This window comes from Planococcus sp. RAB007_Raresut (genome assembly GCF_057369535.1).
In genome coordinates, this window is record NZ_JBXYIF010000001.1 from 690,939 (window position 1) to 746,436 (window position 55,498).

62 protein-coding genes (2 of these 62 only partly in view) are annotated in these 55,498 nt (G+C 44.1%); 19 read left to right on the forward strand and 43 right to left on the reverse strand.

What is annotated here, in order from left to right:
• Both addB and AC2Q9J_RS03360 read right to left on the reverse strand, forming a co-directional pair.
• Window positions 1-139, reverse strand: partial view of a helicase-exonuclease AddAB subunit AddB gene (gene addB / locus AC2Q9J_RS03355; RefSeq protein ID WP_499037162.1) — the start only. The gene continues 3,338 nt to the left of window position 1, outside the view; the window shows 139 of its 3,477 coding nt (coding positions 1-139); its start codon is at window positions 137-139; its stop codon lies beyond the left edge, outside the window.
• Window positions 140-221: 82 nt separating this feature from the next.
• Window positions 222-851 carry a TVP38/TMEM64 family protein gene (locus AC2Q9J_RS03360; protein WP_499037164.1) on the reverse strand — a complete coding sequence of 210 codons (630 nt, stop codon included), beginning with the start codon at window positions 849-851 and terminating at the stop codon, window positions 222-224.
• Between the two features lie 309 nt (window positions 852-1,160).
• Here AC2Q9J_RS03360 and AC2Q9J_RS03365 point away from each other — a divergent pair, with 309 nt between their 5' ends.
• Together AC2Q9J_RS03365 and AC2Q9J_RS03370 are read left to right on the forward strand one after the other, a co-directional pair.
• Entirely contained in the window at window positions 1,161-1,853 is a 693-nt protein-coding gene (locus AC2Q9J_RS03365) for an AzlC family ABC transporter permease (RefSeq protein WP_499037166.1), read from the forward strand.
• Window positions 1,853-2,158 (forward strand): AzlD domain-containing protein, encoded by a 306-nt coding sequence (locus tag AC2Q9J_RS03370; protein ID WP_499037168.1) that lies wholly within the window; start codon window positions 1,853-1,855, stop codon window positions 2,156-2,158. Before AC2Q9J_RS03365 ends, AC2Q9J_RS03370 begins: the two co-directional genes overlap by 1 nt.
• Before the next feature lie 13 nt (window positions 2,159-2,171).
• On the opposite strand, the gene AC2Q9J_RS03375 is transcribed toward AC2Q9J_RS03370, so the two are convergent.
• The 12 genes from AC2Q9J_RS03375 to hpf all read right to left on the reverse strand — a co-directional run bounded on the left by AC2Q9J_RS03375 (window position 2,172) and on the right by hpf (window position 15,151).
• The gene (locus AC2Q9J_RS03375) at window positions 2,172-2,429 is read right to left on the reverse strand and encodes a CsbA family protein (protein WP_499037170.1); all 258 of its coding nucleotides are present in this window, start codon (window positions 2,427-2,429) and stop codon (window positions 2,172-2,174) included.
• 51 nt (window positions 2,430-2,480) lie between these two features.
• A complete protein-coding gene (locus tag AC2Q9J_RS03380) occupies window positions 2,481-3,635 on the reverse strand; it encodes a PDZ domain-containing protein (protein WP_499037171.1) in 1,155 nt (384 codons plus the stop codon).
• A 225-nt stretch (window positions 3,636-3,860) separates the two neighbouring features.
• The gene (locus tag AC2Q9J_RS03385; protein WP_499037172.1) at window positions 3,861-4,967 is read right to left on the reverse strand and encodes a trans-sulfuration enzyme family protein; all 1,107 of its coding nucleotides are present in this window, start codon (window positions 4,965-4,967) and stop codon (window positions 3,861-3,863) included.
• Window positions 4,968-4,979: 12 nt separating this feature from the next.
• On the reverse strand, window positions 4,980-5,555 hold the full coding sequence (locus AC2Q9J_RS03390; protein ID WP_499037173.1) for a redoxin domain-containing protein: 576 nt from the start codon (window positions 5,553-5,555) through the stop codon (window positions 4,980-4,982).
• A 123-nt stretch (window positions 5,556-5,678) separates the two neighbouring features.
• Entirely contained in the window at window positions 5,679-7,001 is a 1,323-nt protein-coding gene (locus tag AC2Q9J_RS03395; protein WP_499037175.1) for a murein hydrolase activator EnvC family protein, read from the reverse strand.
• Window positions 7,002-7,092: 91 nt separating this feature from the next.
• A complete protein-coding gene (gene ftsX / locus AC2Q9J_RS03400) occupies window positions 7,093-7,977 on the reverse strand; it encodes a permease-like cell division protein FtsX (protein WP_499037177.1) in 885 nt (294 codons plus the stop codon).
• Complete coding sequence (ftsE, locus tag AC2Q9J_RS03405; protein ID WP_084244664.1) at window positions 7,967-8,653, reverse strand: cell division ATP-binding protein FtsE; 687 nt, start codon at window positions 8,651-8,653, stop codon at window positions 7,967-7,969. The genes ftsX and ftsE overlap by 11 nt, the downstream gene beginning before the upstream one ends.
• Before the next feature lie 287 nt (window positions 8,654-8,940).
• Window positions 8,941-9,291, reverse strand: a complete 351-nt coding sequence (cccB, locus tag AC2Q9J_RS03410; protein ID WP_499037179.1) for a cytochrome c551 — start codon at window positions 9,289-9,291, stop codon at window positions 8,941-8,943.
• 46 nt (window positions 9,292-9,337) lie between these two features.
• Entirely contained in the window at window positions 9,338-10,210 is an 873-nt protein-coding gene (locus tag AC2Q9J_RS03415; RefSeq protein ID WP_499037181.1) for a YitT family protein, read from the reverse strand.
• A 277-nt stretch (window positions 10,211-10,487) separates the two neighbouring features.
• Window positions 10,488-11,589, reverse strand: a protein-coding gene (gene prfB, locus AC2Q9J_RS03420; RefSeq protein WP_499037342.1) for a peptide chain release factor 2 whose coding sequence is annotated in 2 segments (ribosomal slippage) — window positions 10,488-11,516 and window positions 11,518-11,589 — 1,101 coding nt in all. Because the reading frame shifts where the segments join, the coding sequence is not laid out codon by codon here.
• Window positions 11,590-11,749: 160 nt separating this feature from the next.
• Window positions 11,750-14,266, reverse strand: coding sequence for a preprotein translocase subunit SecA (gene secA, locus AC2Q9J_RS03425; protein ID WP_499037183.1), 2,517 nt, complete (start codon window positions 14,264-14,266; stop codon window positions 11,750-11,752).
• Window positions 14,267-14,584: 318 nt separating this feature from the next.
• The gene (gene hpf, locus AC2Q9J_RS03430) at window positions 14,585-15,151 is read right to left on the reverse strand and encodes a ribosome hibernation-promoting factor, HPF/YfiA family (protein ID WP_499037185.1); all 567 of its coding nucleotides are present in this window, start codon (window positions 15,149-15,151) and stop codon (window positions 14,585-14,587) included.
• Window positions 15,152-15,280: 129 nt separating this feature from the next.
• Here hpf and AC2Q9J_RS03435 point away from each other — a divergent pair, with 129 nt between their 5' ends.
• The gene (locus AC2Q9J_RS03435) at window positions 15,281-15,988 is read left to right on the forward strand and encodes an SDR family NAD(P)-dependent oxidoreductase (RefSeq protein ID WP_499037187.1); all 708 of its coding nucleotides are present in this window, start codon (window positions 15,281-15,283) and stop codon (window positions 15,986-15,988) included.
• A gap of 35 nt (window positions 15,989-16,023) precedes the next feature.
• Here the strand turns inward: AC2Q9J_RS03435 and AC2Q9J_RS03440 are convergent, their stop codons facing one another.
• From AC2Q9J_RS03440 to AC2Q9J_RS03465, 6 genes are all read right to left on the reverse strand, one after another.
• On the reverse strand, window positions 16,024-16,680 hold the full coding sequence (locus AC2Q9J_RS03440) for a ComF family protein (RefSeq protein ID WP_499037188.1): 657 nt from the start codon (window positions 16,678-16,680) through the stop codon (window positions 16,024-16,026).
• On the reverse strand, window positions 16,677-18,005 hold the full coding sequence (locus AC2Q9J_RS03445; RefSeq protein WP_499037190.1) for an ATP-dependent helicase ComFA: 1,329 nt from the start codon (window positions 18,003-18,005) through the stop codon (window positions 16,677-16,679). Before AC2Q9J_RS03445 ends, AC2Q9J_RS03440 begins: the two co-directional genes overlap by 4 nt.
• Window positions 18,006-18,068: 63 nt before the next feature.
• Entirely contained in the window at window positions 18,069-18,905 is an 837-nt protein-coding gene (locus AC2Q9J_RS03450) for a DegV family protein (protein WP_499037343.1), read from the reverse strand.
• 89 nt (window positions 18,906-18,994) lie between these two features.
• A complete protein-coding gene (locus AC2Q9J_RS03455; protein ID WP_499037192.1) occupies window positions 18,995-19,558 on the reverse strand; it encodes a YybH family protein in 564 nt (187 codons plus the stop codon).
• A gap of 141 nt (window positions 19,559-19,699) precedes the next feature.
• The gene (locus AC2Q9J_RS03460; RefSeq protein WP_499037194.1) at window positions 19,700-20,374 is read right to left on the reverse strand and encodes a response regulator; all 675 of its coding nucleotides are present in this window, start codon (window positions 20,372-20,374) and stop codon (window positions 19,700-19,702) included.
• A 26-nt stretch (window positions 20,375-20,400) separates the two neighbouring features.
• Window positions 20,401-21,546, reverse strand: a complete 1,146-nt coding sequence (locus tag AC2Q9J_RS03465; protein WP_499037196.1) for a sensor histidine kinase — start codon at window positions 21,544-21,546, stop codon at window positions 20,401-20,403.
• A gap of 156 nt (window positions 21,547-21,702) precedes the next feature.
• On the opposite strand from AC2Q9J_RS03465, the gene AC2Q9J_RS03470 reads away from it, so the two are divergent.
• Together AC2Q9J_RS03470 and AC2Q9J_RS03475 are read left to right on the forward strand one after the other, a co-directional pair.
• The gene (locus tag AC2Q9J_RS03470) at window positions 21,703-22,338 is read left to right on the forward strand and encodes a YigZ family protein (RefSeq protein ID WP_499037198.1); all 636 of its coding nucleotides are present in this window, start codon (window positions 21,703-21,705) and stop codon (window positions 22,336-22,338) included.
• Window positions 22,339-22,497: 159 nt separating this feature from the next.
• Window positions 22,498-23,535 carry an LCP family protein gene (locus AC2Q9J_RS03475; RefSeq protein WP_499037200.1) on the forward strand — a complete coding sequence of 346 codons (1,038 nt, stop codon included), beginning with the start codon at window positions 22,498-22,500 and terminating at the stop codon, window positions 23,533-23,535.
• A 100-nt stretch (window positions 23,536-23,635) separates the two neighbouring features.
• On the opposite strand, the gene AC2Q9J_RS03480 is transcribed toward AC2Q9J_RS03475, so the two are convergent.
• Window positions 23,636-24,712 (reverse strand): glycosyltransferase family 4 protein, encoded by a 1,077-nt coding sequence (locus tag AC2Q9J_RS03480; RefSeq protein WP_499037202.1) that lies wholly within the window; start codon window positions 24,710-24,712, stop codon window positions 23,636-23,638.
• Window positions 24,713-24,847: 135 nt separating this feature from the next.
• Window positions 24,848-25,807: an NAD-dependent epimerase/dehydratase family protein gene (locus AC2Q9J_RS03485; protein WP_499037203.1), complete on the reverse strand. Its 960-nt coding sequence runs from the start codon at window positions 25,805-25,807 to the stop codon at window positions 24,848-24,850.
• A gap of 105 nt (window positions 25,808-25,912) precedes the next feature.
• Here AC2Q9J_RS03485 and AC2Q9J_RS03490 point away from each other — a divergent pair, with 105 nt between their 5' ends.
• Together AC2Q9J_RS03490 and AC2Q9J_RS03495 are read left to right on the forward strand one after the other, a co-directional pair.
• Window positions 25,913-26,221, forward strand: a complete 309-nt coding sequence (locus AC2Q9J_RS03490; RefSeq protein ID WP_499037204.1) for a hypothetical protein — start codon at window positions 25,913-25,915, stop codon at window positions 26,219-26,221.
• A gap of 100 nt (window positions 26,222-26,321) precedes the next feature.
• Window positions 26,322-26,507 (forward strand): CsbD family protein, encoded by a 186-nt coding sequence (locus tag AC2Q9J_RS03495; RefSeq protein ID WP_499037206.1) that lies wholly within the window; start codon window positions 26,322-26,324, stop codon window positions 26,505-26,507.
• 132 nt (window positions 26,508-26,639) lie between these two features.
• Here AC2Q9J_RS03495 and AC2Q9J_RS03500 read toward each other — a convergent pair whose 3' ends face one another.
• On the reverse strand, window positions 26,640-27,671 hold the full coding sequence (locus tag AC2Q9J_RS03500) for a general stress protein (RefSeq protein WP_499037207.1): 1,032 nt from the start codon (window positions 27,669-27,671) through the stop codon (window positions 26,640-26,642).
• Between the two features lie 150 nt (window positions 27,672-27,821).
• Window positions 27,822-28,433 carry a YflT domain-containing protein gene (locus AC2Q9J_RS03505; RefSeq protein WP_499037209.1) on the reverse strand — a complete coding sequence of 204 codons (612 nt, stop codon included), beginning with the start codon at window positions 28,431-28,433 and terminating at the stop codon, window positions 27,822-27,824.
• Between the two features lie 376 nt (window positions 28,434-28,809).
• Here AC2Q9J_RS03505 and AC2Q9J_RS03510 point away from each other — a divergent pair, with 376 nt between their 5' ends.
• Both AC2Q9J_RS03510 and AC2Q9J_RS03515 read left to right on the forward strand, forming a co-directional pair.
• On the forward strand, window positions 28,810-30,105 hold the full coding sequence (locus tag AC2Q9J_RS03510) for a helix-turn-helix domain-containing protein (protein WP_499037210.1): 1,296 nt from the start codon (window positions 28,810-28,812) through the stop codon (window positions 30,103-30,105).
• A 5-nt stretch (window positions 30,106-30,110) separates the two neighbouring features.
• Window positions 30,111-30,482, forward strand: coding sequence for a hypothetical protein (locus AC2Q9J_RS03515; protein WP_499037211.1), 372 nt, complete (start codon window positions 30,111-30,113; stop codon window positions 30,480-30,482).
• A gap of 15 nt (window positions 30,483-30,497) precedes the next feature.
• Here the strand turns inward: AC2Q9J_RS03515 and AC2Q9J_RS03520 are convergent, their stop codons facing one another.
• The 8 genes from AC2Q9J_RS03520 to AC2Q9J_RS03555 form a co-directional block, all read right to left on the reverse strand.
• Window positions 30,498-31,385 carry an IS3 family transposase gene (locus AC2Q9J_RS03520; protein ID WP_499037212.1) on the reverse strand — a complete coding sequence of 296 codons (888 nt, stop codon included), beginning with the start codon at window positions 31,383-31,385 and terminating at the stop codon, window positions 30,498-30,500.
• A gap of 8 nt (window positions 31,386-31,393) precedes the next feature.
• A complete protein-coding gene (locus AC2Q9J_RS03525) occupies window positions 31,394-31,711 on the reverse strand; it encodes a transposase (RefSeq protein ID WP_499037213.1) in 318 nt (105 codons plus the stop codon).
• Window positions 31,712-31,835: 124 nt separating this feature from the next.
• A complete protein-coding gene (locus tag AC2Q9J_RS03530; RefSeq protein ID WP_499037215.1) occupies window positions 31,836-32,570 on the reverse strand; it encodes a gamma-glutamyl-gamma-aminobutyrate hydrolase family protein in 735 nt (244 codons plus the stop codon).
• A 129-nt stretch (window positions 32,571-32,699) separates the two neighbouring features.
• Complete coding sequence (locus AC2Q9J_RS03535) at window positions 32,700-33,011, reverse strand: MGMT family protein (protein ID WP_499037217.1); 312 nt, start codon at window positions 33,009-33,011, stop codon at window positions 32,700-32,702.
• 36 nt (window positions 33,012-33,047) lie between these two features.
• On the reverse strand, window positions 33,048-33,515 hold the full coding sequence (locus AC2Q9J_RS03540) for a hypothetical protein (RefSeq protein WP_499037218.1): 468 nt from the start codon (window positions 33,513-33,515) through the stop codon (window positions 33,048-33,050).
• A gap of 58 nt (window positions 33,516-33,573) precedes the next feature.
• Window positions 33,574-34,575 (reverse strand): GNAT family N-acetyltransferase, encoded by a 1,002-nt coding sequence (locus AC2Q9J_RS03545; RefSeq protein ID WP_499037219.1) that lies wholly within the window; start codon window positions 34,573-34,575, stop codon window positions 33,574-33,576.
• Window positions 34,576-34,602: 27 nt separating this feature from the next.
• Entirely contained in the window at window positions 34,603-35,268 is a 666-nt protein-coding gene (locus AC2Q9J_RS03550; RefSeq protein ID WP_499037220.1) for a YveK family protein, read from the reverse strand.
• A 389-nt stretch (window positions 35,269-35,657) separates the two neighbouring features.
• On the reverse strand, window positions 35,658-35,954 hold the full coding sequence (locus AC2Q9J_RS03555; RefSeq protein WP_499037222.1) for a replication/maintenance protein RepL: 297 nt from the start codon (window positions 35,952-35,954) through the stop codon (window positions 35,658-35,660).
• A gap of 243 nt (window positions 35,955-36,197) precedes the next feature.
• On the opposite strand from AC2Q9J_RS03555, the gene AC2Q9J_RS03560 reads away from it, so the two are divergent.
• Window positions 36,198-37,622 carry an NAD-dependent succinate-semialdehyde dehydrogenase gene (locus AC2Q9J_RS03560; RefSeq protein ID WP_499037223.1) on the forward strand — a complete coding sequence of 475 codons (1,425 nt, stop codon included), beginning with the start codon at window positions 36,198-36,200 and terminating at the stop codon, window positions 37,620-37,622.
• Between the two features lie 75 nt (window positions 37,623-37,697).
• Here the strand turns inward: AC2Q9J_RS03560 and AC2Q9J_RS03565 are convergent, their stop codons facing one another.
• Both AC2Q9J_RS03565 and AC2Q9J_RS03570 read right to left on the reverse strand, forming a co-directional pair.
• Window positions 37,698-38,192: a cupin domain-containing protein gene (locus AC2Q9J_RS03565; protein ID WP_499037224.1), complete on the reverse strand. Its 495-nt coding sequence runs from the start codon at window positions 38,190-38,192 to the stop codon at window positions 37,698-37,700.
• A 70-nt stretch (window positions 38,193-38,262) separates the two neighbouring features.
• A complete protein-coding gene (locus AC2Q9J_RS03570; protein WP_499037226.1) occupies window positions 38,263-38,913 on the reverse strand; it encodes a LytTR family DNA-binding domain-containing protein in 651 nt (216 codons plus the stop codon).
• A 172-nt stretch (window positions 38,914-39,085) separates the two neighbouring features.
• Here AC2Q9J_RS03570 and aceA point away from each other — a divergent pair, with 172 nt between their 5' ends.
• The 3 genes from aceA to yhfH are packed head-to-tail and all read left to right on the forward strand — an operon-like array spanning window position 39,086 to window position 42,127.
• Window positions 39,086-40,378 carry an isocitrate lyase gene (gene aceA, locus AC2Q9J_RS03575; RefSeq protein WP_499037227.1) on the forward strand — a complete coding sequence of 431 codons (1,293 nt, stop codon included), beginning with the start codon at window positions 39,086-39,088 and terminating at the stop codon, window positions 40,376-40,378.
• A 5-nt stretch (window positions 40,379-40,383) separates the two neighbouring features.
• On the forward strand, window positions 40,384-41,976 hold the full coding sequence (gene aceB / locus AC2Q9J_RS03580; protein WP_499037229.1) for a malate synthase A: 1,593 nt from the start codon (window positions 40,384-40,386) through the stop codon (window positions 41,974-41,976).
• Between the two features lie 19 nt (window positions 41,977-41,995).
• The gene (gene yhfH / locus AC2Q9J_RS03585) at window positions 41,996-42,127 is read left to right on the forward strand and encodes a protein YhfH (RefSeq protein WP_112223118.1); all 132 of its coding nucleotides are present in this window, start codon (window positions 41,996-41,998) and stop codon (window positions 42,125-42,127) included.
• 552 nt (window positions 42,128-42,679) lie between these two features.
• On the opposite strand, the gene AC2Q9J_RS03590 is transcribed toward yhfH, so the two are convergent.
• From AC2Q9J_RS03590 to AC2Q9J_RS03605, 4 genes are all read right to left on the reverse strand, one after another.
• A complete protein-coding gene (locus tag AC2Q9J_RS03590) occupies window positions 42,680-44,353 on the reverse strand; it encodes an acyl-CoA dehydrogenase family protein (protein WP_499037230.1) in 1,674 nt (557 codons plus the stop codon).
• A 1-nt stretch (window position 44,354) separates the two neighbouring features.
• The gene (locus tag AC2Q9J_RS03595; protein ID WP_499037232.1) at window positions 44,355-45,857 is read right to left on the reverse strand and encodes a class I adenylate-forming enzyme family protein; all 1,503 of its coding nucleotides are present in this window, start codon (window positions 45,855-45,857) and stop codon (window positions 44,355-44,357) included.
• The gene (locus AC2Q9J_RS03600; RefSeq protein WP_499037233.1) at window positions 45,854-46,237 is read right to left on the reverse strand and encodes a MerR family transcriptional regulator; all 384 of its coding nucleotides are present in this window, start codon (window positions 46,235-46,237) and stop codon (window positions 45,854-45,856) included. The genes AC2Q9J_RS03595 and AC2Q9J_RS03600 overlap by 4 nt, the downstream gene beginning before the upstream one ends.
• A 174-nt stretch (window positions 46,238-46,411) precedes the next feature.
• Complete coding sequence (locus AC2Q9J_RS03605) at window positions 46,412-46,702, reverse strand: hypothetical protein (RefSeq protein WP_499037235.1); 291 nt, start codon at window positions 46,700-46,702, stop codon at window positions 46,412-46,414.
• A gap of 138 nt (window positions 46,703-46,840) precedes the next feature.
• On the opposite strand from AC2Q9J_RS03605, the gene AC2Q9J_RS03610 reads away from it, so the two are divergent.
• Complete coding sequence (locus AC2Q9J_RS03610; RefSeq protein WP_499037236.1) at window positions 46,841-47,509, forward strand: HAD family hydrolase; 669 nt, start codon at window positions 46,841-46,843, stop codon at window positions 47,507-47,509.
• 52 nt (window positions 47,510-47,561) lie between these two features.
• On the opposite strand, the gene AC2Q9J_RS03615 is transcribed toward AC2Q9J_RS03610, so the two are convergent.
• Together AC2Q9J_RS03615 and pcp are read right to left on the reverse strand one after the other, a co-directional pair.
• Entirely contained in the window at window positions 47,562-47,771 is a 210-nt protein-coding gene (locus AC2Q9J_RS03615) for a hypothetical protein (RefSeq protein ID WP_499037238.1), read from the reverse strand.
• Between the two features lie 28 nt (window positions 47,772-47,799).
• Window positions 47,800-48,444 carry a pyroglutamyl-peptidase I gene (gene pcp / locus AC2Q9J_RS03620; protein WP_499037240.1) on the reverse strand — a complete coding sequence of 215 codons (645 nt, stop codon included), beginning with the start codon at window positions 48,442-48,444 and terminating at the stop codon, window positions 47,800-47,802.
• Between the two features lie 168 nt (window positions 48,445-48,612).
• Between pcp and AC2Q9J_RS03625 the strand changes: the two genes are divergently transcribed.
• The 4 genes from AC2Q9J_RS03625 (at window position 48,613) to AC2Q9J_RS03640 (ending at window position 51,883) form a co-directional block, all read left to right on the forward strand.
• Complete coding sequence (locus AC2Q9J_RS03625; protein WP_499037241.1) at window positions 48,613-49,383, forward strand: ABC transporter substrate-binding protein; 771 nt, start codon at window positions 48,613-48,615, stop codon at window positions 49,381-49,383.
• A gap of 77 nt (window positions 49,384-49,460) precedes the next feature.
• Window positions 49,461-50,120: an amino acid ABC transporter permease gene (locus AC2Q9J_RS03630; RefSeq protein ID WP_499037242.1), complete on the forward strand. Its 660-nt coding sequence runs from the start codon at window positions 49,461-49,463 to the stop codon at window positions 50,118-50,120.
• Complete coding sequence (locus AC2Q9J_RS03635; protein ID WP_499037243.1) at window positions 50,113-50,835, forward strand: amino acid ABC transporter ATP-binding protein; 723 nt, start codon at window positions 50,113-50,115, stop codon at window positions 50,833-50,835. Before AC2Q9J_RS03630 ends, AC2Q9J_RS03635 begins: the two co-directional genes overlap by 8 nt.
• A gap of 163 nt (window positions 50,836-50,998) precedes the next feature.
• Window positions 50,999-51,883 (forward strand): hypothetical protein, encoded by an 885-nt coding sequence (locus tag AC2Q9J_RS03640; protein ID WP_499037245.1) that lies wholly within the window; start codon window positions 50,999-51,001, stop codon window positions 51,881-51,883.
• A gap of 536 nt (window positions 51,884-52,419) precedes the next feature.
• On the opposite strand, the gene AC2Q9J_RS03645 is transcribed toward AC2Q9J_RS03640, so the two are convergent.
• Entirely contained in the window at window positions 52,420-53,232 is an 813-nt protein-coding gene (locus AC2Q9J_RS03645) for a serine hydrolase (protein WP_499037246.1), read from the reverse strand.
• A 156-nt stretch (window positions 53,233-53,388) separates the two neighbouring features.
• Between AC2Q9J_RS03645 and AC2Q9J_RS03650 the strand changes: the two genes are divergently transcribed.
• A complete protein-coding gene (locus AC2Q9J_RS03650; protein WP_499037248.1) occupies window positions 53,389-53,562 on the forward strand; it encodes a hypothetical protein in 174 nt (57 codons plus the stop codon).
• Window positions 53,563-53,897: 335 nt separating this feature from the next.
• Here the strand turns inward: AC2Q9J_RS03650 and AC2Q9J_RS03655 are convergent, their stop codons facing one another.
• Entirely contained in the window at window positions 53,898-54,905 is a 1,008-nt protein-coding gene (locus AC2Q9J_RS03655; protein ID WP_499037249.1) for an LLM class flavin-dependent oxidoreductase, read from the reverse strand.
• 138 nt (window positions 54,906-55,043) lie between these two features.
• Window positions 55,044-55,498, reverse strand: the 3' portion of a protein-coding gene (locus AC2Q9J_RS03660) for an STAS domain-containing protein (RefSeq protein WP_499037251.1). Its footprint extends 316 nt past the window's final position; 455 of the gene's 771 nt are visible here — the last part of the coding sequence; the start codon falls outside the window, past its right edge; its stop codon occupies window positions 55,044-55,046.

Genomic DNA, 55,498 nt, shown 5'->3' on the forward strand with positions numbered 1-55,498 from the left:
TTGAAAAGGACATTTGATCCGGTACTATGAAAAAAATCGGATCTCCATCCGCATTATCTTTTAAGGTCCCTACTATTTCATCCAGTATAAAAGAGGTTTTTCCGGAACCAGCACGTCCGTAGATAATTCTTAATGACATCTGAACATCCTTCCTTCCAGGAACATTTGTTCTCATCTTACTATATTCGGAACTTCTCAGCCAACTTCATGAAAATTTTGACTTACTGTTCTTTCGACCGGTTTTTAATCGCCGCTTGGCGAAAATCTTCTTCAACTTTCTTATTCAGCCGTTTTTCAATAATTTTCCCTACTATATAAAGAAGAATAATTATAATAACCACGATTATTGTTCTGACAGGATTATTGAATAATGCACGTATATCGTATCCAACGTATGTAATCATGAAGACCATAACCGTTTTGCCCGCAATCAAAGTCCATAAATAATAATGCTTGCTGATATTGGATAATCCAGCCACCAGATTCACCAGCGCCGATGGAGTGAATGGAAAACAGAGAAGCAGGAAAAGGGGGCCAAAACCATTACGCTCAACCCAAAGAATCAGCTTTTCGACTTTCTGGTGTTTGGTCATGAAATTCAAAAACTTGGCTCGCCCATATTTGCGGATTATCAGAAATACGCTATACGACCCTGCTACTGAGCCGGCCAATGATATTAAAAAGCCGAACAGGAGACCGTACGCGCCGGCATTTGCAAATACAAATACGAAAAGCGGAAGAAATGGAAGGAATGCTTCGATGAAAGGAAGCAGAAATCCGATAAACGGCCCGATAGAGCGATAGGATTCATATAAAGCTGTAATATTTTCCTGTGAAAAGAATTCCGACATATGCTCATTCCTTCTGCTTAAAATATTTTTAAATATCGGTTTTAAAATCCGATTATTTTTGTGTCCAGACTCCAGCGCCCAGCTCTTCGGGTCGCTTCGGCCTTGGCAGTTATGGCAAAAGCGCTGCATAATTTAGTGGTCATGAATGTTGCTCCTGCATCGCTGCGCTGCTTCGTCGCAAAGAGCGGTCCGAAAAATTTCGGCCCGGCTCTTCGCTTCCGCTTTTCTTGTGCTATGCTATTATAACTACTTTACACTCTTTGCCCGTATTTGGAAAAGAGAAATACTTTTAGATAAGGAGAGAGAAAGATGGAACAACGCGGATTTTCTGCGGGGCTAAAAGCTGGAGTCAGTATCGCCATCGGCTACTTTCCGGTGGCTTTGACATTTGGGCTATTAGCAAAGACTACGGGACTGTCACTTATGGAAGCGACAGCCATGAGTATTTTTGTTTTCGCCGGAGCAGCCCAATACATATCGTTGTCTCTGATCACAGCGGGAGTTGCACCTGCGGTGATTATTCTGAACACATTCATCGTGAATATCCGCCACTTTCTTATGACGGCTTCGCTCAATGAAAAGATGCAGCCAGATGCAAGGTGGAAGAAGGCGCTTTACGCATTTGGTATTACGGATGAATCTTTTTCTGTGCTGGCAATCCAAAAAGAAGATAATCTCCGGACATCCTTTGCCGCTGGAGTCATCGCCATTTCCTACGGCAGCTGGGTGGTATTTACCGCGCTTGGCCATCTGATTGGAGCCAATCTTCCGGAGTTTCTTCAAGCTGCCATGTCCATTGCACTTTACGCCATGTTCGTCGGGCTGCTGGTGCCTTCGATGCGGGGCAACCGAAAAGTCGTAAGTCTAGCTGCCATTGCCGCATTATTTAACTCTCTCTTCTTTTTTACCGGCTGGCTGTCTACAGGATGGGCAATCCTTGTCTCCACTTTAGCTTCCGCCATCATCATTGAGTTGATTGCTTCGAAAGGAGGTCGTTCGTAATGGGATCATGGATTTGGTGGACAATACTTGGCATGGCACTCGTTACATATATCCCACGGGCCATTCCGCTGACTTTTCTTGAAGGACGTGAGCTGCCACCTTCAATTCAGAACATTTTAAGAAATATTCCTTTCGCTGTTCTCGGAGCGCTGATTTTTCCGGCGATCTTTTTCATCCAGGAAAATATCTGGTTTGGTGTCATCGGAGCCGCAGCTGCCTTTGGCATCGCTTTACTTGGAGCCAATGTCATGATTGTTGTTCTGGGTTCAATCGCTGTTCTGGCTGTTTATAGCTTATTCTTATGAACAAGAAAAGCCGTCATTCATCTTCATGAATGTCGGCTTTTTTGCTGCGCTTGTACATATTTGTGGCATACCAGAACCCCGCAGTCAATGAAGCGGCGTTGACGATATAAAGAAACCATGTATTTGTATAACCGGCATAAACGGCGGCCGCAATCAGCGCTACCGTCAGAATCAGGCCGACAATATGATTGAATGTCACTCGGGTAAACAAGATGACGAGAAGCCCCGGAACCAGTAAGGATAGAAAAAATTTAGTTATCATTGACTCCATGGAATTATCTCCTCCGTTTCAAACCCCTGAAGCATGTGCCGCTATTCAAATTCAAACTACAATCAAACCAAGACGGTAATGGTCATGCCTGAAAATGACATGCTGTCTGAGGCGCATTTCTTTATTGTGATCAAGCACTTCAAGTCGGCAATGTGCGGCGTTGACCTGGATCGCTTCGTAAAGCTCAGCCTCATTCGTGACTGTCAGACCGTTTACTTTACGGATGATTTCCCCGCGAACAAGCCCCATTTTTTCTGCCGGAGAATCTGCGAGCACATCCACGATCATCACTCCCGTTGTTTGCGGCGCGACTGCGTGATTGCCTTTATTTTCATTCGTTAACGTGATGATTGATAGAACCGCACGGCCGACTGCACCTGCGAGCAACGCGACCAGCGCCATTGGTTCCCAGAGATAAGAGAACAGCGCCAGCATGATTACCAACAATCCAAGAATCCATATCCGGGAGCCTAGCTGAGGATATACATATGCCGGCAAAGTTCTGCGTGCTTTCCCCTGAAAACCGATTACTGCAGGAAATAATATAAATGAAAAGCTGCTGCTTCCGATTGTAAATTGCGGCCAATATGGCAGATAGGCATCCAGCAGATCACCCGGCACCACCAAAAGCAAAGGTATCAGCCACAACCGTTTTGATTTGTAGAAGACAGCTGTTCCTCCGCGCGACGTTTTTTCAAGTCTTGGCGAAGAAGCTTCCTCCCCTCGCCGCGCAACAAGGCGTCCTTCCAGAACAACCATCGCTCCGGTAATCAGGGCTACAGGCAACAGCCAATTCCATGCCACTGCGTATCCGCTGAAATCGAAAAGTCCAAAAGGAATCGTCCATCCATAATTCGCAAGGAGCCAACCGAGTCCAATTGCCCCCAATGCCAGATAGACGAATGAAGCCAGATAATAAATTCCGGAAATTACAACTGCGGCACTCACTAAACTTAATGCCACGAGCCATTCCAATGAAACTGTAAGCCCGATTGCCGAGAACAGGATTGACAAAACAAGGGCGTAAAGAATACCATCCTTAAGCAAATGGCCGAATTCCCTCCAACCCCAAACAATTCGGGTGCGGAACAGCTTCCTTTCCTTTTTGACCCTAAAATAACCAAGTAAAATTGCTGCAAGCAGCGCTATGTATAAAAGTGGATTGACAAAAAACCTGCCGATATCCATTAAAGCTTCCATGACCATCCTTGTTCACCATCCATTCACCGGCTATTGACGCATTATCTTCCATTGTACCAAAGAACCCCTGCATACTGTACTTCTTTTTGAGCCAAGCGTTGCCGAGGGTTTTTCGGCCGGCGCTTTGCGAAATAGCTAGCGAAGCGATGCAACGCACTTTCATGTCTCGAAGTTAGTGCAGCGATGCAGGGACAGGAGCAAGGGCTGCCGATATAACTTGAAAAATCGCTTCTATTTGAATGCCGCACCCAGCTGTTCCAGAATATCTTCGATGCCTTCGATGCCTGCCGATAACCTGATTATGCGGCGGGTTACACCGACCTTCGCCTTTTCTTCTTCTGATAATGCGCGGTGAGATGTGCCATAAGGATAGGATACGGTCGTTTCAACACCTGCAAGCGTCGGTACGATTTTTATCCAGCCCAGCGACGAGAAGAAAACGGAAACGTCGATAGCTTCAGGAACTTCAAAGCTGACGATAGCGCCTTTACCGGGATACCAGACTTTTGTTTTTTTATTGAGAAAATCTGCTATTGCCTGTGCATTTTCAGTTTGAGCTTTCATGCGCAGCGCCAATGTTTTGATGCCGCGGATGGTCAGCCAGGCTTCGAAGGGACTGAGGTTCAAGCCCATATTAACAATGCGTTTTTCAGCAATCGCAATTAGCTCCTGGTCCCCGACTAAAACCCCAGCTGTAACATCACTGTGGCCGCCAAGGTATTTTGTGGCACTGTGGGCAACCAGGTCTGCGCCATTTTGGTAAGGTGTCATCGTGTATGGAGTGGCAAACGTATTATCGATCATTACCTTAAGACCATAATGTTTCTTTAACTGATCAAGCACTTCCAGATCTTCCACACGCAAAAATGGATTGGTAATGGACTCACTGAATATCAACTTTACCTCGGGGTAATCGATAAGGATCTGTTCAATCGCACTGATATCGGAGAAATCAGCAAAATGGACCTGGATCCCCATTAGAGCAAGTTCTTCTTTTAATAGAAGAAACGTGCCGCCGTATACATCTTCAGCCGCAAGAATATGATCCCCGCTTTTGACGACCGACAGAATGCCCGCAAGTATGGCTGATGTCCCTGAAGAAGCAGCCACTCCTTTCGGTGCGCCTTCAAGGTCTGCAACCGTCTGTCCAAGGGCATCCGTATTCGGGTTTGCTGTTCTGGAGTAAAGGTACGTTCCATTTCCTTCATAATAGCCTTCCAGCTCTTCCAGTGATGAAAAAGCGAAAGCGGAAGTTTGGTAAACCGGCATTACTTTTGGCTGGATAGTACGTTCTTTCATTTGAGCAGTGTGAACTGATTTTGTTTCGATGCTTGTCATTTCATTTTCCCCCTATTCCATGTCTGCGATAAATTCTTCCATCATTTCTTCATTCATAGGACCAACGATTTTTTGTTGAACCCGGCCATCAGTATCAATCATATACGAAGTGGGAATGCTCGCTGCCTGATAGAGGTCGCCTATGTCACCTTCCGTATCCATCGGAATGGGGAAAGTTAAACTGAACTCGTCAACAAATGCATTGATTTTATCCATTCCTTTGTCTGCCGTTGTCAGATTCACTGCCAATATTTCAACATTGTCACCCTCGGCCTGCTCATCATAATATTTCTGCATGTCCGGCATTTCTGCTCGGCACGGCGGGCACCAGGTAGCCCAGAAATTCAATATCACTTTTTTTCCTTTATAATCAGAAAGCCTTACAGCTTCTCCGTCCAGTGTCGTCAATTCAAAGTCCGGTGCTGTCTCTCCTTTTGCCAAACCTTCTTCTGTAGGGAGAAAATCTACGACGCTGCCTTCATTTAAACGATCAGTGGCCTGTCTCTCCTCAACATTCTTCTCTACAATACTTACCACCAGTATGACAATCAAAATTCCCACCAGCAATAAGCCCAATATTTTCTTCATAAAGTTTTCACTCCATTCGGATATCATCATACGATAAAATCCATTCAGTACGCTACTGTCTGTATAGTAAAAATAAAAATATCCGTAAAAAAACCGGCATCTGTGACGATGCCGGTCAATATTTTATCCGCCGATGTAATTGATAGGGTTAACTGCGTTCGAACGTGCACCATTCCAAGATCCGATATGGATTTCGAAGTGAAGGTGTGGTCCTGTTGAGCGGCCTGTGCTGCCCATTGAAGCAATACGCTGGCCTTGTGAAACTGCCTGGCCAACCGATACGCTAAGTGAACTGTTATGAGCGTATACAGTTGTGTAAGCCTGGCCATTGATCGAATGAGTAATCATGACCACATTACCGTAAGTTCCCATTGCGCCTGCATAGGATACATATCCTGAAGCTGCAGCATGGATAGGAGTACCAGTACTGTTAGCGATATCTATGCCACGGTGATTTTCATTGCCTGCTCCGATATTACGTCCACCGTAGTTCGAAGATAAACGGCCTGCCGCCGGGCGGATGAAACCGCCGCTGTTTTGAACCGGTGCGCTGTAAGTTGTCACTGATGAGCTTGAAGAATTATTGCTGGCTGCCGCTTTTTGGGCTGCTGCTCTTTCAGCAGCTTCTTTGCGTTTGCGCTCTTCTTCAGCTTTTCTCGCGATTTCCTGTAAACGCGCCTGTTCATCAGCGATTTTCTTCGCTAGGGCATTGCTTACGCCAATTGCTTCAGCATGCTCTTTTTCCAAAGCGGATTTTTCTTTAGCAAGACGTTTTTGCTCTGCTTCCAAATCTGCTTTCAAGCCTGCCTGTTCTTTCTTTTTGCTATCAAGTGATGATTTTAACTCTTCTAATTCTGCACGGCGTTTTTCTTGCTCCGCCAATTTCTTTTCAACTTCCGCTTGTTGTTCAGCCAGAAGTTCTTTGTCTTCCGCTTGTTCGCGCATGATATCACGATCCGCTTCGATCAGCATATTTACTGCTGAGAAACGGTCGATGAAGTCCACGAAGCTGTTAGCTCCAAGCAGTACATCGATATAGTCAACTGACCCGCCGCTTAATTGGATTGCGCGTGCGCGTTCCTTAAGCAATTCTTCGCGTTCAGCGATTTTACGCTCTAATTCTTCGATTGATGCTTTTAACTCGTCAATTTCTACAATTGTTTGATCAATTTCAGCTTGTACTGAATTGATTTTATCCTGAGTTTCAGTGATCTTGTTTTCCAACTCATTGATTTGTGCAACGATTTTCTCAAGTGTAGATTGATTTTCGCTGATCGCATTCGCTTTTTCATTGATATTCGAATTTAATTCGCTCTTTTTTCTTTCAGCTTCCTGCTGTTCCTTCTTCAGGTCGCTCAAATCATTAGCGCTTACTGATGGGGTTACCATCGTAATTGCTAATAATAATGAAACAACAGACAACATCCATTTCGACTTCGAGTTCAAGTTCGTGTTCCCCTTTCGGCTTTACGTTCTTTTCTATCTGTCTCTTTCTCTCTCTACGACTCTTTTAAAAACATTTTAATTATCTGCTATATTAAACACGCAGGAATTTGCGGATTGACATGAAACTTCCCCAGATTCCGATGAATACTCCCATCAGGAGGATCAATGCACTTACCTGGTAGATGAATGGCGCGAAATCCAGCAGCTGGATCATTTCGCCGCTCAGTTTAGGCTGTGCGAATTCAGTAACGTTGTAGTAAAGCGTTACTATCAAGGCAATCGGCAGAATTGAACCGAGTAAGCCAAGCCACATTCCTTCAAGAATGAATGGAATACGGACGAACCAGTTCGTCGCTCCAACCAGTTTCATAATTTCAATTTCATGCCGTCTCGCAACGATTGTGATACGGATTGTGTTTGAAATCAGAAACATTGCGGTAAATAACAAGGCAAGGATCAAAACGAGGCCAACGTTGCGGCCAGTGTTCAGGAATGTGAACAATTTCTCGATTTTACCTTCACCGTATTTCACTTCTTCGATGCCTTCAAGCTGTGAAATTTCTTTCGCCACATTTTCTGTTTGCTGCGGCTCGGTCGCTTTTACATAAAAAACATCCAGTAATGGGTTGTTCTGCTCAAACAGGCTGAACTCATCACCGAAGTCTAATACTAAATCAGAAAGTTCTTCTTCTTTTGTAGAGTAATTGACCGATTCAACGCCGGACATGCTCTTTATGGCTGTTTCCATCTCGGTAACACGTGCTTCATCAGCTTCCAATGAAACGAAAGATTTGATTTCTACATCGTTTTCGAGGTCATCTGCCACTTTATTCAAGTTCATCATAATCAGGACGAAAACGCCGACCAATAATAATGTGACTGTTACTGCACTGACGGATGCGAATGTCATCCAGCCGTTGCGTCCAAGGCTCTTAAGGCTTTCACGGAAATGGCGCGTTAATGTTCTAGCCTTCATAGCCGTAGTCACCTCCAACTTCGTCACGGGCAATTAGCCCGCCTTCGATAGCGATGACGCGGTGTCTCATTGTATTAACGATTTCCCGGTTATGTGTTGCCATCAAAATAGTTGTTCCGCTTGCGTTGATGCGTTCGAAGAGATTCATGATATCCCACGAAGTTTCAGGGTCGAGGTTACCAGTCGGTTCATCGGCAATTACCACTTTCGGTGTGTTGACGATTGAACGGGCAACTGAAATCCGCTGTTGCTCTCCACCGGACAATTCTCTTGGGAACATCCGTGCTTTATGCTTCAATCCTACAAGGTCAAGAACTTCGAGCACCCGTTTACGGATTGCTTCAGGCTTTTCTTCAATAACTTCCAAAGCGAATGCCACGTTCTCATAAACATTCAGTCTCGGAAGCAATTTGAAATCCTGGAATACAACTCCGATTTGGCGGCGCAGCAATGGAACGTTCTTTCTTTTAATTTTTGCAAGGTCTACTCCGTTGACCAGCATCTGTCCTGAAGTTGGGCTTTCTTCGCGATACATCATTTTGATGAAAGTCGATTTACCAGCACCACTCGGACCTACTATATATACGAACTCACCTTGCTTGATCTCAACGTTCATGCCGTTAAGGGCAACGATGCCGTTCGGATATTTTTTATAGACGTTCTTCATTTGTATCATCTATTATAACCACCTATATAAATTGTATTTCACAAAAACATTAAGTGTCCTAAAAATCCAGCAAACCCATTGTAGCACTTTTAAAACCTATTTTATATTACATTTCTGTATCAATTAACTTCAAGTTTTGCAACAATTCATATGTATTTGGATACAATTTTGTAAATTTAGTAAAACTATTTACCCAATTGATATTATTCTACTTTAAAAATATCGCTATATTTTAATATAATTTTCACGCACAAAAAAACCGACTTTTCAGTCGGTTTCATCACTTGCTTCTGATTTTATTGCTGTTCCGATAACCAGGCAGCTACTGCTTCAGCTTCTTCACCTTCGATAATCTTAGCTGGCATTGAACCGCGGCCTTCCAGAATGACAGTCAGAATTTCATCCTCTGATAATCTGGACCCTACATCGTTAAGCGGCGGGAAATTCCCTTGCCCTTCAAGGTTTTCACCGTGGCAGGAAATACAATTTTGTTGCACGACCTGCTCGGCATCAACTGAAGACTCTTCACCTGCCGGAGTTTCTTCCGGTGTTTCTTCAGGCGGTTCAGACTCTGTACTTTCGCCGCCTCCACAAGCCCCTAGAATGAGCGTTGTACCGAATAATAATGCCATTAAGCTTTTTTTCATCCTAATTCCTCCTTTTATTTTATCCATTAATATAAGTATACCTGAGCTAGGCCCGTTTGAAACCTTCACCTAAAACTTCCGACGCATCGGAAACGATAACGAATGCGGTAGGATCAATGTTTTTGACTACCTGTTTCAATTTAGTAAACTCAGTTTGATGGACGACAACCATTAAGATGGGACGCTCCGAATCTGTATAGCCGCCGGTTGCAGTAAGCTTTGTAACACCGCGGTCCACTTCTTCGTAAATCGCATCCCGGATTTCCATTTGTTTCGTTGTAATAATGTAAACAAGTTTCGATCTGCCAAATCCGACCTGAACCAAATCAATGGTTTTCGAAGTGACATAGAGTCCGATTAATGCGTAAAGCCCTCTTTCAATATCAAAAACTACAGCTGCGGCCAGAACAATCATTCCGTCGATGAGCGCAATACTCGTTCCAAGTGTCAAACCGGTGAACTTCGTAATGATTTGTGCCGCCAGATCTGTTCCGCCTGTCGAAGCCCTTCCGCGGAAAACAATGCCGAGTCCAAGACCAACCAAGATCCCCCCGAACAAAGCTCCCAATAGCGGATTCATCGTCCAGGCTTCCCAATCCTCCGTCAGATAAACGACAAACGGAAGGAAAATAGTTCCGACAGCTGACTTCAGGCCGAAGTTCTTCCCTAAAAGAATGACCCCTGCAATAAACAAGGGAATGTTAAATGCCCATTGCACGAATGCCGGTTTCCACTCAAATAAACCGAATAGGATGGTACTGATCCCGCTGACTCCACCTGAGGCCACTTCGTTCGGCAACAGGAACACGTTGAACGAAATCGCGACCAGCGCTGATCCGATGATAACATATATGTAATCCATAAATTCCGTTAAAAATGGATGCGCTTCTTTTCTATTGCGTTGATTTTTCTTTCCCATAAAATTGTGTTTCCTCTTTCCTATGCTGTATTCTTTTCGGCGAATCTAAATAATAAGCCCTGTCAGAGTATACCAAAGCGGACGCTTCTTGTGAACTTCATCCGGATAAAGCAAAAAAATCCCGCAGACATATAGTCTGCGGGATCGCTTTTCTTTGTCCAGACTCCAACGGCCAACTCCTCGAGTCGTAAGCCCCTTTGGCTGCACGGCTGAAAACACGCCGTTTCGCCAAAGTGTCTTACGCTTGTCGGAGCTGAACGGCCGTTTCCGCTTTTCTTCACTGCATCTTCGACCGCAGCAACGAGTTGATGAAGCCGTCGATGTCTCCATCCATAACAGCCTGGAGATTGCCTGTTTCATAATTTGTGCGGTGGTCTTTTACCATTGAATAAGGATGGAACACATAAGAACGAATCTGGCTGCCCCAGCCTATTTCTTTTTGTTCGCCGCGAATTTCAAGAAGTTGTGCTTCCTGTTCTTCGATCTTCAATGCATAGAGCTTCGCTTTTAACATTTGCATCGCTTTTTCACGGTTCTTGATCTGTGAACGTTCCTGTTGGCAGGTCACCACTGCTCCCGTTGGAAGGTGAGTGATGCGGACCGCCGAATCAGTCGTGTTAATGTGCTGGCCGCCGGCGCCGCTTGCACGATACGTATCGATCTTCAAATCTTCTGTACGGATATCAATTTCTATTTCCCCAGTGAATTCCGGCATGACTTCACAGGATACGAATGAAGTATGGCGTCTTCCTGAAGAATCAAAAGGAGAAATACGGACTAGGCGGTGAACCCCTTTTTCCGCTTTCAGGTAACCATATGCGTTATGGCCTTTTATACCAAGTGTAACGGACTTGACGCCGGCCTCTTCACCCGCAAGATAATCGAGTGTTTCCACTTTGAAGCCGCGTTTTTCAGCCCAGCGTGTATACATCCGAAGAAGCATTGAGCACCAATCCTGAGATTCGGTTCCGCCGGCTCCCGGGTGTAATTCCAAAATTGCATTGTTTTTATCGTATGGTTCGCTCAAAAGCATCTGAAGTTCGTAATCACTCAGTTTGGATTTGAATTCCTTCAATTCTTCACTCAGGTCTTCATGCAATTCTTCGTCCATTTCCTCACGCAGCAATTCGAGTGTCATTTCCATGTTTTCCTGGGACTCCACAAAATCGTGATAAGTATTGACGATTTCCTTCAAGCCATTCAATTCTGAAATGACGACTTGCGCAGCTTCCTGGTTGTTCCAAAAATCGGGATCGATCATCATTTCATCCAATTCCTGAATTCTGGCCTCTTTGTTTTCTAAGTCAAAGAGACCCCCTGAAGTCCGCCAGCTTTGCGGAAGATTTGTCGAGCTCGTTTCGAATATCTGCTAATTCCATCATAAATATTTCCTCCTCGTAAGAAAAGCGCATGCGCTTTGTTGCCGCTGGAGTCTTGACAGTGCGCCATTCCTCCAGAGCCATTTTCAATATTGAAGTTTCCTATTTTTTCCGTAAATAACACCGAAGAGCATAGCGCTCTTCGGCAATTAAATGTTCCTTATGCAGTTGCACCATGGCAGTTTTTGAATTTCTTGCCGCTGCCGCATGGACAAGGGTCATTTCTTCCGATAGTGGAATCGTTGCGGACCGGTTCTTTTTTCTTCTTGACCGCAGAGTCCCCTTCTTTCGGATTGACAGCTTGCCCTTTGGCAACTTCCTCACGCTGCAAATTGTTGCGGATTTCCGCTTTCATTGCATATTTAGAAACATCGTCCTCGATAGCTTCAACCATCGCCTCGAACATCGCAAATCCTTCATGCTGGTATTCGCGAAGCGGATCATTCTGCCCATAAGCACGCAAGTGAATACCTTGGCGCAGCTGATCCATCGCATCGATATGGTCGATCCATTTTGTATCGATTGAACGCAGAAGCACGACTTTTTCAAATTCACGCATGCGTTCCGGCGTCATTTCGACTTCTTTTTCGTCATAGCGTTTCACAACTTCCGCTCTGATGTAATCAATGATTTCTTCCTGTGTTTTATTCTGCAGATCCGCTTCTGTCACTGCATCTTCAGGCAAGAGGTTAGCCGCAAGCACATCAGCAAGTGTTTTCAAATGCCAGTTCTCCGGTTTTTCATCGGTAGTATGCGAATAAACGACGCGGTTGACTGTGTTGTCGATCATGTTTTCAACCAATGCGCGCATATTGTCTGTTTCAAGAACTTCCATACGTTCTTTATAGATGATTTCGCGCTGCTGGCGCAGAACATCATCATATTGAAGCAAACGTTTACGGGCATCGAAGTTATTCCCCTCGACACGTTTCTGTGCAGATTCCACAGAGCGCGTAACCATGCGTGACTGCAGCGGCTGTGAGTCATCCATGCCGAGTTTGCCCATCATATTGCGCATGGCATCAGAACCGAAACGGCGCATCAAATCATCTTCCAATGAAAGATAGAATTGTGTTACACCCGGATCTCCCTGACGGCCTGAACGCCCTCGCAGCTGGTTATCGATGCGGCGGGATTCGTGGCGTTCGGTGCCGAGAACAGCTAAACCGCCTGCTTCAACCACACCTTCGCCAAGTTTGATATCCGTACCACGGCCGGCCATGTTGGTAGCAATCGTAACCGCGCCTTTTTGACCGGCATTTAAAATGATTTCTGCTTCATGCGCATGATTTTTCGCGTTCAGCACTGAATGGCGAATTCCTTTTTTAGTCAGGTAATTTGAAATGATTTCTGAAGTTTCAATAGCGACAGTACCAACCAGCACCGGCTGTCCTTTTTGATGGCGTTCAGCAATATCATCGCCGACAGCTTTGTATTTCCCTTCAGTTGTCGCGTAGATCAGATCAACCCGGTCATCCCGGATAATCGGTTTATTGGTCGGAATTGCAATAACGTTCATATTATAGATATTGCGGAATTCCTCTTCCTCAGTTTTTGCAGTACCTGTCATCCCTGACAATTTTTTATACATACGGAAGAAGTTCTGGAAAGTGATTGTTGCCATTGTCATCGATTCGTTTTGGACTTCCAAACCTTCTTTAGCTTCGATTGCCTGGTGAAGACCGTCAGAATAGCGGCGGCCTTTCATCAAACGTCCCGTAAATTGGTCAACGATGACGACTTCCCCGTCCTGTACCACATAATCAACATCGTTATGCATTGTGACATGGGCTTTCAGGGATTGATTAATGGCATGGTTCAAACGCACATGGTTGATATCGAATAGGTTATCGATCCCAAATGCCTTCTCGACTTTTTCAATGCCATCCTCAGTTAAAACAACGCCTTTCGTCGTTTCATCATAAGTGTAATCCGTGTCTTTACCCAGCATGCGCGTAAAAGCGTTCGCTTGCATATAAAGCTGAGCCGATTTAGCTGCCTGTCCTGAAATGATCAATGGTGTACGCGCCTCATCGATCAAAATTGAATCGACTTCATCTACTACAGCAAAATTCAACGGCCGTTGGACCATATCTTCTTTGTAGAGAACCATATTATCCCGCAGGTAATCAAATCCAAGCTCATTATTCGTGCTGTAAGTGATGTCAGCCAAATACGCTTGATGTTTTTCTTCTTTTGTCATGTTGTTCGTGTTCAAACCGACAGTCAATCCAAGCCATGAGTACAGTTTGCCCATTTCTTCAGCATCACGGCTAGCCAAATATTCGTTGACTGTGACTACATGTGCGCCTTTTTTACTGATCGCGTTCAAATAGACGGCCATTGTTGAAGTAAGGGTTTTACCTTCACCTGTTTTCATCTCGGCGATATTCCCTTCATGCAAGGCAGCTGCCCCCATGAGCTGCACGCGGAATGGATACATTCCAAGCACACGTTTTGAAGCTTCCCTCACGGTCGCAAAAGCTTCAGGCAATAATTCATCAAGTGACTCGCCCTTAGCGTGACGGCTGATGAACTCTTCTGTTTTGGCTTTTAACGCGTCATCGGAAAGTGCCGCAAAATCGGATGCCAGAACTTCCACGGTATCAGCAATTTTTTCCAGTCTTTTTAAATCCCTTTTATTTGGGTCAAATACTTTGTTCAATACTCCTAACATTTATACCGCTCCTTGCACAGTGTCCAGTTCCATACACGAACCAGATCGCTATTGCTTTATTTATGTGTCAATTGGATCGCAAACTTTAAGAATCATTGATTGGACGGAACATGCATTGATTTCCGAAAAATCTCACTCCTCATTTTAACACTGCATATAAAACCGTGCAAACAAAGAAGAGTCAGTTTAATAGAAGGGATTTAAGAAATTGACAGCTTATTTCTTCAATAGGCAAAGATTTTTCGGGAAACAGAAAAAGCTGGACAGAATATTGCTTCTGTCCAGCTAAATCCCTGTTAGATTAAGTTTTGTTCTAAATTAAGAAGAACTTGTTTCGATCAAGCCATAGCTTCCATCTTTACGTTTGTAAACGATATTTGTATCGTTTGTTTCGGCATCTGTGAAGACGAAGAAATTATGCCCAAGCATGTTCATCTGCAATACCGCTTCTTCTTCATCCATCGGTTTCAGATCGAATTGCTTCGTACGGACGATTGTGAAATCCTCTTCCGCATCATCTTCGTAAGTGCCGTTGTTTTCATTTTCATAATTTGCGAAAGCCTGACCCATCGGTTCGCGGTCACGGAATTTACGGTTTACTTTCGTTTTATATTTACGGATTTGACGTTCGAGTTTTCCGACGATCAAATCTACTGCTGCATACAGTTCATCATGACGTTCTTCAGCACGCAATGTCAGGTTCTTCATCGGGATTGTTATTTCAACTTTAGATTGGCTGTTATTGATTGCCTTCAGGTTGACCATTGCATTCGCATTGGTTCCTTCAGGAAAATAACGTTCAATTTTTTCAACTTTCTTTTCAATGTGGTCTCGAATTGCTGGAGTTACTTCGATGTTGTCACCTTTAAAATTAAATTGCAGCATATTAACTCCTCCTTCTTAATCTCTTACACTGTTACATTTCTACATGTTCCCTAACGAATCCTTCTTAAAACGTAAATAGTTTCAGCAATATGAATTCAAGGTAAACTATATGGCAAGGAGGTGAAGGCGATGTTTACAAATAAGCTTATCGTCGTAACAGGAGCTGCTCAAGGAATCGGCAAAAGCATTGCCGGCCATTTCACAGAACAAGGCGCTAAAGTGATTGGCCTGGATATTGAAGAAGTGAATATTGAAGGCGTGGAATTTATGAAGTGCGATGTTGGAAATTTTCAGCAGGTGACCGATACGATGAAAAAGATCCACAAGAAATTCGGAGCGATCCACGTGCTGATCAATAATGCCGGTGTTTCAAAATTCCAGTCTCTTTGGGATATCGAAGAGGAAGATTGGGACGGTATTTTGGACACTAACCTGAAGTCAGTCTTCATTTGCAGCCGTGAAGCAGCACGGTATATGTCAGAAGATATCCGATCTATCGTTAATATGGCTTCGACACGCGCATTCATGTCTGAGCCGCATACGGAATTGTATTCCGCTTCAAAAGGGGGTATCTATGCGCTGACACATTCGCTGGCCGCCTCACTCAGTGAAAAAGGCATCCGCGTCAATTCCATCGCACCTGGGTGGATCCATACGGGTGAGAAATCAGAATTGAGGGATGTTGACCATGAGCAGCATTGGAGCGGCCGTGTCGGTGATGGTTCCGACATTGCGCGTGCCTGTCTATTTTTGTGCAATCCTGAAAATTCCTTTATTACCGCTGAGTGTTTGACGATTGATGGCGGGATGACCAGAAAAATGATATATGAGCATTAATTGAACGGGCTATTATCGCCCGTTCTCTTTTAAAATCAGGCACGGATCAAAGCAATGAACGAGACCGTTTCCGCTCCCGATTCCTTTAAGAGCTTTGCGGCAAGGCGCAGCGTAGTTCCCGTCGTATACATATCATCCACTAGCACAATATTTTTCGGCACCGGATTGCCGTTCAATGTGAATAACCCACGCGCAGCCATTCGCTCCTCTTTTGTCTTCTCCCCCTGAATCTCTTCATTCTTATGCAGAAGATGGATGTAATCCACTCTTCCGGCATCCAGCATGCTGTCGACTTGAGAAAAAGTCCTCTTCCTTAATCTTTCTTTATTCATTGGAATGGGTACGGCATTCGCCTTAGTCCTTGTTACGGCTAAGGCAAGTTCATCCGCAAATACTTCAGCCAGCACCACATCCTGCAGGAATTTGAACTGATGGAAATAATCCTTCATCGCTTCGTTATAAGCATATAAGCATTTCCCTGAATCGATGACACCGCGAAAATCAGTCGTCTCCCATTGACTGCATTCCACACAAATTTCCGGTCCGTGAACTCCGCAGATTCTGCATCCGTTTCCGTTTCGCTCAAAGCTTGATCTGCAATTAACACAAATCGTTTCTTCTGGATCCATAAAAAACAAGTCACGCCAGGAAGGTTTCAGATCCAATCTGTTATCACATAAATAACAGTTCATCGGCGTTCCTCCCGGTTATAGGAAATAATAAGATCCCGCGCTTTATCCATTTGCCGTGAGATGCCGTTATGGAAGAAAATCACTTCTCCATTCGGGAACGCACTGGAACGCCCAGCCCTTCCCGCCATCTGAATCAATGCAGAAGCTTCAAAAACCTCTTCATCAGCTCCAACAACACCAACTTGTATATTTTCTATCGTTACGCCTCTTTCCAATATTGTCGAAGTCAATACGCCCGGTATTTCACCGTTCCGCAGCTTCATCACTTTTTCTTTTCGGTCCTCATCTTTGGAGTGGACAGCTTCAATCCCATTATTGATCAATTTGAATAGTGGCTCTGCCTGCCGAATCATTTCAATGGTCGGGAAGAAAAGCATGAAAGGTTCATTTTTCTCTAGTCTCAGTTTTACCCACAAAGCTAAGCTCTCCGGGATTTTATTGGCGTTCAAAGATTTCCGGTAATTCCATAATGGCCGATAGTCCGGCACAGGAAGCGCGTGCCCATGAAAGCGGCGGAAGATTTTTGACTGGTTTGGCACAGATTTTAACAAGGCGCGTGAAGGCGTCGCGGAAACATAAACGATCGGCGCGTTTCTTTTTAAAGATTTGGCAACGGCCCTTGCCAGCGCAGGATCATATGAATACGGGAAAGCATCCGCTTCATCAACAACCACCAAGTCGAACGCGTGCTTGAAGCGATAAAGTTGGTGAGTGGTCGCCAAAACGAGCTGGGCAAAACCTTCTTCAAAAGTGGAGCCGCCATATAAGGTATGGATGGTTGTATCCGGAAAAACCGCTTTAAGCCGAGGCGATAATTCAAGCACTACGTCAGTGCGCGGTGCCGCAACACAGATACGTTTACCTTCTGACAAGGCTTTGTGCAGTGGCGGAAATAATAATTCTGTTTTTCCTGCGCCGCAGACGGCATAGACCAAATGGGATCTGTTTCTACGCAAGCTTTCATCCAATTCATCGGAAGCCTGCTGCTGGAGGTTTGTGAGTTCGCCATTCCATGTGAACGAATGGGAATAAGAGGGTAATAATTGAGGGTCTTTCCAAGAGATTAAATCTGTGCACGAGCTGACTCTGCCCATTCTGATGCAATGCCTGCAATAATAACAAACGGCTTCACATTTCGCGCAATTATAAGAAATGATTTTTTCAGCCGATCTCTCGAGGCATCGCGTACATTGCAGCTCTTCAGTGATGCCTTTTTGCACACCAATAAAACCTGCGTTTATCGCTTTTTCAATAGCCTCTTGTGGAAATGGCGTGAAATCACGCAGCCATATTCTGCCGCTGAGAAATTCCCGGATAGCTTCCATATTTCAACTCCTTTCATTTTTTAGCTCCTACAATCAACGATTTTTAGAAAAAGCCCTGGCCGGTTATTTTTTTACCCAGCCAAGACCCATTGATCCTTCTCCTAAATGGACACCGATAACAGGCCCAAAATAAGAAATATCGAATTCCACTGAAGAAAACTGCTTTTCCAGCTCCTTCTTCCATTGTATAGCATCCTCTTTGCGATTTGCATGAATAATCGTTGCTTTGAACTGTTCACCAGATTGCACATCGGCTTCCAGCAATGACACCATCCGGTTCATGGCTTTTTTGCGTGTGCGCACTTTCTCGAAAGGCACGATTTTCGTTTCATCAAAATGCAATATCGGCTTTATTTGGAGCATTCCTCCAACAAGCGCCTGTGCACCTGATAGCCTTCCCCCACGTTGAAGATGCTTCAAATCTTCTACCATGAAATAACCCCGCAACGATTTCTTCATCGTATTGAGTTCCAGCAAAATTTCTTTTGCATTAGCCCCGAGACTAGCCATTTCCGCAGCCTTCACCGCATAAAACCCTTGTATGGCACATGAAATCTCAGAATCGAACGCATAAACTTCTGCATTCTCTGTCATTTCCCCTGCTTGAATGGCTCCGGCATAGGTTCCGCTGATTCCACTGGAAAGGTGTATGGTCACAATTTCGTCGTAATCCAAAGCAAGACGCTGGAATAGATTGACGAATTCCCCGATTGGCGGCTGGGAGGTCTTCGGCAATTCAACTGCCGATTTCCTGTAAAATTCATCAACAGTCAATTCCTGCTCTTCTTCGAAAGATTCCAGACCGAAAGTCACTTGCAGCGGAATCATATGTATATTTAGTCTTTCACGGACATCCTTTGGCAGATAGGCCGTACTGTCCGTAACTATTGCTGTTTTCAACATGAATCATCCTCCTCATCAAGTTTACCAAATATTACCCTCACAAAACTACATAAAAAAAACTTCCCGCAAAAACGGGAAGAAGATCATCAATTGCCTATAAAATGAAGTCCGCTGACTTTCCAATCAGCATCTTCTTTCTTGAATATCACTACCTGTCTTCCTGATTGTTCAGTTTTAGCACCAGTTTCATCCTCGACAGATATTTCAATTTCAGCAAATACTTCTGCGCGTTCCGGTGCATATTTTACAATTGTCTCGTTCGACGGAGTATATTCGGTATCATAAGCAGTGAAAGCCTCTTCCAGAGCCGCCTGGTCTTCAGCGCGGTCAAAGCCTTCCGGTTCTTCAGCGATTACAGCCATATAACGGTCCAGGTCTTCCGCATTGAAAGCTGCGATGTATTCATCATAAGCAGCAAAAATCTCTTTCGCTTCTTCCTCCGGCACATCAGCTTCCAGTACATTCCCTTCGCTGTCCACCGTAAATCCGGCAGACTTATCTTCCTTATCTTCCATGCCGTGGTCTACAGCATTGTTTTCATTTTCCAGATTACTGTCGTCAACTGAATTCGTATTCTCGGCAGTACCACTTTCCTCTGAACAAGCAGACAGTAAAAGCAGCATGCCGGCCAGCAACATCATTTTTTTCATGGGGCACTCCTCCTGCGCTTCATTTTGACACAGCCCTTTTCATATATCAATGAAGAAACTGTGTCAATTCTCGCAGATCATCATAATTTCTCACTGAAAATAAAAAAAGCGATGGCACTTGGCCACCGCGTGGAATTTAAATTATCTTACTTCGACCCAACCATTTTTAATAGCTGTTACAACCGCTTGTGTACGGTCATTGACCTGCATTTTTTGCAGGATGCTGGAAACATGGTTTTTAACTGTTTTTTCTGAGATGAATAAAGTTTCACCGATAATCCGGTTGCTTTGTCCATCCGTCAATAATTGCAGAACTTCACTTTCGCGTTTCGTTAATAAATGGTATGGACGACGGATTTCCGTTTGATGGAAAGATCCTTTGTTTTCACGCTCGCTTAGCCGGCGGAATTCCATTACCAGATTACGGGTAACTTTCGGGTGAAGGTATGAACCGCCTTTCGCCACAACTTTAATGGCCTGAATGATCGCTTCCGCATCCATTTCTTTCAGCATATACCCTAATGCGCCTGTCTTCAATGCATGCGTAACGTATGACTCATCATCGTGAATCGACAGCATAATGACTCTTGCTTCCGGATGCTTCTCCATCAATTCGCCTGTCGCTTCGACACCATTTTTTTGAGGCATATTGATATCCATCAATACGACATCCGGTTGGTTTTCTTCATATAATTTGATGACTTCAGTACCGTCGCCGCCCTCGGCAACAACTTCAAAAGTCTCTTCGAAATCTAAAATCCTTTTTACCCCTTCACGGAATAGCTGGTGATCATCTACAATAATAATTTTCGTCATTATGTTGTCCTCCTCAAATACCGTTCTTATATACCCACTTCATAGGGGATCTGAAACATTAATATGGTTCCTTCCCCAAGACTTGAATTTATGATGAAATCCCCTTTGATCAGTTCGATTCTCTCTCGCATCCCGAGAAGCCCGAATGATTGATTCTTTACGATACTCTGATCAAAGCCGGTGCCGTTATCACTGACGCTTATGCTCACACGTTCTTTCAACCATTCCAGTTTGACCTCGATAGCAGTCGCCTTTCCGTGCCGGATTGCATTTGATATGGCTTCCTGCACCAAACGGAAGATAGAGGTTTCAAAACTTGATGGCAATCTTCTCTCGGTCCCATTTGATTCGAAAGCAAGAACCGTCCCCGGGTTATAATCACCGGTAGTTTCAAGATATTTCCTCAAAGTGGGAACCAACCCGAGATCGTCCAGCGCCATTGGACGGAGATCATAAATGATTCTTCTGACTTCAGTCAAAGCATGGCGAACCATTTCTTTCAATGATGAAATTTCACGGAAAGCCTGCTCTGGTCCTTTTTCGCGATAGGTGCGTTCAATCAGATCGGATCTGAGCAGGACGTTCGCCATCATCTGCGCAGGTCCGTCATGAATTTCACGCGACAGCCGTTTTCGTTCTTCTTCTTGCGCTTCGATGATCCGCAGGCTATAATCGTGATTTAACTGCGGCTTTTCAATCGCATCTTCAACCTCATCAAAATCGGATGAGAGATAATTCATAGTGATATTCAACTGGTTCACAAGCTTTTCAGCCCGTTCGATGGTCTGTAATAATGTCTGCAGACGCCTTTGATGGCGATCCCGTTTTTGGCGATATTTCTTTTCTTCGGAACGGTTCTCAGACAACTGAAGCTGCAAATTATTGGCATTTTCATAAGATTGACGAATCTGCTCTTCCGTATAAGAATTGAATGACCCCGATACTTCAGCAAGCCGCCTTCTTGCAGCCCTTGTTTTCTCTTCCAATAAGTCACCGGTTTTGATGATAGAGGAAATGTTCAAGCGAACATCTTCCAACTCGTCTTTCATCTCTTCATAACCCTGACGACTTTGCTCGCTTATAATGAAAATATCTTTTTTTGACTGCTCCATTTTGGCCAGCAGCTCATCGTAAATGGAATCCAACTCTTTTCCATCGATTTTTCTGGACATTTCAAAACCGCCTTAGATAATCTTCGTACATTCTGGTGAAATCCTTGCATCTTTATGCCTGCATAGGCTCTAACAAGTATATCACTATATAAGTAAGCTAATATTAAATATACATTACAAATTATCTGATTTCATTTTACAACAGGGGGGTTTAAATTGCGAGAATCTTACATGACAACAGGCAGTTCGGCCAGTGCTGAACTGCTTATACAAAAATCGCGTTTTATAGGATACGCTGCAAGAGCTGAAACTGAGCAGGAAGCTCTTGACTTTATAACTTCTATTAAAGAACAGCATCGTTCAGCAAATCACAATTGTTCCGCTTATATGCTAGGCGAACACGACTCTATCCAAAAAGCCAATGACGACGGGGAACCTAGCGGAACAGCGGGCGTCCCAATACTCGAAGTCTTAAAAAAGAAGCACTTGAAAGATACTGTCATCGTTGTGACCCGCTATTTCGGCGGTATAAAGCTTGGCAGCGGCGGATTGATCCGCGCTTATGGAAAAGCTGCTTCAGAAGCATTGTCTGCAGCCGGCATTGTGGAAAGAAGGCTGCATTCATTGATGAAAGTTACCATTGACTATACTTGGTTGGGCAAAGTGGAGAACGAAGTCCGGCAATCTGAATATCCTTTGAAAACAATTGAATACACCGAAGGCGTCGATATATATATTTACGTTCCAGTTGCTGAAGAAGAAGCATTCTCTTCCTGGATGAACGAGCTGACCAACGGACAATCTTCCTTTATCTGCACCAATAAGGAATATCTGGAATTCCCCGTCACCTGAGCAACTTTATTTACTCAGCTTTCAAAACACTGTATAATAAGTTGATTAGAATACTTGCTATTCGATTTTAAGATATCCCCATTTTCATATAGAAGAAAAGACTGGAAAAACTGAACTTGCAAATCGGTTAGCCCATTCCCACTCAGAGGAGCCATAACCATGAACCGTAAAAAATACCGCAAATCCAAATCGTCCAAAAAACGGACAATCATTAAAATTTCCCTGACCCTGGCAGTGTCTCTACTATTATGTCTTTCTGCGTATGGCATTTATTTAGTTAAAAAAGCCGAAAACGCCGCAAATAACGCCTTTGAAACCGGCGATCGTGAAATGTCCGAGCTGCGTGACGAAAAAGTCGAGCCTCTGCACGATGATATTTCCATTTTGTTCATCGGAGTCGATGACAGCAGCAAGCGTGACCAAAGTTCAAGCAGTATCCGATCTGACGCGTTGGTGCTGGCGACACTGAACAATGACGATAAGTCCATAAAATTGGTCAGTATCCCTCGTGATACTTATACTTTCATACCTGATGCGGGCAAAGAAGATAAGATTACACATGCTTATGCGTATAATGGACCTAGCTCCACTATCGAATCAGTCGAAAACCTCTTGGAAATACCCGTTGATTATTATGTAAGAATGGATTTCGAGGCCTTCATCGATGTAGTTGATGCCCTTGACGGCATTCGCGTTGATGTTCCTTATGACCTTGAAGAACAAGATGAATTTGATAATGCAGGCGCTATCAGCCTGGAAGAAGGAATTCAGACAGTCGACGGCAGTGAAGCACTCGCTCTTGCACGGACTAGGCATTACGATAACGACATCGAACGCGGCAAACGACAACAGATGATTTTGCAGGCTATCATGGATAAAGCTTTATCCGCCGGATCATTCACAAAATACGCTGATGTAATAGATGCAGTCGGCGATAACATGAAAACGAATCTCTCTTTCAAAGACATGCAGGCATTTTTCGAATATGCCAAAGACGGCAAGCCTGATGTCGAAACCATCACACTGAACGGTTATGATGATATGTCCACGGGCATCTATTACTGGCAGCTTGATGAAGAATCATTAACCGAAGTTCAGGATATCCTTCAAAGCCATTTAGGATTGAAACCTGACACATCTTCTTTCTCCGACAACAGTTCAAGTGAATTTGGAAATGAAGCTTATAATAATGAATGACGAAAAGAGCCATTCCTTTGGGAACGGCTCTTTTTCTTTATGCTGAAATTGACAAAACAAAAAGACTGGCCACAAATCCAATTGTTTTGTGGCCAGTCTTTTATTTGCCGATCATTTTAACCAAGTTGATCAATGGCCGGTAATTCTTGCCTGCCAATCCAACAACCTCTACGAACAATTCAATTGCCAACAGCATAACGCCCAGCAGGAGTATGCCGCCCCACAAAGTAGCTTGGGAGAATAGCAAAGCTGCTAATCCGAACAAAGCTGCAATTCCATAAATGATTAATACTGTCTGGCTATGTGAGAATCCGATATTTAACAGACAGTGATGCAAATGGGATTTATCTGCAGCGGATATCGGCTGCTTTTCACGGACTCGTCTGACAATAGCGAAGAACGTATCAGAAATCGGTACACCAAGCATAATGACAGGGATGATCAAAGCCACCATCGTAACATTCTTAAAGCCCATCAATGCCAGAACGGAAATCATGAATCCCAGGAATAATGCCCCGGTGTCTCCCATGAAAATCTTGGCAGGATGGAAGTTATAGAACAGAAAGCCGATAGAACTGGCTGCTAAAATAGCGGCTGTTGACATGACGAAGATATCGCCCATTATAAATGCCATGATAGCCAATGTGACCAATGCTATTGATGAAACACCGGCAGCTAAACCATCCAGGCCATCGATCAAGTTGATGGCATTAGTGATCGCGATGATCCAAATAATAGTCAACGGAATACTAAAATACCCAAAATCGATTTCTCCGCCAAATGGCAGATTGATGAACGAAATCTCCAGTCCACCACCAATGACTACAATTGATGCAGCCAATAGCTGGCCAAGCATTTTCGCTTTAGCTGTAATTTCAAGCATATCATCGAAAACGCCGGTAATGATTATGATAAATGCCCCAATAATAATGGCAGTTGTAATCGGTATAAAAGCAGGTTCAACTGCATTTGATATAGGATCTACAGGCCTTAATATAAAATATCCGATCAAAAACGATCCAAAAATGGCTAATCCACCTAAACGCGGCATTATGCGCGCATGGACTTTCCTATAGTTTGGACGGTCCACCGCTCCAACCCTGAAGGCAAGGCGTTTGACCAGAGGTGTCAGGACAATAGAAGCAATGAATGCCAAAACCAGCACGAGGTATAACATACCTTTCCTCCTCAAAAATTCTTATGCACATAGAAATTCAATGCTATTATAGCACAGAATCTCCCATGAATCATATATATTCCTTGTTATTCCAATTAGACGAAGTTACTATATAAAAAGTTTCGCGATTTAACTTTATCTTTTAATCAATGAACGTATCTTATTTTGCTGTTCTTCACTGATGCCGCTTTTCAAGTCGTCGCTGCTTGTGCCTTTTTTCCATTCACGTACCGACTCGGAAGTATCCGCTAAACCCCGAGGCTGCCAACCTGTTTCTTTTGCCTTAAAATTATCAGCAAGGATAAACCCTTCCGGATGTTCATCACTTTCCGGTATCCATAACGGAAATTCAAAAGGTCTGATTCCCGCTTCCAACAGAATTGGGTCAGCAATCCAAATAGGGTCAATATCTGATGATGCGAGAGTTTTCACAAGCTCTTCCATAGTAACTGGATTTGCTGTGAGATTAAACGTGCCGTTAGTTCTATTTTCAATGTTTACGATTATAAAAGCGGCCAGGTCACGCGCATCAATCCACTGCACTTTCCTCGACCGGCTGCCTGGAATCAGCACTTCGCCTTCTTCGTTCAGCTTGAGTGCCCAATACGTAAAGCGATCTGTCGGGTCATAGGCACCGGCAACAATTCCAGGACGAATGATTAAAGAGTTAGCAGCGAAATGATCTTTAACGATTTGTTCGCACGCCACTTTTAGTGGTCCATATGTTTCTCCAGTCACTGTATCTCCTTCCATTCCATCATGCGTAGTCGCATTTTCATCGACCGGCCCTTTGCTGAAGTCATCATAAACGGAAATAGTAGATATAAATGTATAATGGTCTGCAGTGACATGATCCAAAACCGGAAGCAGATCGGCAGGTGTATACGCGGAAGTATCGATGACCGCATCCCATTTTTCATTTTGAAGTCTTTTGGCATCGAGTCGCCTGTCACCGGTTATGCGTGGTAGTTCAGAAAAAAGTTCAGGATTGCTTTTACCCCTATTAAATAAAGTGACGTCATGCCCTTTTGACATAGCTTCTTCGACAATGTGTCGACCTACAAATGATGTTCCACCGACCACAAGAATCTTCATAATTTTATCCTCCATATTAAGTTTAATTTAGTAGTAATTCAGCACAAACCTGTTATAATACAATGTAGTTAGAATATTATAAAAAATATAGGGGTGCAAAACAGCATGAATGGCAATCTGCAATTTTATAACAAGTTAACGGACTGGACCGGTTGGGACGAAGCAGCAGTTTTGAAGATGCAGCATAAAGAACGTGCCGAACTGGCGAAATCCATTACTTGTGCAGGATTACTTGTCGACTTATCCATGGACCAGCATGCCGAAGTAAGGGAAAATGTTGCAAAGAACTCTTTTACACCCCTTACCACTTTAAATCGTTTAGCTGTAGAAGATTTATGCATCAGCATACAAAATGCTGCAAAAGAGACGCTAAAAGCAATTGACAGCCAGCCTATCCACAAGAACTTTCAGTGAAAACTGAAGGTTTTTTTAATTCTTACTGTTCCTCTACAGCGTTTAAAATAATTCATAAAGGCTATATAGATGATAAGTCATTCATTAGGAGGAATCGAATATGAGTAAGGATGGATTTTCAGATAAAGTCAAAAGCGCTGTCAGCAAAGGCAAAGGTGAACTGAAAGACCAAGTCGGCAATGCTACTGATGACAAACAAAAACAGCGCGAAGGCAAAATGGATAAGGTAAAAGGCGAATTCCAGGATGCTGCTGGCGATTTTAAAAATAATACGAATAAGAAATAATAATGGAGAACCGGTCGATCTGACCGGTTTTTCTTTTCATATTATCTACAGTAAAAGGGTTCCGCTCAAATGAATGAGCGGAACCCTTTTTGCGTCCTTTAAAGCTCTATGCTGGACGCTGACCGCAGCTGCTTAGAAAAGTCTTGGTGTAGGTGGAGTAGAAGTTTTCTTTTCTACATCTTCATGGAATGGCCGTTCGTCCCGCGGATTGTGTCGATTGTCCACGTCATCATGTCCATCAAGCGTATGTTTCGGATCGTCGTGTCTGCTTCTTGTCCCGTTATTTCGATCATCGTTATCTCTAATTAAATGTTCTTCTTCGGAATCTCTTCCGAACGGAGCCGGCCCTAAATTTGGATCTATACCAGGAGATGGTTCATCCTGTCTGCGGTTTACGCCGTCTTCCCGATTAAGATCATCTTCCTGAGCTTCAGTTTCCAATTGAGGTTCATGGTCAAAACTCTTCTCTTTTAACGATCCTTCATCTTCAGGCTTAGCATCTGTTGTCGGATGAATATTGGCGCCTTCCAATCTTGAATCTTTGGATTTATTCGCATAACCCGGATCTCCATGCTGATCTTCGCGGCGGACTTCCGAAGTATAGATTCTCTCGGAATCCTCTGCAATAGTACGCGAAGACAATCCGTCAGGCCGTGTATCATCAATATCCTCTGCTCTGACATCACGATCTCTTATTTTTTCATCATTGAATTTATTGCCGTCACGTTCGATATCTCGTCCGAACGGTGTAAAAGCAGTATTTCTTTTGCTCTCATCGATATCCACTGTACGGGTGTCATCTCCAAATGATGAAGTGTTTTCTCTTTCCCTGCTGAGGGAATTGCCATCCGTATATAAAAGGATAGCTCCTTTTTTTATATCTTCACTGTATCTGTCGATCGAGGATTGATCCAAATCCAAGTCCCTCAACTGGGAATCCACTGTATCTTCTCCGCTGAAGAATGACTTGAACTTGCTCGAAAATGATTCTGCCTCATGTTTATCCACATTTGACTGACTTTCATATGAATTGAAAACATCCTTATCTCTGGCAAGGACATGGATATCATTTTCACTGTAACCGTGCATCTTTAACTGTTCGATACGCTGTTCCATCTCTTCCTGGCTATACACCATTTCAAATTCTCTATTAGTCTTTCTCATTTTCAATTCAGCCTCCTGTTTAATCGTCTTAATAAGTGTTTACCCGAACCTTCAGAAAAATAAAACCTGCTGCTGTGAGAATGCTTTTTACAATGACAGTTTTATTCAAAACTAAAACCCTTTCCATATAAAAGGAAAGGGCTCAAATTCTTAACGGTATTTTTTATCACTCTTTGTATGTTTCTCAGCTTCACTTGTGCCGCCTCTTGCTTTTTCAACTTCCGGTTTTTCTTCTGTTGTGAAGGAAACGTGACGTTCATCTTTCACAAGTGTCGGATCTTGAAGGAAAGTTTCGCCGCGGGCAAACCTGTCTTCCTGCTCATCAAAATTATTATCAACCGAATTGATGAACTGGTGGCGCTTTTGATCTTCAGGGGTTTCGGTTCCCTGGTTGTTCCTCAATTCACCTTCTTCAACAGCTTCCAGAATTCCTGCTCGTTCTTCCTCTGTATAAAGAAGGATTCCACCTTTAGCAATGTCAGCTGTATAGCGTTCTGTCTCCTGGTCATTTAAGCCCAGTGATTTCACACCTTCTCTGACACTGCCTTCACCACTGATGAACCCTTTGAATTTATCCTTGAATGAATTAACTTCTTCGCCTTCCGCTCCAGTCCGGTTTTCGATTGCGTGCAGACGGTCACCATCCTGAGCAACTAAATGAATGTCACTTTCTTTATATCCCTGGGATTTTAACCCCTCGATTTTTCTCATAAGATCATCTTCAGAAAAAACCACTGCTAAAACTCTTTTTTCTTTATCCATAATAAGTACCTCCAGAAATATATTTGTCGTTATCTGTACATTACCCAAAATTCAGGAACCGCTAAACTTTATGGCTTTACAGCCGATAAAAAGATGAGTAATTCTTTACCTCAACTATCTGCATTGATAGGTATTTATTACCTTTTTATTATATTTTTAATAATGGATAATAAAAATAGCAGTTTATTTAGAAAATTGATGATAAGATGGTAAAAAAAGAGATATAATAAAGTATACTTAAGATGTGGAGGCGGAAATTATCGTACTAAGCAATCTTTCTACTTCAAACTTCTCCACTATACCGGAGAAGTTTGTAAGTAACTCTCCTACATGGATGATTGAAGTTCTGCCCATGCAAACGGAAAGGAGAGAATCAATGGACACTGGAATGCGGATCAAGTATCACAGAATGAAAAAAAGAATGAGTTTAGAAGATCTTGCTTCCGGGATTCTTCTTCCAAAAGAGCTGAAAAAAATTGAGTCCGGTTTAAAAGAACCTGGTCTTAAAGAATTAGAAGCTTTATGCAAGAAATTAGAAATATCACTTGCTCCAAAAGACAATCCGGTTGGGAAAGTATTAGTAAAGAATTTTAAATCCTTATTATTACATCCACAAAATAAGGCTAAAATTATGGAGCAATATGCAGATATTCATAATCATCCATTATTGCATAATGATGAAGAAATTGAGTTAGAGTACAATATTCAAGAAATCAGATTTTTTATCATTACGGGTGATTTGGATAGTGCGGAAGAAAAAATGAAAGACATCGATCGTTTTAAAGAATTTATGAATCAGGAGCAATTTTACCTTTTCCATAAATACCTAGGAAACTATCACTATATTCTTGATGAATTTGAATTGGCGTTAAAAACTTATCTCATGGCAGAAAAAATATCACCTTCTACTCTGCCGACTTCCGAGCTAGGTGATCTGTATTATTCTATTGGTATTTCCGCATCACAATGTTGGGAAATAAATTTAGCAAATAAATATTCGGGCATGGCATTGAAAATATATCAACAAGAATTTGTACCAAAAAGAATTGTTGAATGTCATTTGAATATAGCTATAAACGAGCGTAGAATCGGTAATTATCGAACAGCTAAAGAACATTTTAAGTACGCTTTTACTATTGGAAACAAAATTGATAATGATTTTCTAAAGTTTAATACTGAATATAACTATGGATATTACTATTATCAATTACAAAATTTCCAAGCTGCTATAACTCATCTCGAGAATGCCTTAAAGTTCGTACCGGAAGAGTACACATCGGATCTTATTTTAGATTACTGTGTTTTAATTAAATGTTATATTGAACTAGAAGACTATGATTCTGCAATTAAAATTCTTCAAAAAGGCGAAAGTATAATTAAAGAACGAAATATCAGTGTAGATTCACCTTCTAACAATCAGTTCAAAGAAGTATATGTTGAGTTTATGTGCTTAAAATATTTCGTAACTAATGAGTTTGATAATTTCGTAACTTGTCTAGAAGAAAATTTAATTCCAATTTTAAAAAACCATAATAAACATTTTGAAATAGGTTTCTATTATGGTCATTTAGGTAATACTTATATCAGAATGGGAGAATTTGAAAAATCTGCCTATTCTCTTGTAAAAGCAAAAAAAGCATATAAAGAATTGATGGCCATTAAAGAGGAGTGAAAATAATGAAAAAAGTACTAACATTGACTTTTGCAGCTGCAATAACTATTTCGAGTATCGCTGGATTTAATTTAAATGAAAAACAAGATTTGTCAGAGCGTATCCCGGAACCTTGGTCTATTGAGTTTGTAGAACGTATCCCAGAACCTTGGTCTATAAAATTCGCTGAGCGGATTCCTGAACCTTGGTCTAAATCAAAAGAATTGGCAGAACGTATCCCAGAGCCTTGGTCCAAGTCAAAAGAATTAGCAGAGCGCATTCCGGAGCCTTGGTCTAAATCAAAAGAATTAGCAGAACGCATCCCGGAGCCTTGGTCCAATTCTAAAGTTTTAGCAGAGCGTATTCCTGAACCCTGGTCTGTAAAAGCTAAAGCATAACACTAAAAAAGCTGCTCAACTAAACTGACATAGCGATTTGAGACACATATAAAACACCATCTTTAGGCTGCTTGCGCCCCAAATTCTTTGGGCGTCAGGTAGCCTAATTTTTTTTAGGATCCGGTCTTCGTTGTAATAACGGATGTATTCTTTCACTTTTTCTACAACCTGGATATTGTGCATCGAATTGAATTTGACGTACTGAAATTCTTCCGATTTGATATTGGAGTGGAACGATTCAATGACCGCATTGTCCCAATAGTTTCCACGCCGCGACATACTGCTCACTGCGCGTTTCTCCTTGATTAAATCCTGATAAGCATACGATGTATAGACACTTCCCTGATCAGAGTGGATGATAATCCCCTCGGGATTGCCCCGCAGTTCCAGCGCTTCGTTTAAGGTATCGACAACCAGTGGCGTCTGCTGGTGATCATACATTTTGTACGTGACAATTTCATTATTAAATAAGTCCATAATCGTCGACAGGTACATCGTCGAGCTCCCGTACTGAATGTACGTGATATCCGTCACCCATTTCTGGTTCGGTGCAGAAGCCGTGAAATTGCGTGCTATAAGATTCGGCGCGATGATGACCGATTCACCTTGTGATTTCCATTTCCGTTTCGGTTTGATCCGGCATTGCAGATGATGCTTTTGCATGATTCGCTGAACCGTATTGCGGTGACGGTCCATCTTATAATCTTTCTTCAGTAACTTCTTGATTTTTCGATGTCCAAAACGATACTTCGTTTTCTTGCACAGCTCGATAATCGCTTCTTCCACTTCCGTCAACACACGGGTAACGCCATCGGCGAGCCATCGGTAATAAGTGGAACGCGGCACATTTAACGAAGACAAAATCGCCGTCACCGTGTAATTTTTCCGATAGATTTCGACCAATTGCAGAATTACTTCTTTTCCAACTCCTCTTTCAGTTCCAAATACTTTTTTAAGATCTCATTCTCCATTTTCAAATGTGCATTTTGACGATCCTTCTTTTCCTCTTCACTGGCAAATTCCGGCCCATGCCCAAATGAATATTGCTTGCCAATGGGTTGATCGAACCGGTGGATTTCATTCGCCCGATACCATCTCATCCAGGTTTCGATTTGCGACTTATTTTTAATCCCGTGCTTAGCCATAATCTCTTTTGTTGTCACCTGTCCACTCATTTTGTCTTTCACAACAGCCCATTTTGTCTCACTTGAATACATGTTTCTGCCCATGCAAAAACACCTCCGATTTCAGTACTTTTGGTAAGTGTACCATTTCGAAGGTGTTTTATATTGTCCCATTAAATTATGTTAGTCTACAACTGAGCAGCTTTTTTCTATTTCTTCAATTCAATTATCATTGATTTTGATATTTATCTTTTAAGCATTCATCAACAAATCTTTCAAAGATGTTGATAGAAGCCTGATCGTCCTGCAAGGCGAATTCTTCAGGATGCCATTGGATGCCAAGCACAAATTGGTGATGGTCACTTTCCAATGCTTCAACTAATCCGTCAGCTGCACGTGCAGCTACTCGCAACTTGTCAGAGACTTTTCGCACACCTTGATGATGGAATGAGTTAACATGGAATTTCTTTACGCCCATAATGTCATATAGACGGCTGTCTTCTTCCAATTCAACTGAATGTGTACGGTGAGTACGCATGGCCAATTGAAGGTGCTGATACAGTTTGCCTTCAAATTCAGCCTCCAGATCCTGATAATTAGTGCCTCCAAGAGTAATATTCAACATTTGGAGCCCACGGCACATCCCCATGAAAGGCTTATCCAATTTTAAAAATTCTGTGATAAGTTCTTTTTCATATTCATCACTGCCTGGGTATACTGCCCCTAAACTCGGATGGGGCTCTTCGTCGTATAGAGTCGGATTGATGTCCCCTCCGCCAGTTACGATCAGCCCATCAAGCCTTTCGCACAATAATGGAATATCCTCTTCATCAACGATGGGAACAATCAATGGCAGACCGCCAGATTGCAATATCGCTTTCGCATAAACTGGATCTAATGTATACGTTTGATCTTTTTCTACTCGTGCAGTAATGCCGATGACCGGTTTTTTTCTATTCGCCATGATTGAGTACCTCTTTCCTGTAAGCAGAATTCTACTCTGCTTATATACCCCGGATACTCTTCTCATAAAACATATTCGACTATTCGGTCTCCTCCAATACTTACAGCCACCTACATTTCCCTCATATGTTTATTCCACTTCCGGGTCAAAGCGGAAGCGAATCAAATCGATTTTCTGCCCTGTGAACTCCACTCCTTCACTTTGCAGTTTCTCTCTCTGCATTAGCTGATGCTCTTTGTTTTGCAGGGATATTGCGCCCTCTGCATTTATCACCCGGTGCCAAGGCAGGTCATATTTCGCACTCATGCTGTGGAGCAGCCTAGCCACTTGTCTCGCTGCTCTCGGGCTGCCCGCCTGATCGGCAATCTGTCCATAGGTCATTACTTTTCCAGCAGGTATATTTCGAATCGTTTGTATTACTTTTAAAGTGAAATCTTCCATAAAAAATTATTTCCTTTTAAACAAATTTCCATTACCTCAGCGTTTACTCTGTAATTCTCGAGCTAATTCTCCATTTTTGTAGTCTATAATCAGAGATTTGCTGAATTCATACAGAGGCAATTTCGCGGTTCTCATCGACAGACCTTCGCTAATGTAATGGATATGTTTATAATACCCGATTAAGTTATCCACCACATCCTCCAGTTCATCCAATGTATTGGATGGCAGCTTTACTGTGTTTGGTATCGTATAATTTCTTTCGGCTGCTTCAGAGTAGCGGTTTTGCAAATTCATTAAATCATCTACTGTCTGATCAAACAATAATTGTCTTTCTTCCAATCGAAAGTAATGTCTCCAATAGACGAAAATCTCTTTGGCGATCCCTAATTTTTTTGCGCCATTAACAGCATTTATGTTTTCAACCACACATAATTGATGCATCACTTTTTTTAATGACATTTTATATTCGCGTTCCACTACCCCTTTATATTGAAGATACCTCAATTAGATCCCTCCCTGATAATTGTTTCAATCATTTATTCATTCGTTTATGAACATCGATTTAGACATTGCCATACCTTTTTATCAGTTCTGCTTGTTCTAATGGGTGAAATGTTTTGAATACTTCCTTGTCATGGACAAGGCGGCTGATGAAATATGTTGACGTGCTCAGTGATAATTGATTTATATTGGAAACCTGACTGGGTGCTTGCCCATTAGGCTTTTTGCTGCCCAGATGGTAAAAAAGATAATTATTTTCCGCTCCCCACACAGCAATTTCCCTCTTCAGCTCTGCTTCCGCTTCAGGCACCTCTTCTCCATCGGCTCTTCCGCTCAAGTGATGATAGATGACATCGCCCTTCGTCAGCAAATAACAAGCAGCGAGAAGCTTATTGTTTTTGTATACACCGAAAAGATGAAGATTCGGTCCAAGCGCACTGACCAGGGATTCAAAGTAATCATTTGTGAAAAAATAAAAGCTGTCCGTGTCTTCATTCAGGCGTATAGTCGAATAGTAGAGTACCAGAAAATCAAACATGTGCTTGACGGTGCCCAGTTTTTTTACGGTATATTCTGATGTGTGCTCAATCTCATCTTTGCCGCCTTGGACAGTTCCATTCTTCAATGGGAGTGTATATGTGTTGTAAACGGCGATAAGGTCCAACTCGTCTTTGAAAAATTCAGCATTGTTCATCAAAGGATGGAAGCGTATAAATTCAGCGACAATTTTTTCAGCACGGCAATATTGCGAAAATCCGGCCAAGAAATTTGCTGCCAGTTTATAGCCATCCCCTTTTACTTTAAGAAGTGGTCCGCCGTAGCCAAAAGGGGTTGTAATATCATAAAAAAGCATCCCTTCATCTTTTAGTTCGCGCCGGATAAATGGATATGCCACTTCACCTTCCCCGCTGTCATCCACAAAATAGAAAAGAGCCGCTTGGCCAGGATCCAATTTAAGTGCACTTACCAGATACTCGCACGAATAATAAATATCTTTGATATTGAAAAGTTCCAGGATTTGCTGCCAGCGATTTGTTTGGCTGGCAGAGACCAGCTCATACATTTCAGTTCCCCCATTCGAAAATCCAGATTACTTGAACACTGTTTGCAGATTTGATTGTTTTCTTTTTCTCTGCAACACTCCGGTGCGGAACATCATGTTGAACAGTTCCGCAATAAATGCCACTAGGATGCCCACGATTGTTCCGAAAATGCCGCCAATCGCCAAGACATACAAGGCATTTTCCTCAAGCACAGACGGCACTTCTTCCACTGAAGCTTTGGCGATGATTTCCAGGTTATCTGCCTTCATCAACTTCCAGCCCTCAGCTACCGCGAAGTTCGCCAAAGAGTTAGCAAGTTCACCGGCAATTTTTCTGTTCTTATCCTCAACTGTAATATTCAGCACCTGAGATGCCGTTACATTGGAAACAGTGACTTTTTCAAATAATTCCGCAGGCGTCAGTGCTACACCTGTGTCTTCAATCGCCGACGCCAGCACTTCCCTGCTTTTAATCATCACACTGTAAGCTTCTACCACCTGAGGATCAGCTGACTTTTCCACTTGCCCCGCTTCCGGAAGGCTCGCTGTTGGCTGCTCTATGTAAAGTTGGCTGGTCGCTTCATAATTTGGAGCCAGAATGAATGTAAGCAGTGCCCAAATAGCACCCATGGAAATGATGGAGATCCCGGCAATCAATTTTATATGATTCTTTAGACTCTTTAGGATATTAAAAACCATGACTTTTTCCGCCATAAATTTCCCTCCTTTAAAAAAAGAAATCGTTTTCTGCTCTTTTATATCTAAAAATTCAGATTATTATAGTACCTTTATATCACATATACATGAGTACATCTACTATTAAGTTAATAAAAATGAAATAAAATTAGCTAATAATGAGCATAAAGTCTCCTAAAATAATTACAAATATTACGGATATTACAATATTAGGTCTATTGTACGCTAAATGACTTTTGCTGAACAAACAAAAAAAGCTCTTCCCTATAAGGGATAGAGCTTTTTTTCTTAATCTCCATTGTACTGTTGCTAAATGAGTGATCCACCTTTGTAATATTAGGAAACAATAGTCATCCATATTTATATTGAAATATTAAAAAAAAATCATTTAAATAATTATTTATTATTCACTTTTTCCATAATCCTATTATTCCATTGCGTCTGTAAATGACTTTTTTATCCTCAAGAACTTTTAGCACTTTTGATAAAGATTGATGCGGGATATTTATATCGCCGGTGATTTCTTTAATTGTTTTAAATAAGACGCCATCTGATGATGCATTATCTGCAAAGTAATACACAAACTTTTTGCCGATTTCAGCAATTCGTTCTGATTCTGTTGAGAAACAGTCATTGCATATCTCCTCCAACCTGCGCTCAGTAAAAGGATCGGTTGCTGTCTTGCGGCTTTCGCTGACCTTCATCAATCTCAACCTCCTGCTCACGGACTTGATTATTTCCATTCTTTACTACTTATACCCCGTCTGTTTTCAAATAGACATTTATACGCAAAAAAGTACAATTTTGCGCTATTATCATTCTGCAGAGATTCTAGTAGGGATGCACCAGATATTTCAATACGCTCATTTTTATTTCTTAGCAATTAAAATTTCAGCCAACAGGGTATAAGATTGTAGTAGAAGAAATATTTGAGGAGGTTATACGTAATGGAAGGAAAACATTATATTAACGGAGAATGGTCGACTGCCGGTGACGGTGTCATCGATGTCATGAATCCAGCAACAGGTGAACAAGTGGGCACCGTTCCAAATGGCGGCGAGGATGAAGCGACAACAGCCATCGAAGCTGCCGCAGCCGCTTTTCCTGAATGGTCCAAGACGACCGCTTACCACCGTGCGGAGCTATTGATGAAGTGGCATGACCTTTTAATGGAGAACAAGCAGGAAGTTGCTGAAATCATGACAAAGGAAATGGGCAAGCCGCTCGCTGAGGCAATTGGGGAAATCGAGTATTCCGCTGCTTTCATCTCCTGGTTCGCCGAAGAAGGCAAAAGGGTTTATGGGCGTACAGTTCCCGCCAGCAAAGACGGCAAACGCATCCAAGTGATCAAGCAGCCGGTGGGCGTAGTCGTTTCAATTACCCCTTGGAATTTCCCAGCTGCCATGATGGCGCGTAAAATGGCGCCTGCATTAGCCGCGGGATGTACATTCGTAGCAAAACCCGCAAAATTGACGCCGCTGACAGCCGTACGCATTTTCGAACTGGCTGAAGAAGCCGGGTTCCCGAAAGGCGTCATCAATATGGTGACGGGGAGCGCCAGCAAAATCGGCAAAGTCTTTACCAGCCACCCGTCAGTACGTAAATTGACATTCACCGGATCCACTGAAATCGGCAAAGAATTGATGAAGCAAAGTTCTGAAACGATGCTGAATTTGTCGCTCGAACTTGGCGGCCATGCACCAATCATCGTTCTGGATGATGCCAATATCGACGAAGCCGTTAAAGGGGTCGTGGCATCCAAGTTCCGCAATGCTGGGCAAACTTGTGTCTGTGGTAATCGCATCTATGTACAGGAAAGCATTGTCGAAGAATTTTCACACAAACTGCAGGAAGCCGCTTCTAATTTAAAAGTCGGCAACGGACTGGATGAAGGTGTACAGATCGGACCGCTTGTCGATAAGGATGGTTACGAGAAAGTCGCGGAACACGTGAAGGACGCAGTCGACAAAGGGGCTAAAGTGCTCGTCGGCGGTGACGGCACAGCAGAAAATGATTCTTATTTCTATAATCCGACTGTATTACTGAACGCTAATTCCGATATGCTCGTCATGAATGAAGAAACATTTGGTCCGGTTGCGCCGATCATGACATTCAAAACAGATGAAGAAGCGGTTAAATTAGCCAATGATACCCGTTTTGGATTGGCTGCTTACTTCTTCACTGACAGCATGACACGCGGAACCTATATCGCTGAAAATCTTGATTATGGCATTGTAGGCTGGAATGACGGATTGCCGTCCGCCGCCCAGGCACCATTTGGCGGAATGAAAGAAAGCGGCATCGGCCGTGAAGGCGGTCAGGAAGGGCTCGAAGCTTTCCTGGAAACTAAATATATTTCGATACAATTATAAAAAGAAATATCCCCAGCCTACAGTAATTGTGGGCTGGGGATATTTTTTGTCCAAATCAGACCGATATCGCATTACTTATGACCATTCTTTTAAAAGCGGCCCTTCATTGCCATAGACCGGATCTGTCCGCGGCAAAGGCGTATTCTGGATATCTTCCAATACATACGGCCGTTCGTCGAGATCCCCTACTTTCTTGTTCGGGCTGACGCCTCCAGGATACGCGCCGACTATTTGAAAATCCTCGCTTGCCGAGATTTTCTTGTGCCCTGTACCAGCAGGCAAAATTGCAACGTCGCCTGTTTTGACTTCCACTTCCTGTCCGTTTTCACCGCCAAGCAATATTTTGGCCGAACCAGAGCGGACACCCAGTGCTTCATGCGTGTTGCTGTGGTAATGATGGTAATCGAATACTCCGTTCGTCCAGCTGTTCGTCCAGCCATTCTTATTGAACGTCTCTTCAATCTTATCCGGATTATCCTTGAATGCTCCCGGATAAATTGCCACACCCAACGATTCGTTATTCGGTATCATGCCATCATCTTCAAAATGAATGAATTTCGTTTCTTCCATCAGTCCATCACTCCAAAGCTTTTTACAGGACTTTACCCGGCTGTCAGGAAATTAATCAATTGATGCAGTTTTAAAAGCCGAGACGTTCCCGGATCGATCCTGCATAGTTCTGGCTGACAGGCAGCAGCGATCCGTCCTTCATTGTCAGAACGTAATTTGAAGATACGTCGCGCGCAATTTCTTCTATATAATTGATGTTCACAATAAAGGATCTGTGAACGGGCAGAAAATAATCAGGCAATTGATGCCGCAGATCCTTCAATGTATAGATTGTGCTGTAAGCTTCTTCATTAGAATAAAACCAGGTCTTTTTTTGGTTGCTTTCAATATGTGTCACACAATCGATCGGGACCGGCCGCCAGTTGTCTTCCAGCTTGCCGGTCAAAAAATGGAGCGGCGGCTTTTTTGCCAATAAGTGATTTGGCGGCAGCATGACCACTAAAGCCGCTGCTTGTCCCGCATACTCTACAGGATAGCCGATACCGTAATAGGGAAAGCCAAGCGGCGAATTTTCGACCAGCTTTTCAACCCTCCCTTTCTTTTTGAAAGTCAGTTCCGCCACACTGCCCGCAGGTACAGGATCGCCTTCCTGAATACGCAAGTCCAGTTCCCCCGCCTTGAAGTAAACGTATGAATCTCCTACTGCTACAGCGATTGAAGCCCCTTTAGGAAGCCAATCTCCCATGATTTGGCTGATCTGTTCCACTAATCCCTTTTCCATTATTCCCGCCCCTTCCCGTCATTTGTCCCCTTATAATCCATTTTGTCGCCGAATAAAACCATTCATCCAAATAATAGGACAATCAGAATTATCTGTTATATATTAATATACAACAACACAAACTGTATTAATACAGTTAAATCAAAATTTTTTATTCGAAGGGAATGGTTGGATGGTTAGCAAGCAGCAGCAAATTGAAGAATTGAAAAAAAGTTGGGAACAGGACAGCAGATGGAACGGCATTACCCGTCCTTATTCGGCAGAAGATGTAGTGAAACTTCGCGGTTCTGTCCAAATTGAATATACTATCGCAAAACGCGGTGCGGAACGTCTTTTCCGTTCCATCCACGAAATGGATTTTGTCAATGCACTTGGAGCGTTGACTGGCAACCAGGCAGTACAGCAGGTCAAAGCAGGCCTTCAGGCGATTTACTTGAGCGGCTGGCAAGTGGCGGCAGATGCCAACTCGGCAGGCCAGATGTATCCGGATCAAAGTTTATATCCGGTCGATTCAGTGCCGAACGTCGTTAAGAAAATCAACCAGGCATTGCAGCGTGCCGATCAGATCGACAATGTCGAAGGCACAGAAGGCATCGACTGGTTCGCGCCGATCGTTGCTGATGCGGAAGCTGGATTCGGCGGCCCGCTGAATGTTTTCGAATTAATGAAAGCGATGATCGAAGCTGGTGCAGCCGGCGTCCATTTCGAAGACCAATTGGCTTCAGAGAAAAAATGCGGCCATCTCGGCGGCAAAGTATTGCAGCCGACACAAAACGCAGTGCGCAACCTGATCTCAGCAAGACTTGCAGCTGACGTACTTGGTGTTCCGACATTGCTGATCGCCAGAACAGATGCGGATGCGGCAGACTTGATCACAAGCGACATCGATCCTGCTGACCACCGGTTCATCACCGGCGAACGTACACCGGAAGGTTTCTACCGCACGAACCCTGGCATCGACCAGGCGATTGCCCGCGGTCTTGCTTATGCGCCGTATGCAGATTTAGTATGGTGTGAAACTTCGCATCCGAATCTCGAAGAAGCTCAGGCATTCGCGGATGCGATCCATGCTGAATACCCTGGTAAGCTTCTTGCTTACAACTGTTCTCCTTCATTCAACTGGAAAGCGAAATTGGACGAAGAGACGATTGCGAAGTATCAAGTTGAACTTGGCAAGATGGGCTATAAATTCCAATTCGTTACATTGGCAGGTTTCCATGCACTCAACCACAGCATGTTCGAACTTGCACATGATTATAAAGACAACGGCATGGCCGCTTATTCTAAATTGCAGCAGGCTGAATTCGCCAGCGAAGAAAAAGGCTATACGGCTACACGCCACCAGCGCGAAGTCGGCACAGGCTATTTCGATGAAGTATCACAGATCATTTCCGGCGGCACAAGCTCTACTACCGCAATGAAAGGATCTACAGAAACAGAACAATTCCAGTCGGTAAAGGGGTGAAGGGATTGATTACCAAATCGGATACCAAAATCACTGCCGATATTGCACCCAGCATGGAGAAAATCCTGACGCCGGAAGCTCTTGAATTTGTCGAAAAGCTCCATAAAAATTTCGATCAGCGCCGGCGCGATTTGCTGGACCGGCGACAAGTGCGCCAGAAAGAATTGAACTCCGGCAAAAAACTCGATTTTCTGCCTGAAACCAAACACATCCGGGACGGCGACTGGACAGTCGCTCCCCTGCCGGATGATATGAAAGACCGTCGCGTTGAAATCACAGGCCCGACCAATCGCAAAATGCTCATCAACGCTTTGAACTCCGGAGCGAAAATGTTCATGGCGGATCTGGAAGATGCCACTGCGCCGAATTGGTTCAACGTAATCGACGGCCAGGTGAATTTATACGATGCAGTTCGCCGCCAAATCGATTTCGAGATTCCTGAAACGGGTAAAAAGTATGCGCTGAATGAAGAAACGGCTGTACTGATGGTACGGCCCCGCGGCTGGCATTTGCCGGAGAAAAATATTGAAATCGGAGGACGCGCCGCTTCGGGCAGCCTCGTCGATTTCGGGTTATATTTCTTCCATAACGCGAAAGAGTTGATTGCCCGCGGTTCCGGCCCTTACTTCTATTTACCGAAACTCGAAAGCCATCTCGAAGCGCGGTTGTGGAATGATGTTTTCGTTTTCGCTCAGCAAGAGCTCGGCATTCCGCACGGTTCCATTCGCGCAACGGTGCTGATCGAAACAATCCTTGCGGCGTTTGAAATGGATGAAATCCTCTATGAACTGCGTGACCATTCCGCAGGCCTTAACTGTGGCCGCTGGGATTACATCTTCTCTGTCATCAAGCGGATGCGAAACAATCCGGATTATATTTTCCCGGACCGCTCCCAGGTGACGATGACGGTGCCATTTATGAGAGCCTATACTTTATTGTGCATCAAAACCTGCCACCGCAGAGGTGCACCGGCTATGGGCGGCATGGCGGCCCAGATTCCAGTAAAAGGTGACGATGCTGCCAACAGCGCCGCTTTTGCGAAAGTTGCAGAAGACAAACGACGCGAAGTGACGGACGGCCACGATGGCACATGGGTCGCACATCCAGGAATGGTCGGTGTGGCGATGGAACAATTCGACGAACATATGCCTGGGGCGAACCAGATCGACAGACAGCGTGACGATGTGAACGTCACCGCTGAGGAGCTTGTTGAAGTCCCACACGGTACGATTACCGAAGAAGGCTTGCGCTCCAATATCTCTGTCGGCATCCAATATATCGCGTCCTGGCTATCCGGCAACGGCGCCGCTCCCATCAACAACTTGATGGAAGACGCCGCGACCGCTGAAATTTCCCGCTCCCAGGTTTGGCAGTGGATCCGCCATCCAAAAGGAATCCTTGAAGATGGCCGTAAAATTAACGTCAGCCTGTTCCATGATTTTCTTGATGAAGAAACCGATAAGATTAAACGTCTTGCCGGTGATGAAGTTTATGTTTCCGGTAACTATGCCGCTGCCCAAGAATTATTTGCAAAACTGACATTGGAAAGTGATTTTGCTGAGTTTCTGACACTGCCAGGGTATGACAAACTAAACTAATTTATTGGAGGAGATCATTATGAAAAACTTGCAGACAACTTACGGGACACGCACTAAGAAAGAATGCCGCGAATGCGGAGCAGAAATCCAGGAGCAGCGCGAATCAATCGTCTACGAATGCGAACGCTGCATGGGTCATGGCGAAGAATAAAATATTTTAGGTGAAGCGGTCCGCTGTGTGCGGGCCGCTTTTTTATGGATAAAATTGGTTTCGGATAGTATTTTTCGTCTGCGGATAGTATTTGAGTGATTCCGGACAGTATATCCAAATTAATGGGAATTGGCTGGTTATTCATTTTCCATCTTTATGCAAATTAATTTCAGAAAATGAATTGGAAAGTATTTGACCCTTTTTGGAAAGTATTTCAGGTCAATTGGAAAGTATTTAAGCCAAATTGGAAAGTATTTAAGCCGAATTGGAAAGTAACGCCAAATACTGGAATTTCTATTGTATGATGGCCGAAAGTTTCATTTATTTTCAATCAAAATTGAAGGAAATCACCTTTTATTTTCTCTGCTTAAAACACAATGGACAGTAATTGAACTCTATTGGACAGTATTCTCCTCATAACAGACAGTATTCAAGCTTTAATGGACAGTATTTCGTCCGCAATGGACAGTATATCCAAATAACTGGAAATCACCCTCTTCAAACAACAATAAAAACCGGCCGCAGATCACTCAATCTGCGGCCGGCCTCTATTCATCCACCCATCACATATTCAAAATGCTTCACAGTCTTCATTTCAGCGCCCAATTCGCGCGTATTCCAAGTCATTTCCGTGAAAATTTCAGCCAGCGGCACATAAACGCCGCCATGCTTCTCGGCCAATTCCAACGCGACCACATTTTCAAACAGCCGCGCCATTTTCTGCATCAGACCTTTTGCCTCAAACGTCTGCATGTCTGCATCAAAGCCGGCAAAAGCAGTTAACTCACCTTGCAAATCCGCCAGCTTGCCCCGCACTGCTTCCACATCAGCAGTCACTGCCAACTTATCCAAGCGCAGCGACAAATGCCGCACAAACACTTCATGGGCACTGAATTTATTGACGAGACGGATCAATTCAAGGCCCAGGATATTGGCTGTCCCTTCCCACACCGTCAGCACCTGGGCATCCCGCAGCAGACGAGGCGTCACGAAATCCTCGATATAACCGTTACCGCCGTGCATCTCAATCGCTTCGTGCGAGAAATGGATGGCCTGCTCGGCCGACTCTTTTTTCAGAATCGCGATCAGCAGCCGGTTCAACACCTGCTCTTCAGAAGAAGCTTCACCTGACACCACCCGGTCATAAAGCGTGATCAAGTCAAAAATCGCCACCGTTTCAAATTCCTGTTTAGCGCGCAGCTTCATCAAACTGTCCTGCACCATCGGAAATTCAGTCAGCTTCCGGCCAAAGGCATTACGGCGTTCCGCATATTCCGCCGCTTCAACCATGGCGCGCTTCATGATGCCGATGGACGCCACCGCATTACAAATCCGCGACAAGTTTAAAGCCTCCATCATATACTTCAGCCCCTGCGCCGGATCCCCGACAACAAACGCTTCCGCCCCATCGAATTCAACTTCGCCCGACGGCACTGCCCGCACACCCAGTTTGTCTTTCAATCGCCGTATCTTTATGCCGTTCAGTTTTCCGTCAACACGCCAAGGCACCGCGAATAAAGTCAGGCCTCTCGAACCTTCCGGCGCTCCTTCCATTCTCGCAAGCACCATCGCCAAACCAGCCATGCCTGCATTCGAAGCAAAATACTTTTCACCGTATAACCTATATCCAGATTCCGTTACGACTGCCTTCACTTCATTGGCTCCGACATCCGATCCGCCTTGCCGTTCCGTCAAAAAAGTGGCGCCTTCAAACAATTCCACATCCCCGGTGGCACAGACGTGCGGCAAAAATTTCGCCTTCACTTCTTCATCAGCAAAATGATCCAATAAATACGCAGTCGCCATCGTCAAGGTCACCGGACAATAAAATCCGGGTTCCGATTGTGAAAGCAGGTATCCTTGCGCAAAACTGTAAACGTAATTTCCTTTCCTCCCCAGTTCCGGTATCTCCTTATGCACATAGCCGATAATCCCTGTCGCATAGGTTTCCTCAACTGTCTTCTTATAGCCTTCATTGACCCATACATGTGAGATATCTTCACCGAGCCGGTCATATTTTTCGAGTTTCGGTGCGCCTTCACGGTCAGTGTGACGTGCGCGCTCATCGATTTCATTGGCGGTCAGCCTGCCGAAAGAAGACAACTCCCGATCTGCGTATGCCTGGAAATCTGCGGGCAATAAATCAGCCAGTATCTTTTTCAATGTCTCGTCTTTACTATAGAAGTTTCGTTCACCCACCGGCACTTCACCTTTTAATACGACCATATCAGACACCTCTTTCCCGCAACGGCTGTTTCAGTATTTTGCCGGATGCGTTACGCGGCAAAGCCTCCACTTGCTCAATCAATCTGGGTACTTTGAAGCTGGCCAAGTGTTCCGACACAAATGATTTTATTTCTTCGATTGAAAGTTCACGGGAAGCGGCAAAATAAGCTTTGACCGTTTCGCCCCATTCCGCGTGCGGAACGCCGATGACAGCTGTTTCATGTATATCAGGATGACTGATCAGCACCTCTTCGATTTCTTTCGGATATATATTCACTCCGCCGGAAATGATCAGATCCTTTTTGCGGTCGATGATCCAGATGAATCCGTCTTCATCAAATTTCGCCAAGTCACCGGTTTTCAGCCAGTCACCTGTAAAGGTCGCTTTTGTGGCTTCATCATTTTTATAATAACCAAGCATATTTCCTTCGCCGCGCAGCAGGATTTCGCCTACTTCACCAGGTTTTACATCATTGCCTGCATCATCTATTATCCGGATTTCTGTGTGCAGCGCTGCCCGTTTTCCGATACTTCCCGCCTTTCCGGCATGTTCCGGGCCTGTCATCAATGTCCCGCTCGGCCCCGCTTCCGTCAATCCATACACGCACACAAGATTGTCCGTACGGAAAGCCTGTTGCACGAATTTCACTTCTCCTGCAGATAATGGCGCGCTGCCGTAGATCCACCATTTCATCGAAGATAAATCGCGCTCGGCAATTTCAGGATGCTTTGCTGTCATCAAGTAGGCGACCGGTGCTCCGAAGAAATGCGTCGTCCGTTCTTTTTCGACTGTATCTAGAAGTAAATCAGGCGTGAATGTCGGTACCAGAACATGCTTGGCTCCAACAATCATGCCTGCCGCCAGGAACAGATGCAACGGTGCTGAATGGCTGAGCGGCATCATATGAAGCAGCCGGCTTTCCGGTTTCATTTCCATTTCCACACAAATCATCTGTGCGACCGTCAATACATTGCGATGGCTGAATAATACCCCTTTCGGCTGCCCCGTTGTTCCTGATGTATAAAGGATTGTTGACGGCTCGTCTTCTTTCGCGTGAGAAGCAATCCTTTCAGATGAGTGTTTTTCTGCAAAATCACTGAAACTTGCCCAATCGCCAACCGCTTCGCCTGTTTTAATCAGTAAAAGCCCATTCGATTCCATCCCTTTAACGGCTTCAAACAACATTTCATGCACGATCAAAGCCTTTGCATCCGAATGACCAAGAATATATTCGACTTCTTTTCGTGAAAGCTTGGCATTGATCGGCACAATTACCGCATCCAAGCGCTGGACAGCAAAATAGCTGAGAACGAATTCCGGCACGTTCGGCATGAAGAGCACCACTTTATCTCCCTTAGAGATTCCCTTTTCACGCAGAGCTTGTGCAACATTATTCACAGTATTGTCCATATCGTTGAAAGTCAGACGCTGCCCCATGCCAACCAATGCTTCTGACTGTGGATACTTCCTCGCATTTCTCTCCAATAATCCCGAAATATTCATTTCCCCATCCCCTTCAAGTTTTCTAGCTTAGCCGAAAATTCATCGAGCAGAATTTCCATCTCTTTTTTCATGCTTTCCAATTCTTCAATTCTCTCTTCCATGACCCCAATCTGTTTCCTGCCATATTTTATTGTCCGCTCCAATTGCTTTTTTCCTGAACGGTCCACATCGAATAACAGCACCATCTCTTTTATTTCATCGAGTGTAAAACCATATTTTTTGCCTCTGTCGATCAACTTCAGTTTCGCGATTTCAGCATTGGAATAAACCCGCTGCCTGTTTTTCAACCGTTCCGGTTTCAGCATGCCAAGCTCTTCATAATAGCGGATTGTTCGTGTTGTCATGCCAAATTCTTCCGCCGCTTCCCGAATCGTTTTCATCTTCCGCCTCCCTGTCAGACTTTTTTGATAGTTCCAGTTTACCATTGACGTTAACGTAAAGCGCAAGCGTTATTTTAATGCTATTTATGCATTAAAAAAATGTATAACGTTGACCATTCTTAACAAATCGTCTACAAAAAAAACCAGGCATCACCTGCCCGGTCTTTAAAAATATTAATGCTGTTTAGATGCTTTGATTCGGTAACGTGAGTCTTCTTCGAGTTTATTGAAGACTTCAATATAGCGCATGCCCTTATCGCTTTCTTCTGCCGGCGCTTCATCGCCGAGCAGTTCTTCTAGCGGCTCTTCTTGGGGTTCGATGACGCGTGAATCGAAATCATCCATTAATCCCTGAAGTTCCGCATAGCCTTCGATTCCTTTATCTTTGCGCACCTTCTCGAAAAGGCGTTCTGATTCTTCGTCGGTTAATTCTACATATCCTACTGTAATACGCTGCTTCTGCATCGCTCTTCCTCCTGTCTCTAATAACTGCTTTCTTGTCCTATACCCTGCCCAGGAAATCCCATAAACATCTTCGGGGAACTGGAAGGCGCTGGCGGTTTCCGTTATGATAGAGAAAATAGTTTTAACGAAACCGGAGTGATGAGAGTGCGTGTAGCAATATTTGATTTTGATGGAACACTGTATTCGAAAGAAACTTTCCAATTGATGATGTCGCATCTGAAAAACCACCCTGAACACAATTTGCGCTATCGCCGATTTTACCGCGCAATCATGCCTCCTTATTTGGGCCATAAATTAAAGATCTATCCGGAAACGAAAATGCGCGCCCGTTCCGTGCAAGCCTACCTTCTGGCACTCGAGACTTTCAGCCGTACAGAACTCGAGCAGTTTTTCGCAGAAATCGCTGACAAGATGCATGATGATATGAACAGCCGGGTTGTCGAACGGCTGCGTGAGCACGTGGCCGATAATGTATATGTAATGCTTGTATCCGGCGCCTTCATGCCGCTGCTCCATTCAGTTACAGAAAAGTTGCCGATTGAAAAAATCATCGGCACGGAGATTCATTATAAAGATGGCATTCTCGATCACCGGACGCCTGTAACGCATATCCAGGGTTCATTGAAAACGGAAAAAATCCAGGAAGCACTGGATGGCCAGCAGATCGATTGGTCGAACAGCTTTGCGTACGGCGACAGTTTTTCTGACTTGCCTGTGCTTGAACTCGTCGGCAATCCGGTTGCCGTCCATCCAGAACCGCGCCTTCGCACCATTGCCGAGAAACGCGAATGGGAAATTATTCAGTAAAAAAAAAAGACTGGCTTCAGGGGAATCTCCCTGAAGCCAGTCTTTTTTGCTGTCAGCTTTCATGAGTGCCTTTGCCGCTTACTCTCCGATTCCTGACAATGCCGTAGAGAACAAGTCCCAGCATAAAAATACACAGCAAGACGAATACGATTCCATAAGCAGTTTCATTCGCGTTGAAATTCCGATTAGCGTAAAGCGCCATCGAAATAGAGCTGAAGAGCAGCGCCACAAGTATTAAAGGATGAATTTTAACCTTCTCCAAATTACCCCTCCTCGCAAACTTTCTCTTATTAGTTAATTACATTTTCCATCTTGGCATTTGCAGTCGTTTCCGCCGCCAAAACCTCCAAACAAATCCGTACGCCTTTCACTAGATCGCGGTGAGGCCAACTCGGCACATTGCCATGTTCGATCGCCAATTCATGTGAAGCCGGCATATGAATAAAACCTGAAGGCACGTCCTTCTTATGTATATCCATGTAATGAAGTGCTTCGTACATGACATTATTGCATAAATATGCACCAGCTGTATTTGAAATATCCGCCGGCAATCCTTCTTCAATCATCCGGCTGACCATATTGCGGATGGGCAATGTCGACAAGAATCCTGCGGGTCCGTTCTCCTTAATCGGATCATCAACCGGCTGATTGCCTTCATTATCCACTGGTCCATCCTTTATATTGACAGCAATCCGTTCAGGCGTCATTTTGAACCTGCCTCCTGCAAGTCCCAATGAAACCACTGCAGCCGGTTCGATTTCCTCAATCAGCTTTATCATTTCGCCTCCCGCCTTCGTAAAGTCGACAGGCAGTATCCTCCCAATAACCTTGTACTCGCCAACAATAGCATTATCCAATTCTTCCACTACTCTCATCGTTGGATTCACGGAGAAATCCAGAAACGGTTCAAAGCCCGTCAACAGTATTTTTTTCATTGCCCAGCCTCCCCTCTATTTTTAATGATACAGGAAACCATTGAAAAATGCAGAATAATCTAAATACATAATTATTCATTAAATAGTATATTTACTCTTTACAATGTATATTCAACCACTTAATATACATATTAACGAATAAAAATAAAATTATTGGAGGAATCATTTATGAAAAAGAAATCATTGTTCATCGGTTTATTGGCTTCAGCGGCTTTGATGCTTGGCGCATGCAGCGACGATACTTCTGCAGATACTGAAGAAAAGAAAGTGCTGGAAATGGGGACGTCAGCTGAATTCCCACCATTTGAATCCATGAATGCTGAAGGGGAATTTGTCGGTTTTGATATTGATTTGGCAAATTACATAGCAGAGGAACTGGGCTACGAACTTAAAATTACGGATATGAAATTCGACGGCCTGATTGGTGCCTTGCAAAACGACCGCGTGGACATCGTGCTTGCCGGAATGTCCGCTACGGATTCACGTCGTGAAAATGTGGATTTCTCCACAGAGTATAATCATTCTGGTGAAATGTTCGTCACACCAGCGGGTTCTGACGTCGAAAGCCTCGAAGATCTCGAAGGGCTGACAGTAGGCGTTCAACTTGGCACTATTCAGGAAGAAGGCGCGAACAAAATCCTTGATGAAGAAAACGTCAATTTCGAACTGAAGGCTCTGGATGATTCTGGTGCTTTGATCCAAGAGCTGCTCTCCGGCCGCATCGAAGCCGCATATATGGACAAGGAAGTAGCACTCGGTTACCTGAAACAGCAGGATTTGGAAGCTTTTGACGATCCTACAACCAGCTCACCTGGCATGGCTGCAGCTTTCCCTAAAGGCAGCGAGCTTGTGGACGGTGTCAATGAAGTCCTGGAAAAAGCTGAAGAAAGCGGCTTTTTGAAAGAACTGCAGGACAAATGGTTAAGCGAAGAAAAATAGAAAACATCCGGATCAGGGGAAACTTTTCTCTTGATCCTTTCTTTTAAAAATCTGAAACTGGAAAAGAGCTGACTCCCATGAACCTCGATTTTTCTCAACTAGTCCCATACATACCCTTCATGCTGAAAGGGATCTGGACAACGATCCAATTTGTCATCGTCTCCATCATAGTGGGTTCCATATTGGGTACGGTGCTTGCCTTGTTCAAAATCGGCACAGTAAAGCCCCTCCGCTGGTTTGCTGATGCCTATACATCAATTTTCCGCGGGACTCCGCTGATTTTACAATTGATGATCATCTATTATTCCGTACCTCAATTGACGGGCTATGATATTGAGGCGTTTACATCCGCTGTCCTTGCTTTCGGATTAAATTCTTCCGCCTATATCTCGGAAATTATCCGTGCCGGGATACAAGCTGTAGACAAAGGACAGATGGAAGCTGCTCAGGCGCTAGGCATCCCTTACCGGGCCATGATGAAAGACATCATTCTGCCGCAAGCCCTGAAAAATATCCTACCTGCATTGATGAACGAATTTATCACCCTGACTAAAGAATCCGCTATTGTGTCGACCATCGGCTATCTAGATCTGATGCGCCGCGCCCAGGTTGTGGGATCCGATCTGTTCCGGAATTTCGAGCCATTACTTTTTGTAGGGTTTATCTACTGGTGCATGGTCATGGTTCTCACTGTGATCGGAAGAATGATTGAACGGAGGCTGAAGTTAAGTGATTAAAGTACAGAATCTCTATAAGAAATTCGGTTCGAATCTGGTGCTGAATGATATATCAGCGACAATTAAACAAGGTGAAGTCGTTTCGATCATCGGTCCGTCGGGCTCAGGCAAGTCGACGTTTCTCCGTTGCCTCAATCTTTTGGAGAAACCGACTTCCGGAACCGTGCTGATCAATGAAACCGATTTGACTGCAAAAGGTGCCGATATCCATAAAAGCCGGCAGCAGATCGGCATGGTGTTCCAGCATTTCCACCTGTTCCCTCATTTGACGGTACTTGAAAATCTCACATACGCGCCGATCAAAGTCAAAGGGCTGAAACGCGCTGATGCCAATGACAAAGCGCGTCTCCTGCTCGCCAAGGTCGGTTTGTCCGATAAAGCAGCTGCCTATCCATCCAGCCTGTCAGGCGGCCAAAAACAGCGTGTCGCTATTGCCCGCGCACTGGCAATGGAGCCTGAATTGCTGTTATTCGATGAACCGACTTCCGCGCTTGATCCGGAAATGGTCAAAGAAGTACTCGATGTCATGAAGGACCTCGCGAAATCCGGCATGACGATGGTCGTCGTCACCCATGAAATGGGCTTCGCCCGTGAAGTTGCAGACCGCGTCATTTTTCTCGACCACGGCAGCCTCGTTGAGGAAGGGACGCCTGCAGCGTTCTTCGCCAATCCGCAAACAGAGCGCGCAAAAGCGTTTTTGGAAAAAGTACTTTAGCTACCTCGAATAAAAATATCGAACCAGTGGACCCTTTGCTTCCACTGGTTTTTTATTCCGTTTCATTAACGTTCATCTATTGCTCAAAACTGTCCGCCGCGCTGGCTTCATTGGCGTGATATAATCATAGCAATGCGTTCAAATGAAATAAGAGGTGGAAATTTTGTTCAGAAAACTGATGATTTTACTGCTCGTTGTATTTTTCATGACCCTCATCATCTTCACGGCGGTCATGTTCCTGACGAACGAGGAAACAATATATGATGAAGACGGTGTAATATTCACCATCAAAAAACCGACTTTCATCGCACTCGGTGAACCCGCTATTACTGAAGTGGATATGGACACAATTGCTGTCCGTGATTTGACATTCGTCGGCATGGATGTCGGCACGTATACGATGACGGAACGGACACTGGAAAATGGCGTGACCATCATTTTCGATGAATTGCATAATTCCGGCTGGCTGCCTTATGCTGTCACCCTGATTCATAAGGGACTCGAAGATCCGGAAATTAATTCATGGAATCCACGCCCAGTAAGCAGTGAAGCCGATGATGTGTTCGGCGAAGATCCGACCAGCAATCCGTTTGGCACCATTACAGCTGGCGGCAAGCATTTTCTTCAAGGTAATTTATATGTATCACGCATGATTCCGCAAGGCGATGGCGGACAGGCTCATGAATTGCGGACGGAAAATCCCGAATTCACCATTGAAGAAGGCGTCATGGAGAAAAGTTTTTGGTTATCGCCAAAACATTATCTTCATACTTGGGTGATGATTGCGGATGAGCCTTTCTTTGAAAACAAGGAAACCGAAGAAGAATGGATCGAGTTTGCCCTCGACAACCGCTACCAGCAGCTGAACTGGCTGACACCGGATGGCCCGCTCGTCAAACTGCCGATTACCGACGATCCGCGTACTCAGCTTTCGTACGGCTATATCGAAGAACGAACAGCAGATCCGGCTTCACAGGAATGGAATGAAACATCGCCTTCATTGTATTTCGAGACCATGCTGCTCAATGCTGAAGCGTCCCAAAACTAGTGAAAGCCCTGCTAATTCAAATTAGCAGGGCTTTTAGCTTTTTAATAAGAGTAAAATAAAATCCGATATTGCGCAAAAAAGCTTCGCTTTCCTGGGGGCTTGCACTGAGCTAACTCGTGCTCGTTGCTCTTCGCCCGAGTGGATCTCAGCACTTCGCTCGAAACACAGTTGGAAAGCCAACTGTGTTTCTACTCCCCTGGGAGTCTTCGCTATTTTGCTTCATATCTCTTATCACTCTCTATAATGGGTATTCACTTAAGTTTATTTCACTTAACTAAATTATAATCAAAATTTATTATCATAATCTGAATGAACTGACAGACGGTGAAGGGCGAAGATGTGCTCTTGCATCGCTTAGCTGCTTCGTCGCAAAGACTTGTCCTCGTATACTTCGGCCAACGTCTTTCCTGTGGGATCAAGAGCGAGTCCTGAGGCCCCGCAAGGAGCATAGCGACTGAGGGCTCCCCGCGGAAAGCGTTCGTCTAGAACGGAATAATTATAAAACTTGAATGCTTTAAAATGACTTGAGAGCACTGTTAAATTTTATTAGCAGGGCTTTCTGTCGCTTTCAGCCAGTCGTATATATAACCGCCGATTTCCGCAATCAGCTCTTGGCCGCTATGATGATCTGGGGAATCTTCAGTCAGCACAGCGGCATAGACTTTATTGCCGCGGTATTCAAAAAGCCCCGCATCATTCACCATACCCGGCAAACTGCCAGATTTTGAAGCGACCGTTACTTCATCTTCTTCTTCAATACGACCATGGAGATTGCCAAGAAGCTGCTGTTTCTTCAGGATGTGAAGCACGCGTCTGCGACTGTCTTCCGACAGCAATCCCTCTGAATCTGCTGCTTTCAGCATAGTCACTAAATCCGCCGCTGATGTAAAGTTATCAAGTCCGTGGAGCGCTGAAAGAACATCCATGAATTTTCGTTCAAGAACAGTTTCTTGACACCCCAATATACTTAAAAGCTTATTGATGTTATCGATGCCAATAGTTTGTATCACAACATTGGAAGCCGTATTATCGGAAACGATAATCATCAATGTCAACAAATCTTCAAAGGAAAGTTTCTTTACAGAATCCAGATGGAATAACACACCCGTCCCTTCTGTAAAATCTTCTGGTTTTATTGAGATCATATCATAGGGTTTTATTAAATTATGGTCCACTTGCCGATAAGCCTCCAACAGGATCGCCAGCTTAATCGTGCTCGCCGACTTCATCTGCTCATGGCCTTTGCAATCAATCCGGCCGGTTCGAGTTTCAATCGTCAAAGACGCTTTTCCAGGAAATCGATCCAACGCGTTTTTCACTTGCGCATCAAGTATCCTATACGCTTTCATTCGGCCACCTCCACCCTTTTTATTATAAAGTACCCCGATGAAAATAAATGTAAGACACTCCCCTTTATAATAAACTAAAAAATCAGTATACTATAAGTGAAGGGACACTCTTCTTCCGCCGGTGCTGCATTTTAATTCAGAAGGAGGCTGATAGTTATGGAACGCAAGTTTTCTGATACAAAGGAAATGGAACGTCGAATGGACGAGGATTTCAATGCTGCGTTGAATATGATCGGTGAAGGGGCCCCTGATTACGCACCGCACAATGAAGAAGATGATGCTCCTGCTGAACAGAAGCGCAGTGATGATAAGGCTCGGGACCTGCATTAACAAATGAAAAGCGCAAGCGCCCGTCAAGCTCTGAAAGACATAAGACAGAACAGCGGAGCGGTCCTGACCGCAGAGCTGGGCTGGCTTATGACCCGAAGAGCTGGGTGCTGGAGTCTGGACTAAAGAAAAGCGCAAGCGCCCGTCAAGCCCCGACAAGCGCTGGAAGCCTTGACGATAATGGCGTTCTTTGCCATTGGCGGCGAGGTTGAAGCGACTCGAGGGGCTGGGCGCTGAAGTCTGGACACGGAAACACTTTTCCTAAGGATCCTCATACAAAAAAATTTCGCGTTCTAGCCCATTGAGAAAACCCCGCTGTTATGGCGGGGTTTTACCTGTTACTCCATCATCTCTGCAACGATTTCGTAGGACCGCAGACGGTCTTCATGATGGAAAATCTGGGAGTTGACGATGATTTCGTCAGCTCTTGTTTTATTGATGAACGCTGTAAGTTTTTCGCGGACTACATCCGGTGTTCCGACAATTGTCGATTCGGAATCCATCTTCTCGCGGTAAATCGCGATTTCACGCGGCGACCAAACTTCTTCGATATTGTCGATCGGTGCACGGAAAGTTGTGGGTTCCCCTCGCATCAGACTGAACATCTGCTGCTGCTGGGAAGTCGCAAGCCATTCCGCGCGTTCCTGGGTATCAGCGGCGATGATATTGACACCGAGCATTGCATAAGGTTTATCCAGTGCTTTCGAAGGCTTGAAATTCTGATGATATAATTGCAGCGCCTGCATCATATAATCCGGCGCAAAATGGCTGGCAAATGAAAACGGCAACCCTTTTTGAGCCGCCAGCTGCGCGCTGAAACCGCTCGATCCAAGGAGCCAGATCGGTATATTCAAGTTAATCCCTGGATATGCTTTTACACGCCCTGCAGGATTTGGTGAAAAGTAATTTTCCAGTTCAGCTACCAGCTGCGGGAATTCGTCGCCAGTTGTACCTAGAGTCCGGCGCAGCGCATATGCTGTTCCTTGATCACTGCCTGGAGCACGGCCCAATCCCAGATCGATGCGCCCAGGATATATAGTTTCAAGCGTCCCGAACTGTTCCGCAATAACAAGCGGCGCATGATTCGGAAGCATAACGCCCCCTGATCCGACCCGGATTGATTCTGTATGGCCGGCAATATGGCCGATTAACACAGATGTCGCAGAACTGCCGATTCCCGGCATATTATGATGCTCCGCAAGCCAGAAACGGTTAAAACCGAATTTCTCGACATGCTGCGCAAGATCCACACTATTTTTATAAGCCTGTGCTGTCTCGTCGCCTTCATTGATCGGCGCCAAATCCAGTACAGCTAAAGGTATATGATTGAATTTCTTTATTGGCATAATACATTTCACTCCTTCTCAAACCAATTGTAGCGAATTTGCCAGAAACAGGCATCTTTCCGGCTCACGGAAAACATCTTTTCCGTGAGAATGTTTTTCTAAAAAAATAAAATCGGTGCAGATGCACCGATTTCCAAGTTATTCAATAATGAGACGCCGTTCAGCCAGCACTGTGGCAAGAGACGCTTCAAAATGCATATCAATTGATGTTCTCAAGGCATGCAATTTTTTGGCATGATCCGGCTGAACGCCTGTAACAATTGCGGCAATCCCCATCACCTTAAATGTCTGAAGAAGTGAATTCAAATAATCCATGCCGTCGGAATTGATTTCATCCATGGCGGTAAGATCCAGAATAACCGTTTCAGCATGCTTTTCATAAACATCTTCCAGAATTTGATTCTTTATCGATTCTATTTTTCCGGCATCCAGATCACCGAAAAACGGAATCAGCAATAAACCAATGCCTAATTCGATAGTCGGAGCTGATAATTCCCTTACCCGCCGAAGCAATTTCTCAGTGCGTTCCTTTTCATGCAAGAGGTCATAATTTGTTTCGTTCAGCCGATTCCGAAGACTTGAAAGTTGAGCTG

Excerpts from the sequence above, each read along its gene's own strand:
- AC2Q9J_RS03360 (WP_499037164.1), bottom strand. The coding sequence starts at position 851 with ATGTCGGAATTCTTTTCACAGGAAAATATTACAGCTTTATATGAATCC.
- AC2Q9J_RS03365 (WP_499037166.1), top strand. The coding sequence starts at position 1,161 with ATGGAACAACGCGGATTTTCTGCGGGGCTAAAAGCTGGAGTCAGTATC.
- AC2Q9J_RS03370 (WP_499037168.1), top strand. The coding sequence starts at position 1,853 with ATGGGATCATGGATTTGGTGGACAATACTTGGCATGGCACTCGTTACA.
- AC2Q9J_RS03375 (WP_499037170.1), bottom strand. The coding sequence starts at position 2,429 with ATGGAGTCAATGATAACTAAATTTTTTCTATCCTTACTGGTTCCGGGG.
- AC2Q9J_RS03380 (WP_499037171.1), bottom strand. The coding sequence starts at position 3,635 with ATGGTCATGGAAGCTTTAATGGATATCGGCAGGTTTTTTGTCAATCCA.
- AC2Q9J_RS03385 (WP_499037172.1), bottom strand. The coding sequence starts at position 4,967 with ATGACAAGCATCGAAACAAAATCAGTTCACACTGCTCAAATGAAAGAA.
- AC2Q9J_RS03390 (WP_499037173.1), bottom strand. The coding sequence starts at position 5,555 with ATGAAGAAAATATTGGGCTTATTGCTGGTGGGAATTTTGATTGTCATA.
- ftsX (WP_499037177.1), bottom strand. The coding sequence starts at position 7,977 with ATGAAGGCTAGAACATTAACGCGCCATTTCCGTGAAAGCCTTAAGAGC.
- ftsE (WP_084244664.1), bottom strand. The coding sequence starts at position 8,653 with ATGATACAAATGAAGAACGTCTATAAAAAATATCCGAACGGCATCGTT.
- cccB (WP_499037179.1), bottom strand. The coding sequence starts at position 9,291 with ATGAAAAAAAGCTTAATGGCATTATTATTCGGTACAACGCTCATTCTA.
- AC2Q9J_RS03415 (WP_499037181.1), bottom strand. The coding sequence starts at position 10,210 with ATGGGAAAGAAAAATCAACGCAATAGAAAAGAAGCGCATCCATTTTTA.
- secA (WP_499037183.1), bottom strand. The coding sequence starts at position 14,266 with ATGTTAGGAGTATTGAACAAAGTATTTGACCCAAATAAAAGGGATTTA.
- hpf (WP_499037185.1), bottom strand. The coding sequence starts at position 15,151 with ATGCTGCAATTTAATTTTAAAGGTGACAACATCGAAGTAACTCCAGCA.
- AC2Q9J_RS03435 (WP_499037187.1), top strand. The coding sequence starts at position 15,281 with ATGTTTACAAATAAGCTTATCGTCGTAACAGGAGCTGCTCAAGGAATC.
- AC2Q9J_RS03440 (WP_499037188.1), bottom strand. The coding sequence starts at position 16,680 with ATGAACTGTTATTTATGTGATAACAGATTGGATCTGAAACCTTCCTGG.
- AC2Q9J_RS03445 (WP_499037190.1), bottom strand. The coding sequence starts at position 18,005 with ATGGAAGCTATCCGGGAATTTCTCAGCGGCAGAATATGGCTGCGTGAT.
- AC2Q9J_RS03455 (WP_499037192.1), bottom strand. The coding sequence starts at position 19,558 with ATGAAAAAAATGATGTTGCTGGCCGGCATGCTGCTTTTACTGTCTGCT.
- AC2Q9J_RS03460 (WP_499037194.1), bottom strand. The coding sequence starts at position 20,374 with ATGACGAAAATTATTATTGTAGATGATCACCAGCTATTCCGTGAAGGG.
- AC2Q9J_RS03465 (WP_499037196.1), bottom strand. The coding sequence starts at position 21,546 with ATGTCCAGAAAAATCGATGGAAAAGAGTTGGATTCCATTTACGATGAG.
- AC2Q9J_RS03475 (WP_499037200.1), top strand. The coding sequence starts at position 22,498 with ATGAACCGTAAAAAATACCGCAAATCCAAATCGTCCAAAAAACGGACA.
- AC2Q9J_RS03480 (WP_499037202.1), bottom strand. The coding sequence starts at position 24,712 with ATGTTATACCTCGTGCTGGTTTTGGCATTCATTGCTTCTATTGTCCTG.
- AC2Q9J_RS03485 (WP_499037203.1), bottom strand. The coding sequence starts at position 25,807 with ATGAAGATTCTTGTGGTCGGTGGAACATCATTTGTAGGTCGACACATT.
- AC2Q9J_RS03490 (WP_499037204.1), top strand. The coding sequence starts at position 25,913 with ATGAATGGCAATCTGCAATTTTATAACAAGTTAACGGACTGGACCGGT.
- AC2Q9J_RS03495 (WP_499037206.1), top strand. The coding sequence starts at position 26,322 with ATGAGTAAGGATGGATTTTCAGATAAAGTCAAAAGCGCTGTCAGCAAA.
- AC2Q9J_RS03500 (WP_499037207.1), bottom strand. The coding sequence starts at position 27,671 with ATGAGAAAGACTAATAGAGAATTTGAAATGGTGTATAGCCAGGAAGAG.
- AC2Q9J_RS03505 (WP_499037209.1), bottom strand. The coding sequence starts at position 28,433 with ATGGATAAAGAAAAAAGAGTTTTAGCAGTGGTTTTTTCTGAAGATGAT.
- AC2Q9J_RS03510 (WP_499037210.1), top strand. The coding sequence starts at position 28,810 with ATGGACACTGGAATGCGGATCAAGTATCACAGAATGAAAAAAAGAATG.
- AC2Q9J_RS03515 (WP_499037211.1), top strand. The coding sequence starts at position 30,111 with ATGAAAAAAGTACTAACATTGACTTTTGCAGCTGCAATAACTATTTCG.
- AC2Q9J_RS03525 (WP_499037213.1), bottom strand. The coding sequence starts at position 31,711 with ATGGGCAGAAACATGTATTCAAGTGAGACAAAATGGGCTGTTGTGAAA.
- AC2Q9J_RS03530 (WP_499037215.1), bottom strand. The coding sequence starts at position 32,570 with ATGGCGAATAGAAAAAAACCGGTCATCGGCATTACTGCACGAGTAGAA.
- AC2Q9J_RS03535 (WP_499037217.1), bottom strand. The coding sequence starts at position 33,011 with ATGGAAGATTTCACTTTAAAAGTAATACAAACGATTCGAAATATACCT.
- AC2Q9J_RS03545 (WP_499037219.1), bottom strand. The coding sequence starts at position 34,575 with ATGTATGAGCTGGTCTCTGCCAGCCAAACAAATCGCTGGCAGCAAATC.
- AC2Q9J_RS03550 (WP_499037220.1), bottom strand. The coding sequence starts at position 35,268 with ATGGCGGAAAAAGTCATGGTTTTTAATATCCTAAAGAGTCTAAAGAAT.
- AC2Q9J_RS03555 (WP_499037222.1), bottom strand. The coding sequence starts at position 35,954 with ATGAAGGTCAGCGAAAGCCGCAAGACAGCAACCGATCCTTTTACTGAG.
- AC2Q9J_RS03560 (WP_499037223.1), top strand. The coding sequence starts at position 36,198 with ATGGAAGGAAAACATTATATTAACGGAGAATGGTCGACTGCCGGTGAC.
- AC2Q9J_RS03565 (WP_499037224.1), bottom strand. The coding sequence starts at position 38,192 with ATGGAAGAAACGAAATTCATTCATTTTGAAGATGATGGCATGATACCG.
- AC2Q9J_RS03570 (WP_499037226.1), bottom strand. The coding sequence starts at position 38,913 with ATGGAAAAGGGATTAGTGGAACAGATCAGCCAAATCATGGGAGATTGG.
- aceA (WP_499037227.1), top strand. The coding sequence starts at position 39,086 with ATGGTTAGCAAGCAGCAGCAAATTGAAGAATTGAAAAAAAGTTGGGAA.
- yhfH (WP_112223118.1), top strand. The coding sequence starts at position 41,996 with ATGAAAAACTTGCAGACAACTTACGGGACACGCACTAAGAAAGAATGC.
- AC2Q9J_RS03590 (WP_499037230.1), bottom strand. The coding sequence starts at position 44,353 with ATGGTCGTATTAAAAGGTGAAGTGCCGGTGGGTGAACGAAACTTCTAT.
- AC2Q9J_RS03595 (WP_499037232.1), bottom strand. The coding sequence starts at position 45,857 with ATGAATATTTCGGGATTATTGGAGAGAAATGCGAGGAAGTATCCACAG.
- AC2Q9J_RS03600 (WP_499037233.1), bottom strand. The coding sequence starts at position 46,237 with ATGAAAACGATTCGGGAAGCGGCGGAAGAATTTGGCATGACAACACGA.
- AC2Q9J_RS03605 (WP_499037235.1), bottom strand. The coding sequence starts at position 46,702 with ATGCAGAAGCAGCGTATTACAGTAGGATATGTAGAATTAACCGACGAA.
- AC2Q9J_RS03610 (WP_499037236.1), top strand. The coding sequence starts at position 46,841 with ATGAGAGTGCGTGTAGCAATATTTGATTTTGATGGAACACTGTATTCG.
- pcp (WP_499037240.1), bottom strand. The coding sequence starts at position 48,444 with ATGAAAAAAATACTGTTGACGGGCTTTGAACCGTTTCTGGATTTCTCC.
- AC2Q9J_RS03625 (WP_499037241.1), top strand. The coding sequence starts at position 48,613 with ATGAAAAAGAAATCATTGTTCATCGGTTTATTGGCTTCAGCGGCTTTG.
- AC2Q9J_RS03630 (WP_499037242.1), top strand. The coding sequence starts at position 49,461 with ATGAACCTCGATTTTTCTCAACTAGTCCCATACATACCCTTCATGCTG.
- AC2Q9J_RS03645 (WP_499037246.1), bottom strand. The coding sequence starts at position 53,232 with ATGAAAGCGTATAGGATACTTGATGCGCAAGTGAAAAACGCGTTGGAT.
- AC2Q9J_RS03650 (WP_499037248.1), top strand. The coding sequence starts at position 53,389 with ATGGAACGCAAGTTTTCTGATACAAAGGAAATGGAACGTCGAATGGAC.
- AC2Q9J_RS03655 (WP_499037249.1), bottom strand. The coding sequence starts at position 54,905 with ATGCCAATAAAGAAATTCAATCATATACCTTTAGCTGTACTGGATTTG.